This is a genomic window from Sphingobacterium sp. MYb382 (assembly GCF_037572665.1).
Classification (GTDB): Bacteria; Bacteroidota; Bacteroidia; order Sphingobacteriales; family Sphingobacteriaceae; genus Sphingobacterium.
Map to the genome: position 1 here is coordinate 288,358 of NZ_JBBGZT010000012.1, position 57,671 is coordinate 346,028.

Genomic DNA, 57,671 nt, shown 5'->3' on the forward strand with positions numbered 1-57,671 from the left:
ATAGATAATGAATTTTATCAGCTAACGAAATACCGAGAAAAAGGTTTATAACGATATTGAAAAACATAATACCGACAATTATCCCGATAATGATATAGGTAAACTGTTCTTCTTTTTTAAAGGCAGACTCACTTATCAATTCAGGACTTATGCTAAAGCGTTCACCTTTTCTTTCTGCTCTGATTAAGAAACTCGAGCGCTCCCCTTTGCTTAGGCGAATTGGCAATACGAAATCGTGGTATATATAGCCGCGAGAGTCAAAAGGTCGCTCAGCGCCTGTTTGCAAAATATTTTCAAAGCCTATAGGGGTTTCTTTATAAATATCTATCGACTTGACAAAGGGATAATTAAATTTATAGAATAGGCTTCTTTCTTCTTCCGCATCGTTCACTACCGTAAAGGTCAACCAAAAGTCAGTAGTCGTAAATCCAGGATTTATACTACCAGTAGAAGAAAGCAATTGGCCTCGTCCTTCTTTTAATAGCTGATAAGCACGATCTGGAGATAGCTGCTCTTCACTTTGCATCCATCGTAGATGGTTAGCTAAGGAATAAACATCTTTACTCGTTATGACGATTGTGTCTATTGCTTCGGCAGCATAAAGCAGTGTACTTATACCACTAAGGGAAAAGCACAAAAATAACTGAACGATATATTTCTGAAATAACAACTTCATCTCCTGTAAAGTTGGTAAAAATATTTGATGCGTTGATTACCCAAAAATAGGTAGTCACAAGTGGCCCATCCTCCTATTCGGCTACCTGCTTTTGGGTATTGCATTTCCTTTTTGATGAAAATACTTTTGTTTACGGTATAACGACTAGATTTTTTAACAGAATATACGCGTATAGCAGATGATTAAAACATATTTACAGCTACTTGTAGGCTGTGCTACCCTATTTTGTTTGCCTGCCAAAGCACAATCTCCTGATAGCAGCACAGCTCTTTACGTTGCTGTACATGCAGGCTCACCCTTATTCTGGGGAGATTTTAGCTCTACGGCTGAAAAGCTACGCTTGGGCTACGGAGGTGGACTTTCTTTAGGCTATCAGCTCAACAAATGGATGGCTACGGAGCTTGACGTCAACTTTATGAAAGGTAGGCTTGACGCCAACAAGTGGCAAACGACTGACCTGCTCGACGATAACGGGGTGATACGCTACACAAAAGGCAATTTCAAAGCTAGTTCCGTTTATAGTAAAACCACGGTATTGCAGGTTGGTTTACGATTACCTATTTCCGTATTTCGACTTTTTGATGCCGATAAAAAATTCAACATCGCTATTGCCCCACACATCTATCTCAACAAATTTAATCCTGGAATCTATGCTATAGAAACCAACAAAAAAGTAACAGATGGAGCAAAAGTAACTACTTGGAGCTATTCCGCTGGCGGTGATATTGGTTTTTCATACAAACTAGCACATGGAAAAGCGATTTTTCTACAATCGGCATTAAGCTGGTTAAGCGATGATAAATTTGAAGGAATAACAACGGAACCAGCATGGCGCGATAACTTAATGCTATACACCCGTATCGGCATACGCTTCAACTTAGGCAAAAAGAAAAATGGTGTTGCTCCGACACCTATCCAGTCAACAGTAGCAGTTGCCAGCCCTAAAAAGGAAGAAGTAGTCGAGGTTACAAATCCATCTCAGCCTTTAGTAAACCAACCGAATAGCATTGAAAAAACGCAAGAGAAGCAAAAGGATACTAATCCGAATGAGCTCCTAAGCCCTATTTATTTCAAATTAAATAAAGCTACTATAGATGAAACGAAACATGCGGAAATACTTAATAGGATGCTACAACTAGCGAATTTATACCCACAGCTACCAATCGTGATTGAAGGATGGTCGGATACCAGCGGACCTGTAGCCTTTAATAACAGCTTAGCGCAGCAACGCGCGGAGGCACTTGCCAGCTATCTCATCCAACAAGGTGTAGACCAGAAAAGAATTCAAGTGGTCGGCAAGGGTTCCGATAAGCAGTTGGGTCGATCTGCTAAAGCTCGACGAGCGGAATTAATATTTATTATCAACCCTTAGTTGTCTGTATTATGAGAATCAAACATACTTTATTTTTTGCACTAGGGCTTTTCCTTGCTGTAGCATGTAAGCGTACTGATTTTGATGAACTGCTGCGCCGACAAAAGAGCCAGCAAGAGCAACTTGATGATCAGGCAAAACGCATAGCAGCCATTGAAAATGCTGTAAAAGGTATAAACAGCGATATCATAGCGCTCAAGGCGATTACTGATGCGCTACAAAAAAAATTAAGTATCAAGTCTTTCAATCCCACTAGCAACGGCTATCTACTCATCATGAGTGACGGTAGCACAATCAATCTGACGAATGGTAAAGATGGTAAGGACGGACAAAATGGATCGAATGGAGGTAACGGCAAAGATGGTGTGAATGCTCCTGTCATCGGTGTCAAACAAGACAGCGATGGACAGTATTATTGGACACTCGGTGACAATTTTATCCTTCAGAACGGGAATAAACTCCGTGTAACAGGCAATGACGGACAAAATGGATCAAACGGTAGCAACGGCAAGGATGCGGTTACACCGCTGTTGCAAGTTAATACAAACAGCAATGAGTGGCTAATCAGTTATGATAATGGCCTTACCTGGCAGGTGGTGCGCGACCAAGCAGGCAACCCTGTACCTGCTACAGGTGCCCCGGGAGCTACAGGGCCAGAAGGGCCAACGGGACCTGCTGGTCAGTCTGGTTTTAGCATTAGCGACGAAGGGGATTTCATCATCATTACTTACCTCGGGAAAAGCTATAGCTTGGCTAAAGCGCAGTGGTACATAATCGCCGGCCGGGATCATACTTTTTTCCTGAGTCCAAAAGGCAATTTATACGGTATCGGAAGCAATACCTACGGTCAATTAGGCTTGGGAGACTACAATACGAGAAATTCAATCGTATTCATTACGGACAACGTGCAAAGCGCGGCAACAAATAGCATACATACTTTGCTGTTGAAAAAAGATGGAACTGTTTGGAGTACGGGATACAATTATAACGGTCAATTGGGCATTGATATTAATAGTAATTCACAAAACACTTTGACACGAATTACAGATAAAGTAAAAGCTATACATACAGGTAGCGGTAATTCTTTTGTCATTAAAACCGATGGAACTTTATGGGCTACAGGACAGAACCACTTTGGTCAACTGGGGCTTGGTGACGCATTGGAACGAAATACATTGAACTATGTTACCGATAAGGTTTCGGCTGTTTCGGCAACATACGGCCATACTTTAGTTTTAAAAACAGATGGATCGCTTTATGCTATGGGTTCGAATAGCTTGTATCAAATGGGTTTGAGCAGTGTGCAGAATTATCTTGTGCCCACCCTTGTGCTTAACGATGTGAAAGCTATCGCTACTGGGTATCAAGCCTATTCTTTGGTACAGAAAACGGATAATTCCATCTGGACAACAGGTAACAATACCTATGGCCAACTAGGCACTGGAGACAACCTGCCACGCCAATTATTTACCCAAGTACTGAATCAAGCAAAATCTATAGGTGTAGGCTCCTTTCATTCCTTCGTGCTAAAATCGGATAATACCCTTTGGGGCACGGGCGGAAATACAAATGGACAACTGGGCCTGGGCAATCTAACACCGCTTAATCAGTTTACACAAATAATGGACAACATTTCGCAGCTATACCTAGGCCTAACTACGACTTTTATCATGAAAGGTGATGGTACATTATGGGCCACAGGAGATAATCGCTTTGGACAGCTTGGTACAGGAGTCTCTGAACAAAATGTGATCAACTTTAAGCAGGTAATTTTACCGAATGAATAGAAAGGCTATCCTTTTATTAATCTATAGATAAACCCTTGGGGAGTTTACGTTGTAGGCTGGTTGTTATAGAACATAACAATCAGTACTACAAATAAAACAAGTAGGAAAAATGCGCTAGGGATTGGAGCATCTTAGCTCTTTTGCCTACGCGCTAGCGGGAGGCAAAAAGCGTTGCGGAAAGCCCTACGTTAAGGGCGTAATTAAAAACGCCCCTAACGGAGCGCCCAAATCGATATAATGAATTAAAAAGAGGACTTAGCGAACTCTTTTCATCACATAGACGATACCGCTAGTCCCTCCTGTTCCATCATAGTTACTGGTTAAATCAAGCGTATTGACAAGCTCATAACCAAGCTCGGCCATGTAATTTAGAATGGCTCCATAAGACCTTTTATTCGTGAGAAGATAGGAAAGTCTATTCCCTGCTTCAATTTGATCATCCGTGTCGCCCACATCAACATTTACCTTAAGTTTCTTAGATAGGAATTTTCCTTCCACGCGAATATAGGCGTAGGTATAAACGGTTATGGAATCTTTTTGTGCAGGTTTCACGCTCTGCTGTTGCGCATAGGTCGCCGTACAGAAAAAGAAAATAAAAAACAGAAATAGATATTGCTTCATAATGGCCAGTTTTAGAGCTGACAAGATAGTAAATTTGCAGGTTCGCGCATAGTATTTTTAAAAGACTAAGTTGCTTAAAACTAAATTTGAATATACGACCAATTTATACCTAACTATGCGCTACTTTGATCAACTTTTTATATACTTGATGGAATTGATGCTTTTCTCTTAGAGGAGTATCTTCAGATTGCTTATTTTACATGATATAGAAACGAAAACATGAACATATATTACGCTATGGGTAAACAGCTTAAAAGCATCTTTGTGGGAGCTCTGCTTCTTTTTGGAACAGGGGTGTATGCGCAAAAAGCAGATTCCGCGAAAGACTTTTCAAAGGCTACACTGACTTCCATTATGGAGAAAAATCGAGGTTACTATCTAGAAGTAAAAGTAGCCGACTATATCCCAGAATTGGGAAAGATGGATGCACAAGCTTTAGCCTTTGCCGTAGTAGATGAAAAAGGTAAGTTGACAAGTGTGGGCGATGTGGGTAAAAAGTTTACGATGCAGAGTATTTCTAAAATCATCAGCTTGATGCTCGCGGTAATGGAGCAGGGCGAAAAAGCAGTTTTCGAAAAGATGGGCTATTATGGTACTGACAAGCCTTTTAACCACTTTGCAAACCTAGAAACGATGGGCAAGCCCTTGAACCCGATGATGAATGCGGGGGCTATTTTGACGACTTCTCTTATTTCGGGCAGCGGACAGGAGCCTTTTGATAAAATTTTGGCCATGGTGCGCTTCATCTGCAACGATGTGACGATAGACTACAGCAAGCCTGTTTATACTTCGGAAAAAGAGACGGGACACCGCAACCGTGGGATGTTCTACATTATGAAAAATGCAGGTTTAATATCGGGCACGGAAGATCAGCTGGACAACTACTTTCGTCAATGTTCTATAGAACTTTCAGTGGAGGATTTGGCTAAGATAGGTTACTTTTTTGGTCATCAGTGTGTTCGTTTTGATGGTGATAGCCGTTATAAAAATGCAGAAATAGCGAAACTTGTGCAGTCGCAAATGTTGATTGCAGGCATGTATGAGTTTAGTGGTGAATATGCCCGTACGGTAGGCCTTCCAAGCAAATCGGGCGTTGGTGGTGGTATTGTGGTAAGTGTTCCAAATAAGATAGGAATTGGTACGTTCAGTGCTCCACTAGATAGTCATGGCAACTCTTTGGTGGGCTACCATATGATTCTAGATTTGGTGAATCAATATAAGCTAGGGTTATTCTAGGATGGCGGTAAAAATAATGATGAAGGGGCTTTTCGCCCCTTTAATATTTTATAACGTGTGGTATAAATCTACTTTTATCCGTTGTAATTGGCATATCAGACTCTCGAAAGGATATACCGCAGGACTCTTGTCCGATGACCCAGCTACCGATGATAGAAAAACCAGTTTCTTCCCGATGTAGCGTAGCTAATTCTTGGTAAACATAGCCTTCATGGCCATACTCCCCTTCTGTTGCATAAATCATCTCTTTATCGTAATACATCTCTACATTGGCTCCTTCGCGCGAAAGCAACGGCTTTTTCACAAAATGCTGTAGATATTCAGGCTCCTCAAAATAGGCCGCCAAAAGGTGCGGATGGTTAGGAAATAACTCCCAAAGGATAGGTAGAATAGCTTTGTTTGACAATAGCATCTTCCAGGATGGTTCTATCCATTGTGCTTGATGGATATCGAGACAGATATTCTTACCAAACTCCTCACGCACCATCCATTCCCAAGGGTACAATTTGAATATAGACTGTATCGGTTCTCCTTCCAGATCTACAAACTGGCTATCTGCCCAGCCTATCTCGTCAATATAAATTAACTTGGTCTGGATACCTGCTTGTATCGCTGTATCGCGAAGATATTCAAGATTTGTTAAGTCTTCAAGGCTTTCTTTTACACAAGAAAAATGTAAGGTTTCTCCTTTCAGATAGGGTTTTAAGGTAGTCCAGCTTTGTATTAATTGTTCATGAATACTGTTGAACTGGTCGACCAACTCTGGAAAATAATGCTTTTTCCAATGCCACTGCACGATCCCTGTTTCAAACAAAGATGTTGGTGTATCGGCATTAAACTCAAGCATCTTGAGTTCTTGATGTTCTTCATCGTAAGCAAAGTCGAAACGACCATAAATAGAAGGCTCATCATTTTCCCAGGAGCGCTCAATATGCCCTATCATATAGGGTGGAATGCGGAAATGGGCATATTGCTTATGCTTAATGACATATTCAACGGCCTCCAAACACATTTCCCAAAGCTCGTTTGTAGCTTTATATATTAAATCGGCTTCTTTATTGGTGATTTCATAGTAGTAATCGTCTACCCAAAAAGGTACATTATCGATACTATGGTAGCCGAAGCCAATAGACTCCAGGCGTTCTTGCCAATTGGCTTCTTTACGTAAGTTTTGTATCTTCATTAACCGCCTACCGAGGAGTTACTCACCGAACTACGTCCAAATCCACCTCTTTGTGCTTTGAAGGCATTGGCTTTATTGACGTTACTTCCCGAAACGGAACTTGGGTGAATATTATTATTGGCATAGCCTAATGCTCCTCCCATGTGGCGAAAGGCCATAAACCAGAGTAAGGAAGTACCTATACCACCGCCACCACGACGTCCTTCTTGGTTGTAATTGTCGGTTACTTCCGTGTAGGGTGCTGACGAGTCGGCACGCATAAAAACACGCTGCTTATTAGGGTCGTTATTTTGCTTCGCTACGGGCTGCGCACAGGATGCCAACACCGAAGTGATTAGTACTAACTGTATACTTTTAGATGCTTTTTTTCTCATAACTTCTTACTGTACGGTTACAAAGATTGGGACATGGCGTAAAGAGCTTGTATCGGTAGCATTCCATGATTTTGGTTTCGCTTCCGTGATAATAGTATCACTTTTTTCGGCAATACGGTCGCCATTATACCATATATTTTGTGTGGTAATATGTAAGACGGAGTCTCCTCGTTCTACGGTCGACAGCGTTACTTCACGCGCCGATTTCTTGTCTAAAGATTCCAGATTTTGAGTTTTCTGCTCCTCACAACTAAAGAAGAGCGCACATGCAAAAAGGGCTATAAGGTATTTCATCACTTGTAATAATACGATTTTTCCACCGATTTTAGGCTATAAAAATGTAAATATGACGGTTAAAAGGGGAAATGCTACTGTATTTTGGTCCTTTTATCAATCCGTGTAAAAATGCTGTAGCGAGGAAGGAAATTTGTAAATCAGGGGTAAACGCTCACATACAAAAAAGTGTAATACCTTTAAAAATCAACTATTCTTTAAAAGGTACTACACTGCATGATATTAAACATTCCTTATTGGCAGCAAAAATGACGTCGATAATTCAAAAATTAAGCCTGGTACTCGCCAATTAAGAGAACTCGAATATTGCTGCGGGAATAAAGTTGTTGAATACAAAAAATTAGGTCGTAAAAAAGTATGGCTATTGCGCAGAATACGTCAATAGCCATACATTATTTTATCGTCAAAAATTTATTCTGTAAAAAAGGTCTTTACTTTATGTTTGCTTTTATCGTAGCCATCAGGGAACGATTATCTTTAACATCATAGTCACCAGCCCATAAATAAGCTCCTTTAAACCCTTGTTCTTTTACATAATCAGCTTTTTCTTTAATAAGAACAACACCATTGTAATACACTCCTTTACCAATGTTTGGCAGGTAATCTTTTTTATAAGCATCGGCATCACTACTCGCTTGCAAGATACTCGTATAGCTAACATTTGTATAAGAACCCCAACTCAAGTTGTTGCCATCACTATCAAGCTCATCATAACGAATGCCATAGGCAGGCATACCAAGTACAAGTTTGTTTTTAGCAAAACCTTTATTAGTCCATACTGCTGCCGAACTTATCATGTAGTCTAATGTTGATGACTGCCCTAATGGTGCCCCAGGGCTAACATGTGCTCCATCATCATAGGCACGTACATGAATCCAATCAGCTTGTGATAAATCCGTATAGTTCCAATGTAGATAATTGGTTGTTACGGTTGCCGTAACCAATTTACCGGGTTGTAAAGCTGCTTTCAAAGCATTAATAAATGGACCTACAGCTGCCGCATTACGGCCAGCTATCGCAGCATCATCATTGCTGAGGTCAGTCATCAAAACATCAATGCCATCGATTTTCTTACGTTCTACGTAGTCCACCAAGGTTGTCACTAATTGCGCCATCAATGTGGGATTAGAGATTACATCACCAAAATCGCTATTATTATATAGCGCCCAGCCATCTACGCCAGAAAGTCTTCCAGACACACTGAGCAGGAAAGGAATACCATTCAAGTGAGCACGTGCAACCAGCTCGTCTGTAACTTGATTTAGATCGCCTTTTGAAAAATCTATCCCACCTTCAGGTAGAACACGTGCACCATTGAAGGCAACGTGCGTAACTTGCTTCCAATCGATGAAAGAGGCATTACCATTTTCTGTCAAATAAGAAAGGGCAATTTGATCGAAAGGTTTTGGTGCGTAGGTACTTGGGCTAACCAATACTTTAGACTTCCGTGTAGAAACATTTCCCTTGAAGGAAGCTTCTAAAGTAACCTCAAACTCGCCTCCCCCATTTGGAGGTGTAAAGACAAAGGCCGTATCACTGGATACATGCTGACCATTAACCTTCCAGCTAATTTCCATCCCTTTGCTTGGTGAAGGAGAAAAGCTCAGGCGATTAAAATTGACTGACGCTCCCTCTTCAACAATTCTATTAGGCGAAGTAAAAGTGTTACCATTATCAAATATCCGTGGATAGAAATCGCTATCAAACGTATATTCTTTATCGTTGGAACAGCCTAGCTGAAATAAAATCAAGGCTACGGCTATAATTGCTACAATTTTTTTCATGTTTTTTGTTTTAAAATCCACTATCCAGACTTATTCATTTTCACCGTACAAATTGTCCTGAATAACCTGAAGTAAAGCATGCGGAGCATCCGCATCACCAAGCAGGTGCCAGATCATTACGCCCCCAGCACCTTGCTCACGCGCATAGGTAGCCTTCTTAGCGATCGTAGCCGCACCATTATAATAAAAGGTGCCCTGCTGCGGAATACTAAGCTCATCTTTGTTTACCGCTTCTGGATATTGAGCGACAAGCGCCTTATAGGTGATATCATCCGCGATATTGGGACCGAAACCATAACCATAGAATGGTAGGCCAATAACAAGCTTCGCAGGAGCCACTTTACGTACATCACGCCAATGGGTAAAATCCTGTACCATATGATCGAAAGTAGCATGCGGTCCGCTGTTTGCTTTATTCCATGGCCCCGTATGATCGTATGACATTATATGCAATAAGTCATAACGTGCTAAAGCCTTATCACTGATCCGATTTGAAGTCCATGTTGCTACTGCGGCAGTCATTTCTTTCTTCTTAGCCTGCAACATATCGGAAAGACCCAACACGAATGATTCATAGTTCTGATCAATAAAATCTCCTTCTAAATCTACGTCTATACCATCAAGCTTATAAGTGTCTACCAACCTACCGAAACTTGCTATTAATTCAGGCTGCTTCGTTGGCTTTAAAAGGTCTTTAAGGTATTCGGGAGGAGCACCACCGGCAAAGGAAGCAAATACTTTAACCCCATGTTTATGCGCTAATTCAACGGTCTCTGCCAGTCCAGCAAGACTCGGAAAGTTGCCACTTACATCTGGGTTAATAAATGCGATATTGAGATGTGTGATCTTTGAAAAATCAATTTTCTTAGCACCATCCAATAAGGTTCTGTTAGCAAACAGATAGCCTACGACATAAGATTTATTAGCTTGCTTTTCTTCTTCCTGATTTGTCTTACCACAGGCCATGAACAATTGAAAACAACTTAAAAAAAGTACAATATATCTTTTCATTTTTTCTGTCTTTAAAATTATTGTTTATCCCACCATACACGATTTACCCACGTATCCCCGCCAGCCCCCAAAGCCACTATGGCAGGAGCAACATTAGCACGATTCTGTTCCGTTTCATTAATAGGATACTCCAAACGACGTGGAATTTTATTGGTGGTAGATTCTCCAGTGATTGATGGTGTTAGGATAGGAAATCCCGACCTGCGCCAATTGGCAAAAGCTTCTGTACCATTCATAAGCAAGGTGATCCACATTTGTTTATTTATCAATTCTATTTCACGCCCTGGGATTAAAGAGTTCCCCTGTATAAAGGTATTGATCTGTTGATCTTCGATAGTAGGCCCCGACGGATACAAGCTCAGGTGTTTCATAGAAGCACGCACGCCATTAGCAAAGTGCGTAGCCGCATTACCTCCCAAATTCACATTCCACCGTACAGCAGCTTCAGCTAAAAGAAAAGATACCTCCGCATAAGTCATGTGTAAGAATGGAGCATTATTACGAATCATGAAATTAGCCAATTGCACCTTTTGGTCATTGTTGACTGCCTCCATTGTCGTTCCATTGGATAGCTGAATTTGTATCGGGTTAAGCCATTCATCCCACACATAATCTGTGGGTTTAACACCGTTGTATCCAATTTGTGCTCTCACCGGATCGGTGATATCTATACGATCAAAAGGACGGTTAATAATATCTATATAATATCGAAAAAGATGTTGCATACGAGGATCATTGGTGCTTCGCAATTGCTCGATAAACGTGTTGTTAACGCGCGGAAGCACTTCCGATTGGGTAAATGCTGCAGAAAGACCATTCCCACGCATATCGGCATAGGTATTCTGAATATCCTCATGATTCAATAAGCAGATATCAGCATTACTTGTAAATACCCCAGCCTCATAGGCTGCTGTAGCCTCCTGACGTGCTTTTTCTGGATTGACTTTTACCAAACGCATCGCATAACGTAGACGTAAAGAGTTAGCAAATTTTTTCCATGCGTTGACGTTCCCATTGTAGAATAAATCGCCTCGTACCTGGTCTTTAGCAGGATCGAGTTGCTCGGCTGCCGCTTTCAGTTCTACAAAAAAGTTAGCGTAGATATCCTCTTGACGGTCAAACTTCGGATGGGTAATACCTCCGATATATGCTTTACCTCCTTCGGTATAGGGAATATCGCCATATAAATCGGTCAAGCGAGCGAACTCATACACCTTCATAATACGGCATATCGCATTCAGATTACTCTGCTGCGGATTGTCTTTTGTTCTTTCTACGGCCGAGACCATATCAGCAACGCCATTCCGGAAGGAATAATCCCATAAAGAAGAAAGATATAGTCTATTATAAATATACATTTGCCCCCAGCGGTTAGCCCATATACCACCAACTTGTTGAACAAGGGGCATCGTTAGACAAAGGTGTATTTTCTCATTTGTCTCCAGATCACCGGAGTAGCGCAGTTGCACATTCGTCAGCTGGAGTGCCGGATCTAAGTCACTCGACCGCGTAGGATCGGTATTAATATCGCCAAACTTGTTGCAGGACACTGTACCTAAACAACAGGCTATAAAAACAGCTATAATTGATTTTGTTTTCATTATCATAAAATTTAGGCATCGGAAGTTTCATCAAACGAAGGATGAGTAACCGATGCAGTCCAAAAACCTAAAACCTAAAGTTTAAATTCACGCCCCAACTTTTACGCGTTGGCAGTGAGCCATACTCCAATCCTTGCCCATTACCATTATTATAATTGGAATCTGGATCGATGTTAGGCACATTCTTAAACAAGATAAAAGGGTTTCTACTCACCACGCTTACTTGCATCCCTTGGATTCCCCATCGTTTAGTAAGGTTGCTTGGTATCGTATAACCGAATGTAATTTCACGCATCTTTATGTAAGAAGCATCATAGATATACGGGCGAGCCACGCCTCCATCTTGAACGATTTGCCCCCAATAGACCGATGGATCTACCGCACGTGTGTTTTCCGTAAAAACCTCATTACCATTCGCATCCACTGTGCGTATCACACCTTTAGGGACTAAACCGCGAACACGACCGGCACTAACCCAATCTTCACTCGTCATGTTTGCTGCAAGACGTTCTTCCTCCGACTGAATCCATGCATCACGTCCTTCCAACGTCGTTTCTAAGCTACCTCTACTAGCTGCAAATAGGTTGGTCATCGAGAACATATCCGCACCATACTTCACATCCATAATAAAGGAAAGACTAAAGTCCTTATAGCGCATGGAACTATTGACCCCTCCTGTCCAATCAAATATCCCTTTTCCAACCAAATTACGCTCGCTAGATTGCAATGGTAAAAGAGATACAGGATCCAAAATCAGATTTCCTTGCGGATCACGCTGCTCGTCAAAAGCCAAAATAGAACCATAAGGCGCATCTGGTTTGGCAACCACAGCAACACTCATCCAACGGGCATCCGATAGTGTCAAGAAAGGCACACCATCAGCAAGCGATTCTACCTTATTTTTATTACGAGCAAAGTTGACGCTTAAATCCCACTGAAAGTCTTCTTTCTGAATCGGCGTACTGCTCAACATAATCTCCACCCCTTGGTTGGAAACAACCCCTGCATTAATCAAACGTGTTTCAAATCCTGACGAATAAGGTATCGGCACGCGATTAATTTGATCTCTCGATTTTTGTGTATAGTAAGTAACATCCAAGCCTAAACGATTATTGAAGAATTTCAACTCTGTACCCACCTCGAAAGAGCGCGTACGTGTAGGCTTCAACTCTTTAGCGGGCAACACAGATGTTGTTGCGCCGCCATAGGCTAAACCTTTAAAAGAAAGCGGATTAATGGCATAATAAAGATCTAGAAGATAGGCTTCGGTATCTCCACCTACCTCAGCAGCAGAGGCCCTTAGCTTTCCGAAATTAAGAATACTCTTATCGATTTTGAAGGCATCAGTAAACACAAAACTTGATGATATCGAAGGATATACATAACTATTATTCGCTACAGGCAGCGTTGAAGAGGCATCACGACGCACACTAGCATCCACATAAAGGAATGATTTATAACCTACTGATAAGAGTCCGTACATCGAGTTTAAGTGCCTTGCGTAACTGGTAGGCATAATATTTTTATCGGTAAAGCTCGTTGGTGTGATAGCATCTTTAACCGTCATATTGGTAAACAACATCTGTCTACCTTTATTATTAACACGCGATATACTACCTCCCAAGCGGGCCGCCAAATGCAAATCGGGCGTTAGCTGCTTTTGTGCCGTTACAAGTACATCGGCCTCCGTTGTGATAAATTTACGATCCATCTGATCTAATGCTCCCGTAATATAGCCGGGAGTTGTCCGTGGGCTAAATTTCTCGAATTCTAGAAAAGTAATATCCGTCGAGGCTCGTCCTTGGATATTTAGCCACGAGGTAGCATTATAACTCAACTGTGCTGACCCCATAAATCGATCTTTATCGCTCTTATTGTACATCTCATTGAGTACCCAATATGGATTCAAGCGATATTGTCCGCCTCCCCATTCAATATAAGAGCCGTCTGGATTTTTATAGGTATTAGCAAACATAGATTGATCCACATTACTTGCCAAGCCAATAAAGGAGTTTCCAATATTACTTGGACTATCAGCCAAGGCAGGTCTATTTTTAACATGCTCATTTAGGTACATAGCACGAGCCTCCATACTCAACTTAGAGCCAAACTTAGACGTTCCATTAAGTGTAAAAGTATTCCGACGAAGTCCACTGGACGGGATAATATCATTTACCCGCAAATCGGCCGCTGAAAAACGGATGGATGAATTTTCATTTCCATTCGTAAACGCGAGGTTATTACTGAAAGTAGATCCTGTACGGAAAAAGCCACCAATATTGTCATTTATATAAGCATATGGGCGCTTAACACCGTCGTATGAATCGACCATAAGGTCTGGATCCAATCGTGCTCCAAAATTTTGGAACAAGGTGGTGCGTGCCTGCAACACAGAATTTGGAATATTTTGCTTCGTCCCTTGCCCATATGTACGTTGGTAACCATCATAGGTCGTCAACTGTGTTTCAAACGAAGAGGTACTATTGAAATCGATGCCTAAAGCTTGGCTTCGTGTTCCTTTTTTCGTAGTGATTAGAATAACACCATTTGCCGCACGTGTACCATACAATGCGGAAGCGGAAGGGCCTTTCAATACTGATATTTTATCGATATCATCTGGATTAATGGCAGATATCGCATCTCCCATATCGTATCCTTCTGCATATTGTCCTGACCCTGTACTTCCATAATTAGAGTTATCCATGGGTACACCATCGACCACATAAAGCGGTTGATTATTGCCTGTTACGGTAGTATTCCCTCGAATAATAACGCGAGAAGAACCTCCAGGGCCTCCTGCCGTGCTATTGATAATTAATCCAGGAACCTTACCTGCCAATGAGTTAATCACGTTTGTTTCACGCGCTTTTTTCAATCCATCACCACTGACTTCAGAAACGGCATATCCTAGCGCACGCTCTTCCCTACGAATACCGAGTGCCGTCACGACTGTTTCTTCAATTTCTGTTGCAATGATGCTCAGCGTAACCTGCGGTTGATTTTGCCCTGCTGCTACGTTTACTATTTTGGGAGCATAACCAATGAGTGAAAAACGAATTTGATCACCTACGGAAGCCTCAATTTGATAATTCCCCTGCCCATCAGTTGTGGCCGTTTTCTTGGTTTTTAAATTCGTAATGGTTACGCTTTCTAATGGTTTACGGTCGTCATCGATAACCGTACCCCGAATATTTTGTTGCAGTACCGCTGTTGCTGGTGCTACTGTATTATTATTCTTTACTGGTGGTACTTCTTTCTTTTTTAGGAGTACCGCTTTTTCTTCAATCTTGAAGGATATAGGCTGTCCTTTTAAGCAAATGGTCAACGCTTCTTCTATCGATGCGTTATCCACCTTTACTGAAATTGGTTTAACATCACGCATAAGCGTGTTGCTATATAGAAAATCATAACCACTCTGCTGACGTATCTCATTGATAATCTCTATCAAGGATGTATTCGTCCTATTTAAAGTAATTTTTTGCGCATACGAATTCGCCTGCGCTTGTACAATGGCTAAGGCAAGTAAGACGAAAGTCAATTTCATCTTAGGAAGGCTTATTCGGGAGAATAAGCTTTGCTTCCCTTGCTTAAACCACTGAGAAAGTAAGTTTTTATTCATAACTGTGTTTATAAGGCTGTACACTATTTTTGGTTCTTAGCACTCGTGCTTGGCAAGCATATCCGATTATTAGGCGTAAAGGCATTGGTTGCACCTATACAAATTGGCAATCGGTTCTTACTTTTTTCATTATTTCTCTGAAACGATAATCCTCCTTCCTTCTATTTTAAATTGTAAGTTGGAATCATATTCTAGCATCTTTAAGATGCTTCCTATATCACGATCTCTAGATATTTTACCGGAAAACGTGCTTGCAGCATCCGGTTTTGTGGTATAAACGATATCTACATTATACCAACGGCCCACTTTTGCTAAGATGCTTTCAATATTTTCATAGAACTTAAAATAACCATCTTTCCAAGCGATGGCCGCTTCGACATCTACCACAGACTTACTCATTCCGGCTTCGCCAACAAGAGCCTGTTCCCCAGGGATGAGTAACAAAGGCTTCTTACCCGTTCTAATTTCGACAGATCCTTCAATAAGTGTTGTTTTCACATTCTTCTCTTCGGGATAGGCCTCTACATTAAATTGGGTACCGAGAACGCGTACCTCCTGTCCTTTACTTTGGACGATAAAAGGTGCTTTTTCATTGCGTGTAACATCGAATAATACCTCTCCTTGAATCTTTACACGACGTTCTCCTCCACTAAACGTTGTCGGATAACTAATACGCGACGACGCATTAAGCCATGCTTTAGACTTATCTGGCAGAATCACTAACCACTTTCCTCCAACAGGAGCCTCTACCGTATGATACGCATTACGACTCCCCCCTCCTGTGCCATCAGCTTCATAAATAAGCTGTCCATCAGCCGTTTTTAGGAGCTTTGCGCCAGCAACATGAGCAATGGTCCCATCGGCACGCTCCGAAAGGTTCACCTTTGTGCCATCCGCTAAAGTTAATATAGCATAGTTCCCTCCAGGCTGTATAGCTGCCATAGCATCAGCTTCTTGTTTTGCAGGAGACTGCTGAATGATATAGGTGAAAAGTAGACCGGCTAGCAACATCGCCGCCACAGCGGCCACAGGTTTCCAACGTCGTTGTATGCGCGCATAAGGACGTTCCTCTTCTGCAATCTGTTTATTTATTTTTTTTAGAATTCGGTTTTTAAGTACAGCACGGTTCTTTGCAAAAGCAGTATCAACCAGCAGTTCCTTTTGGGTTTGCCGTTTATACCAATCATCAAAATATGCCATCTCCGCAGGCGTGATGGTATTATTTTTAATCTTGACGGCAAGTTCTGCTATGTAAGCTTTTTCCTGGTTTTCGTCTATCATAAAGGTTAAGTCTATACACTATAGTCTTTATAATGACAGGGTATACCTAGTCTACTGATACTTTTTTTTGAAATAGATGGGTAAGTAAGAAAAAAGCAACTAAAGCATGGGAATTACAGCCGTGATACTTTCTTTTATTTCCCGAAGGGCACGAACAAGGTGGTTGTTTACTGTTTTCTCTGAAATCTGAAGATCCGTAGCAATCTCTTTATGACTTTTGCCTTTATCACGGCTCATTTGATAAACGACACGGCATTTTTCAGGCAAAAGAGCTATGGTACGCTCTAATTTCATTATAAGTTCCTTCTCCAGGAGGTAGCTTTCAGCACATGGTGCGTCAGTAACCATAAACTGTATTGCTTCAGAAAGCATCTGCTTATCCTTATGCTTCTTATTCAATTGATCGATAACCTTATATTTTACGGCAACACTAAGGTAGGTGTGAATACTATGCTTTAAAACGAGGGTTTCTCGACGGGACCATAAGCTAAAAAATATATCTTGAACACATTCCTCTGCCTCTTCAACGCTATTCAAGGTTTGTGCTGCGCTGTGAAATAGTCGTTCCCAATAACGTTCATACAATGCGGTAAAAGCCCGCTTATCATGCATCCGCAGATGCTCGACAAGTAGCCCATCAGGCAATTCGTTATATTTAACTAAGCTTCTCACGGGAATAATGGTCTTAGGTTAATTAGTTTTCATAAATCTAGTAAATTCTTTCCAAAGTAAACAACTATAGCACATCTAATTCAACACTATAGCTTTGCGAAGCTACTCCTACTTATAAAGCCATAACATTATACATCATGCTTACTAAATAGTATAAAAATCTTATAGCTTTATCTTCTTACAATCGCTTTTTTCTTTAATTTAGGCGACGAAAAAGACTTTTTTGACTTGCCTGTAAAAATCGCTTTTATTCGTATTTCAAGACATTTATTTGTCTAAAAAATTATATAATGAAAAGAACATTACTTATCCTAAGCCTCTTTATTTCGGGCAACATCTTTGCTCAAAAAGTGAAAGTACTAAATTTCGCCACCTTTCATATGGCTTATACGCCAGATGCACATAAAGTGGAGTTTGACGAAAAGGACGAAAAAAATAAAGCAGAAACGTACGCCATAGCAAAGATGCTCGCAGATTTCAAACCTACCGTAATCTGTGTGGAGGTTACACCGAATAAATCGCAACAGTTGAATGATGATTATACGAACTTCTTAAACGACAAAAATTACAAACCTAAATTCGGTGGAGAGGTTGCTTTAATTGCCTATGAAATCGGTAAAATTGCGGGAGTAAAACATATCTACGCCATCGACGAACAAGAGACGGCTGCCTACAACTACAATATCGGCAATGAACTAGAAAACCCTGTGGATAGCGTCATCGCAAAAAAATATACAGCTGGCGTTTTAAAAGATTTCACGCAACTTCAACAGCTTTCTACGGTAGACAAATTGAAATTTTACAATCTAAGTGAAACGTTCACAAAGCTTATCAATGTTAACGCGGATATATTAACTTACAACAGCACGAAAGGTAACTTTGAGGGTGCTGATGAGGCTAGCAAGTTTTATAGAAGAAACTTACGTATATATTCTAACTTAAATCAAATTCCTGTAAAGGCTGACGATCGTATTTTCATCATTATGGGGGGTACACACACTGCTTTTCTAAATGAATTTCTGAAAAGAAGTCCTAAATATGAATTGGTAAATACAGCGGATTACCTAAAATAGGAACGACCAGCCTTTCGCATATGGCTGCATTAAACATGCTAGTAACAAACTTTATGAAGCAACAACTAAAAAACTATAGCATTCAATTTATCAAGGAGATTATCCCTGTGGTTGCAGGTATCTTAATTGCGTTATTTATAGATAACTGGAATGCTCAACGAAAAGACGCTGCTTATATCGAGCAGGTTTTTTCATCCATCAATAGCGAGTTGGGCGAAACAAAAAATGCAATCAAAGAGAATGTTCCTGAGCAGCAAGCATTAATTGATGCGCTAGCTAACAAGAATGCCACTATCGCGGATATTATCCGTAAATCTGGGGGGATAAATATTCCCTCGATAAAGTTAAGCACATGGAAGGCTGTCTCAAATGCTAAGATTGATTTGGTTAGCTACAAGAAGATGACTTCTTTATCTACGATTGAAGAGCATAAAGAACTGCTAAAAAGTAAAACGGAATACCTAATGGGCTTCTTATATTCTAATCTCTATGAAACGGATAGTAATAAGAAAGAATTATTAAAATTACTTCTCCAATATATTATTCAAACGGAAAAAACGACTCTTCGATATATCGAAGAATTTGAGAAGGAATAACCGATGCATATTAACGGAATGATTTGCGGAGAATAACTGATATATTCTCCGCAAATCATTCTTCTTAGCACTTAGTTTTGCTCTGCCTTTTTAAAATCTGGCGTCCCCACAACGCCTCCCAAGTTGTTTACCTGTATCTTATACGGAAATCCAAAACGACTTCTGCACCAGTCTTTATCGAGCTCTTTTAGTTTATCATCTACAAACCGCAACTTGTAGATGCTGGTATTATCTGTAGCTGTATATCCTAAGACGACGACTCCCTCACGGACGGAGATTATTTGATAGCTATCGCCCATAATTGAGATTACCTTTTTCATCTTCATCCCTATGCGCACTTTTTTCACACTTGTGTCTATATCTTTTATCTCCTTAGCAAAAGATGCTACTGTACTCATGCAAATCATTAATAACAAAATGAACTTTTTCATGTCTTTAATTTTTTAGTAATACCTAAACGTTTATGTTAAGACATCTTAACCGATACTATCCCTTGTTTTACTAGGGATATATTTGAATGTCTTTCTAATACTGGGATAAATATCGCTAGGTAATGGCTTGTATAGAATTCCTTTTGACGGTTGGTCGTTTGACTTTGATAGGTGGATGGTTTAGGAGATTTTCTTGTTGTAAACGGGTATCATTCTCCCTTGTGTCTTGCTGTCCTTCGACAGGCTCAGGATGACAAGTCGAAGCATCGTGCTAGAAAATCTTATTTGCACTATCTATCGTCCTCGTTTGTAACGAGGATGCCTGAGGATAGCGTTTGCAACGCTAATTTTGGACTTTTTGTTAATTACAGCGCGTGTCCTTAGCCAGGACGAGGCTTCACTCTTTTCCTTGATGAAAAGGGTGGCAAAAATCAAGGCTGGCATACGCTGCTATCTTCGCTTGCAAATTCCGGAACAAAACTAACTCGCTCCGCTCAAACAGAGTTTTCTTCTTGCGGAATTTACTGCGCTTCGATTTACGCAGCAGATGCCTAGGCCTTTTTTCTAGCAACTGCAAGTCATTTATGTTTTGCAACACATCTTTCTTTTGTACTTCCTCTATCCTATTTGTCATGCTGAGCTTGTCGAAGCATCGTGTTAGGAAATCTTATTTGCACTATCTATCGTCCTCGTTTGTAACGAGGATGCTGGAGGATAGCGTTTGCAACGCTCATAAGGTCTTTTTCTTAATTATAGTGCGTGTCCTTAGCCAGGACGGGGCTTCACCCTTTTCCTTGATGAAAAGGGTGGCAAAAATCAAGGCTGGCATACGCTGCTATCTTCGCTTGTAAATTCCGGAACAAAACTAACTCGCTCCGCTCAAACAGAGTTTTCTTCTTGCGGAATTTACTGCGCTTCGATTTACGCAGCAGATGCCTAGGCCTTCCTTCTAGCAACTGCAAGTCTTTTTGTTTTGCAACACATCTTTCTTTTGTACTTCCTCTATCCTATTTGTCATGCTGAGCTTGTCGAAGCATTGCGTTAGAGAATCTTATTTGCACTGTCTATCGTCCTCGCTTGTAACGAGGATGCCGGAGGATAGCGTTTGCAACGCTTATTGAAGTCTTTTTCTTAATTATATTCCGTGTCCTTAACCAGGACGGGGCTTCACTCTTTTCCTTGATGAAAAGGGTGGCAAAAATCAAGGCTGGTATACGCTGCTATCTTCGCTTGCAAATTCCGGAACAAAACTAACTCGCTGCGCTCAAACAGAGTTTTCTTCTTCCGGAATTTCCTACGCTTCGATTTACGCAGCAGATGCCTAGGCCTTCTTCTTAGCAAAGCAAGTCATTTATGTTTTGCAGTACATTTTCAATTTGCAGTCCTCTTTCTTATTTGTCATACTGTCCTTCGACAGGCTCAGGATGACAAGCCGAAGCATCATTCTCCATTTGTCATGCTGAGTTTGTCGAAGCATCACGTTAGAGAATCTTATTTGCACTATCTATCGTCCTCGTTTGAAACGAGGATGCTGGAGAATAGCGTTTGCAACGCTTATTGAAGGCTTTTGCTCAATTTTAGCGCGTGTCCTTAGCCAGGACGAGGCTTCACACTTTTCCTTGATGAAAAGGGTGGCAAAAATCAAGGCTGGCATACGCTGCTATCTTCGCTTGCAAATTCCGGAACAAAACTAACTCGCTCCGCTCAAACAGAGTTTTCTTCTTGCGGAATTTCCTGCGCTTCGATTTACGCAGCAGATGCCTAGGCCTTCTTCTTAGCAAAGCAAATCTTTTTGTTTTGCAGTACATATTCAATTTGTCATGCTGTCCTTCGACAGGCTCTGGATAACAAGTCGAAGCATCATTTTCCTTTTATCTTGTGGCATACTACTTCAGTAACCACATTAACTGATTTATATCATCTACACCATTAAACTGTCTTAAAACAGCGGCGTCTACATTTTATGTGTTATAATTAAATTAATTAGCGGAATAACGCCACCGCACCGGAACTTTTGTTGGTGCTTCAGAATTTAAACTTGACGCTTCATTTATCTTCCATTTTGGATATCCTGTCCGCCTATAATCGTAATAGGTATTAAATGATGAATGCAAAAAACTTGCTAGGTACTTTTGTGTAACAACCTCCTCTAGCTGTTTTTCGACTCCAGCAGGCAAAGTCATAGCGCTTACATAATTATCTACATAGGCTTTGTCCAATGGCATCCCATGGTGATACTGTATATCATTGGGTGTATTTGCATAAATAAATTCCATAGAAGCGCGCGTTCCTTTCTGACACCAATCTAAAGCAGACTCATTTACCCAACCACGCACTGCGGCTTCGGCTATTATAAAGCAAAATTGGGCGTAAGCTAATTTTTGCGTAGGCTCCCCTGTTGCTATTTCCGTATATCTGTTATTAAGCCTAGAGTAATCATTGGTATTTTTAATATCTAAGATATTATCATAGATTAAGGAAGGATCAATGCCTACATAAGCTTCAAAATCTGACTGTGTGCTACCATTTTTCAACCGTACAGGTGAAGGATGTGCATAGTAGAAAACACGTCGGTCTCTCCTATCTTTTAAACGATCAACAACTTCTGAGGATAATATTGGATAAATCGTAAAGCTATTGCCCACTTTATAGAAGGGATATTGTTGCCCATTTTTATCTGCATGTGTAAGTTGGTAACTATCCGAATTGGATGTAAAGACTGGTTTATTCGTTACTATTTTTTGAAAACGATCTTTAATATTCAGGTCTATATCGCTTTCTTTCTTACTAACCTGAAGTAACACATGCAAGGTATAGCTATTAACCAATTGACGCCACTTCTGAATATTACCGCCATAAATAGGATCTCCTTCAAATTGATCGCCCTCAGAAAAAGCATTATCAGCAAGTTCCAGTTCCCTTAGTATCCCAAGTAACACTTCTTTCTGCGTATCATACTTAGGGAAATACAGTTTTTCCTCCTCTCCTTTAAGGGCATCATGATATGGAATATCGCCTAAATCCATCGTTGCTTCAAAAAATTTAACTGCACGGGCAAAATACATTAACCCTTCATATGATTTAGCTAATTTTTCTGACGTTGCAAACTTCGGCATAAAATGGGCGTCATTAATAGACGTGAAGCTTAACGAAACTGATCCAAAACCATTATACTGATAACTTTCAACGAACTCTGTCCATACAATATTTTTGTTTAACATGTAAGGTTGAAGGAATCCTTTTTGAGTAGGCTGCTTCGTTAAATTCAAAATGATTCTTGTTGCAATCATTGGAGACGTAACCTTGTTAGTAGCCTCCTGGTCTGTATTTATATTATCAAAATTAGAACAGGCGGTGCCTATTCCAACGAGTATAAATAGAACGTATATATATATTCTTTTCATGGTAATCGAGATTAGTAAAATTGATTAAAAGCTTAAACTCAAATTGAATCCCACATAGCGCATTGATGGAGAATTTAAATCATCTGAGCCTACATCAGGGTCTGAAAACCGATATTCCTTAGTCCATAAAAACAAGTTTTGCCCTGTAACACCAATTGCGGCTCTTTTCACCCTTAAACGACCAAGGATATGGTCAGGCAAATTGTAGCTTAAGGATACTTCTCTAAGTTTTATAAAGGTTTCATCCCAAATATTCCGAGTGCCAGAATATGCTCTTTTCCAGTAACTCTCATACGACACAATGGTCTCATTGGGTGCAAAAACACGATCATCATTCAATATTTGTCCATATTTATCATAACTAACGTTACCTGAGATAATTTTAACACCAGAACCAATGAACGTACGATTACCGTTAACAACTTCTTCATAACGCTCCTTACTGTCCGCATCAGGATGTGCACCAGTTTGCCATAAACGGGCATTCATATTGGAATAAGAAAGCCCTTTAATGCGTCCATCAAAACTTAAAGACAAGCTAAAATCTTTGTACCGAAATTGGTTCGTAAAACCCCAAAACCATTTAGGTGCTGTATAACCGAACAACCTCGATGCATGGATTGCACTAACAGGCATACCGGCAGCATTATGAATAATCTGACCATCTGGAGTACGCTCCCAGTCGCGCGTAACATAGGCATCAGTTCTTTTCCCAACTTTAACGTGTAAAGCATCCGCTGAATACGCTGGATCCAGCTTATGATAGTAGGACAAGTTTTGAGATAAATTTACCATCACATCCCACTGAAAATCCTTTTTTTTCAAAGCCGCACCTCCTAAAGTAATTTCATGACCTTTCGTCATCGTTTGCTCTCCCGTATTAATTAATCGAGATTCAAACCCCGTTGCCGATGAAATAGCAGCGTAAGTAGTCACATTATGTAATAATCTATAATAGCGTGTATAATTACCATATACCCGATTATTAAATAAGGAAACATCGACCCCAAATTCTGTCAGGTTTCGCTGGGTGGGCGATATAGAAAAATCTTTAATTGCATCAGGGTAGGAAGCAGTAGACATACCATCCCAGACATTGGAACTAACATTAAAATTCTGAACAATCTCGTAAGGACTGGGAACAGACTTCGTAACGGCCCAGGAGCCTCTAGCCTTCAACATGGACAACCAAGTAGGTTTGTACTTCTCAAATAAATCATAAAAAACGACGCTACTCGAAACAGAAGGGTAAAAGTAGGATTGGTTTTCTTTTGGCAATGTAGACGACCAGTCATTACGCCCTGTTGCTTCTATGAAAATAGCATTCCTCCATCCAATCGATACCCGTGCATAGGCACTGTTTACCATTTCCTTGTTTTTGCTTTCATACCCAGCAATAGGGTCTACAGAATTTCGTAGTGAATAAAATCCTGGAATAGATAAGCCATTTACCGTAGAAGCCGCAATCACGTTATCCCTTCTATAGAAAATGGCTCCACCAGCTAAACCGTCAACCTTAAAATCTCCCCATTCTTTATTCGCCGTAAAAATTAAATCGTTGGTTGTCCCAAATCCATCCTTTTTATCTGTCCAGTATTTACCTCTATTATGAAAGCCGCTATAACCACCCCGCGTGCCATAAATGCCCATTGGGTTAGTCTGCTGACGCGTATTACCGTAGTAATCATAACCACTTCTAAGCATGATTTTCCCCCAGTCTGCGACCTGATAATTTAAGGTAACCGCTGCATTTACCTTATTTACGAGCTCAGAACTCAACTTCTCGTAAGCCGTCAAATACGGGTTGTCATACCAAGCTTTGTAATGCCAATTTTGGCTTACATCTTTTTCAAGCCAATAATCCTTATACTGCGTAAGATCATACTCTGGTCCTGTCCACACTAAAATATTATAGATATAGCCTTGATCATTATAGCCTGCACCAAAGTCATTGGGGGCATAACGTCTATTATACCCAAAGCGACTCTCCAAACTTATTTTATCCGATATTTTAGTCTCTCCAGATACAGCGATATTCGTCATATTAAGTCTCGTATTTGGATACTGTCCCTTATTATAAATATGACTAATAGAAGTCCGAATACTACCGTTCTCCCCTTGATTGGTAAAACTAACAGCGTTGTTAGAAATAAAGCCTGGCTCCAAAAAGTTCTTAAAATTGTTCTTACCCTTTGAGGTAAGTTCACTTTCTTCCATTTGTTTGGTCAATGGATTCCATTGCGAATAGATTCTACCTATATCCAATTTATCTCCCCACACTTCGTCATCCGTATTGTACCTTCCGCCGTAGCCTGCAGAATAGGAAGATTGTACTTTTGGCAAAGCCAAATAACCGGAGAAAAACATATTGTTTGAATTCACGGATATATCAACTCCCTTCTGCTCCAAACCTTTCTTAGTGCTTATCATGATTGCGCCACCGGCTCCCATACTCCCGTAAAGGGCTGTAGCCGTCGCTCCTTTCAAAACAGTTACGTTCTCAATATTATCAACCGGAACATCCCGCAGATTCATATTTTCGTAAGCAACCCCATCGATAACCAAAATAGGTGTCATCCCTCTTAATTGTATGGAAGGAGACCGATTAAACTCCGTACTATTCATCACACGAAGTCCCGAAATACGCCCAGTTAAGGTTGTTCCCACATCGACACCTTTAACTTTTGCCAACTGATCGCCCTTGATATCTTGTACAGCATAGCCTAAAGCCTTTTGCTCCCGCTTAATCCCTAAGGCGGTTACCACGACTTCATCTAAGACGCTTACAAGTGGATTTAAGACGATATTAAACAGTTGCTGCTGATTAACATTTTGCTCTACAACCTGATAACCTACGATGGTGAATGTCAAAATAGACGCCGTATGGCTAACGGTAATGTTAAATTTCCCATCCCCATCGGTTACAGTACCGTTCTGTGTACCTTTTTCGTGCACAGAAACACCCTGCAATGGTAATCCTGCCGGGTCGGATACCACACCATTCAAAACCGTTTGTCCTACACTATAGCTGCTAAAGAAACTAAGCAAGCCTATTAGTAAAATAAATCTTTTCCTCATGTCTGATCAATTAAAGGATGAACATTATTTCTATCTAATAGATTGGGGGTTGTATGCATGTGATTCCGCCCGAATGTATGAATACACCTGCCGGTCGGAGAACTGCACCACGGAAATAGCTGCTGCACAGCCACAGCTCGCTCTTGCGCGAATACCGCCGAGAGAGGTAAACCAAATTTGGCAACAACATGTAGTATCGTGGCCGATACCTCTTGTAAAATTGCTTTTGTAGCTAAAAGGCAAACAGAATAGTTTGTCTTAGGGTTAATGTTTCGCCATAGCGGTGCTAAGGCATACAAATCTGTCATAATTTTGAAGTTTAATGGTTTGTAGTAAAAAATACGCTTATCGCTAAAGCTCCCCTTTACAAGTTGGTTATACGTGTAAAGATCAACCTTAAAACAAATGCTGCACGACCGAATTCACGCAATAGATCCTGATTCCATGAAAATGATAACGCAGAATATAAATCGTCTTAAAAAGAGAACCGACCACGATTATTGCGAAGCGATAGGGGCAATAAAGCTTCATACTTGGAGGAGCAAGAAAAGTTTGCTATTTTTAAGCTGCTTAAGAATAAAAAAACAAACTAAATCGATGACCTTTCTGTGTTTCAGCTATTGCATAAAAGCTTGCACAATAAGGTGGTCGGTAGGGATACGAGGTCAATGCGGCTTTTATAATTACGAGATTATTCAAACCTTACAAATCGGAAAAATGTTTACCGTATTTTCCTCTCCCCTTTTTTCAGTTAGATGATATCTTGATGTTAGGTAGCTATTTTTAGTTTAATGTTTAGATGAAAACGTTGATGTGGAGCATTCCTTTTTATGCTTGGATTGTCCTGCACCTATGCTTTAACCGCAGTTTTCATATAGCCAATTACGCTAATCCTAGATTAGTGCATTATGAAATGTATTGCTCCGTGTATAGTTTATCTTCATTTTTTTAAAACGGAATGAATACGTATAAAACAGCCTAAACGGTATATTTCTGTTATGCAAAGGGCTGTAAAATGAGGAGGAGTCTTTTATCGAAAGGAAATCGTCTTTAAAGATAGCTAATTATCTTTTTTATAATGGATTAATCAAATGTAATAAAATGGTTCCACAAAAACAAATAAAACAAAAGGAACCCACAACTATAAATCATGCTTGATAACGAATATACTAAAATAGATTTAGATAATTTTTCTGCTTACGTGGTTTCTAGGAAAGTATTACTTGGTTTATCTAACGAAAAATTGGCTAAAAAAGTTAATATCTCCAAAGGTGAAATAAGTAAGATAATTACTAAGAAACGCAAAGGTGTTTCTCTTCACTCTTTTTATCTTATTGCTGTTAATACTGGTGATACTATAGAGAATGCTAGAGATTCTGTTTACGCTCATCGTAACTTTAATCTAACACAAATCAAAGCCGATAAAAAGGATATGAGCTCGATAAACAAATTTGGTTCATATATGAAGGAAAACTTTGAGACAGATAGCGTAGAATATATACCCGGAAAAAATTCACTTGAAATAATCAGTATGAAGACTGGGATTACTGAAAAAAGATTAAAAGATATGTATTTCAAAACCGGAGCACCAGAACCTTATGAGTTCCTGCTTATCGAAAAAGCTGTAGGGAAAAAGCCTGGCGAAATGATGAAAGACTACATAAAAAAGCACCCAAATAATGAATAATACTTGAGTAACTCGTCAAATCATGTAGAAAATGGGAATTATAGATGATATACGATAGAAAGAAACAGCCGCCGAAAATTTATCACTTAGCTTTGATCGAAGGCAAAATTTACAATGATAGTTTGTCGTTAAAGTATAAATAAGGAATACTTAATAAGCAAACAACCTTTCCCTCCTATCGCATTTTAAAATTAAATGTGATAACTCCGGTTTGCGAATCTGGTGCATTCTGAAGTGCATTTACTTTAGCTGCCAATACTGCACGTTCGCATTTTTCCAGTAAAGTTCTACTCGAAATGGTAGTCCCTTTTACGCCAGCTCGTGCATAAGTAACCTGTCCTTGACGACCAACCTTAAACACCAAATAACCAAGATGTTAAACAACAAAAAACTACAACAAAGGTATATATATAATCTACAGGAAATACAAATTAAATATAATTAATTATTTTAATTACCAAACACATATTATCACGATAAATTACTAATTCACTAGCACTTCCATCAAATTTTGATAAACTGCGAACTATGAGACAACATGATTACAAAATTCAAAAAAAATAATCAAAAAACTAATAAAATATATTTTAGTTACTGTCAAACACGATTTATAGTAACTAAAATGACTAAATTCAATAATTTAATAACTTCTATCCTCAGATAGAGGATAATTTAATTTATACAATCTACTGTATTAATTTCAACATATAATATTCTAATGGATGAAATCATCCATTTATTTTATATCTTCGTTCAAAGTATCAATGGAGACATTTGTCCATTGATATGTAATTTATTATTTCATAAAAAAATGAGCTTAAGATTTTCAGGACATGACACCTTTCATTGTAAACAACAGTGGCTATTGAAAGGAATTAGATTAATCGAAGAAGAAGGAAACACAGCTTTTAATAACACATCAGAAGCAATTAAAATCTTAGGAGTTGGTAAAAATATGGTTTCTTCTGTTAAATATTGGCTTGAATCATTTCATATCACTAACAATCATAAAATATCGGAAATAGGAAAATTTCTTTTAGGTCAAAATGGTTTTGATCCATATCTAGAAGATGAAGGTACACTTTGGCTTTTACAATTTCATTTATGTCATTCTCAATATGCAAGCATTTTCAATCTTATATTCTGTAAATACTTCAATGACAAAGTGACTCACGAATTCACTGAAGAAAAGGTTATAAATTTCTTAACTAAACATATTGAAGACAACAACCTTAAAACAATAAGTTCCAATACGTTATCTACAGATTTCAAAGTATTTACTAGATCTTATGTTTCTTCTATTAGAGAAAGTAAAACATTAGAAGACGATTTCAACTCGCCACTTTTAGAGCTTAATCTAATTGAAAAATCGGACAACAATCCATTTAAAATAAACAAAACGAACAGGAATATACCTCCATATATTTTTGCTTATTCAGTATTATTAATAAGTGAAAGTAAAAACTCTAGAAGTTTAAGTTTTAGACTATTACAGGAAACCATTGGGAATTATTTTTGCTTAAGCAATGATAGTCTAGAAGAACACATTCATAAATTGAATACCATATCATCACTATTTGTTTATAACGAAGACGCTGGAACTGCAAATATTCAGATTAAAGATTATGATGAAAACAACAAAGTAAACTTATTAAGAAGACATTATGAAAACTAGAAATATATCTACAAATATTTTAAGAGACGAAAATAAAGAACTCAACTATATCGTTACAAAGAATTCTGTAGAGATTTTCAATAGTATTTTTCATTCTAAAAATAAATCTTCAAAATCATTCACAATCATTGGAAATTATGGAACGGGTAAATCTACTTTTCTTTGGGCAACCGAAAAAAATCTTCGTGCTGAAAAGCCCTATTTTTCTTCAGATATCGAGAATAAAAATGGTTATGATTTCATAAAATTAATAGGTGAAAACACTCCTATTAGCAAAAGTTTTTCAAAGCTACTTGATACCGAAAACACTCATCAGTCAATTATTGATGCTTTGGAAGAAATATACGCTCAATCTCAAAAGAAGAACAAAAATTTAATTTTAATTATTGATGAATTTGGTAAATTTCTGGAATACATAAACAAAACAGGTAATTCGGAAGACTTATATCTGATTCAATTAATTGCTGAATGGGCTAATGATGAAGCAAAAAAAATAAATTTCATTATCACTTTACACCAAGACTTTTCTGAGTATAGTAACAACTTAAGTAACATTGAAAAAAGAGAATGGGAGAAAGTAAAAGGAAGGTTCAAAGAACTTTTATTTAATGAACCTATTGAACAACTTATTTATTTTGCTAGTAAAACATTAGGTGGATTAAAATTTGAAAAACTTAGCACGGAAAATCACACACAATTAAGTTCTTTGTTAAAAACAACAAAATTATTTACTGTTAATAACGATATTTTTGATGATTTAGTCGATTCTATATATCCTTTAGACTGGCTATCCATCAACGTATTAGTTAATAGTTTACAACGTTATGGACAAAATGAAAGATCCCTATTTTCCTTCTTATCTGATTTAGAAGGCAATGGGCTAATATCAGAAAAAAATTATTCTGTAGATCAGGTTTTCGATTATATCGTAAAAAATCTCTCAGGCGAAATCAACAACTACAAAAACCCTCATCGTGTACAATGGCAAATTACTTTTAGGGCTTTTGATCGTGCTGAATTAATTTTTGATGATAAAGAAAAGTATACCATAGCTTCTCAAGTTATCAAATGTATCTGTTTACTTACTATTTTTGGAAAACCAGATTCAGTTCTAGATGAAAAAGTATTAAGTCAATATCTAAGTCTAACTTATCATTACTCAATTAAAGATATTAGTAATGTTATCGAACAGTTAACGAATGCCCGTATAATTCGCTTTTATAGACACAGCCAAAAAATAAATTTTCTAGAAGGAACCGATTTAGATATTGATCAGGAATTAGCAAATGTTTCTAAAGAAATCAATCTAGATTTCAGCCTTGAGGAAGAAGTTAATTCATTGATAAAATTCCCTATTCTCTCTGCAAAAAGGTATTCTTACGAAAAAGGAACCCCACGATATTTTGAGTTCAGAATTTTAAATAACATTAATGATATTAGCACAGCAACAGGCTCAATTGATGGATATATTAATTTGATTTTTGATGAAAAAATAAATATCAAAAAAATCAATCCGGTCTCGAAAAATATTGGAGCCAACTTATTTGTACTTTATAAAAACACGCAAAATATTCATCAGACTATATTCAATATCCATAAGTTAAAATACATATTTGATACAAGAAAAGATGATGAAGTTGCTAAAAAAATTATCGACAATGAGATCAAGCATTATGAAAAGCAGTTAGAACATTATATTCTACACGATTTATTTATTGAGAATAATGAAAACCAATGGGTATTCAACGGAGAGGAAATAACAATTTATAATAAAAAGCAGCTAAATATACAGTTATCTACTATATGTGAGATTGTATACAAAAACGAACCTACTTATAAAAATGAGTTGGTAAATAGAGAGTTTATTAGTTCTCAGGTTTCCACAGCACGTAAAAGATTATTTACACAACTTTTAAACCATAGTTCGGAAGCCAATATAGGATTTGAAAACGACAAATTTCCACCAGAAAAAGCTATTTATATTTCTCTATTTGAGGATAAAGGAATACATCGATTCAATGATAAATTGGGATATTATGAATTTGGCACACCTGCAGAAACGACATGGTTACCACTATGGAATGAATGCGAAGGATTTCTAAATAGTACTGTATCTTCTAGAAGAAAGCTTTCGGAATTATATACAATCTTAGGTGAAGCCCCATATAAGCTTAAAAAAGGCTTTTTAGATCTCTGGGTATTAGCATATTTAATCTTGAAAAAAGAAAATTATGCCTTATTCCATGAAGCAAATGGCTTCATTCCTTATATTGACGAAGATATTTTGGATTTAATCTATAAAAGCCCATCTCACTACTCAATTAAAAGCTATAGAATTGAAGGGTTAAAGCTTAATCTTTTAGAAAGTTATAAAGAGCTTTTACAAGTAAATAATGAATCATTAGGAATAAAATCTTCGTTCTTAACAGTCTATGGAAACTTTTTACGTTTTTACAATTCATTAAATGAATACAGCAAAAAAACGAAATCAATTAGTGGAAAAGCTATCAACTTTAGAGAGGCCATTCATAATGCTAAGGATCCTGAAGATGCCTTATTCAATTTATTCCCTAATGCATTAGGATTCAACAATGTTGATTTTGAACAAAATGAAGAGGATTTCAATACCTATATCTTCCATATCCAGGATGCAATTAGAGAGATTCGAACAGCTTATGATCAACTATTAAATCGTATTGAAGAACAAATACTAAATAGTCTTGAGTGTGAGAACACAGAGTTTAAACATTATAAATTAGAAATTGTTGAAAGATTACATTCGATAAAACCAGAACTATTAGGTAAAGAAAATGCTATCTTCTATAGAAGATTAATATCTCCAATTGATGATAGAGAGTCTTGGTTAAAATCTGTTGCTGATGTTGCTTTAGGAAGACCTATTGATAAAATGTTAGATAGTGAAGAAATTATTCTGATGAATAATGTCTCAACATATTCGAGGAAACTATTTGAAGTTTCTGAACTGCATGAATTCAAGTCTGACTTGAATCGAAAAATGGTTTCATTAACTTTTCTCGATGTAAATGGTGAAGAAAAAGAAAACAAGCTTATTTTAGATGATACATTTGAAAGTGAAATTGCTAAACCCAAAAATGAAGTATTAGACATCATTGCTAAATTAGGCGAAAAACAACGTAAACAATTGTTATTTCAATTGTTAAATGAGGAATTAATCAATAATTAGAGATGTCAGAAGTAAAACACGTTTTAGGAATTTCCGGAGGAAAAGACAGCGCTGCTTTGGCGATATATATGAGTCAAAAACATGCTGAAATTGATATTGACTATTATACTTGTGATACAGGAAAAGAACTTACAGAAACATATGATTTAATCAGTAAGTTAAATTCTGTTTTAGGAAAGGACATTAGTCTTTATAAGTCGATTGATGAAGTAAATTCACCAATGAAAAATCCTTTTGACCATTTCTTAGCAATGTACGGTGGATACCTTCCATCGGCAACAGCAAGATGGTGCACTAATAAAATGAAGTTAGAGCCATTTGAACAACATATTGGTGATGAACCTACTATTTCCTATGTTGGGATTAGAGGTGATGAAAATCGTGACGGTTACATCTCTAAACGCGAGAATATCCAAACTATTTTTCCATTTAGAAGAAATATTTGGAGTGAGGATGTTATCAAAAAATTTTTAAATAACGCTAACATTGATTTTATCAAAAATGAATATTCAAAATTGAATCCGGACAATATAGATTTAATTTTGAAGTATGTTCAACAACCAATCTCGATGAGGTATACACAAAAACAGAAACACAATGCTTTACTAGATACTAATGTAAAGCTATTTAATAGAGTTGTTTTTGAATGGTTAAAAGGAACAGATTATCCCGTTGGAAAATTAGAGTCTTTTTCTCTAATAGATAATGATGATAATCTTGTTATTGATGATATCTTTCAATTATTAGAGGATTCTGGTGTTGGAATTCCTGCTTATTATAAACCTATTGAATATAGTGTAGAAATTGATGGAGAAATTAAGAAAGGAACCTATTCCCGTAGTCGCTCAGGATGTTTTTTCTGCTTCTACCAACAAAAAATTGAATGGGTTTGGTTGTTAGAGCAACATCCTCAACTCTTTGAAGAGGCAATAGCTTATGAAAAGGAAGGCTACACATGGATGGAAGAAAATCTAGAGGATCTACGAAGAGTAGAACGTGTAAGCGCTATTAAAAAAGATCATTATATCAAAACGCACCGCCAAAAAGAAAAAGCCGGATTATCTTGGCAAGACCAAATTATGCAAGCGGAAGGTGATGGTTGCGCAAGTTGTTTTATATAAAAGAGCAATATTTATGGAAAATACAGTACAGTATATTAAAGAGTTTATTTGGGACATTCTAGGATATCTAATTCCAGGGGCTTTATTATTAATTTTAATGGAAATAATTTTTGAAATTAAGGCACCTTATTCAGATAATAATATAGTATTTTTTATTACCTCATATATCATTGGATATATAATATATGGTATAAATGTTGTGTTTTATGATGGTGATAAACCTGTATTAGCATTTAAGAAAAGAATAGAAGAAAAAATTAAAAATAGAGATGAGTTTAGTATTACTTTAAAGAAATTAAATACTAAATTTAATAGGAATTATAACAATAAAACAGCAATAAGAACTATACGAAGTCTAGCTATGTCGTATATTCCTGATGCAGATGCAAAAATATACACACATACCTTTAGATCAGAGTTATCTAACAGTTGTGCAACATTAAATTTTATAATTGGGATTGTATCATTAATACTCCTCTGCTTTCAAAAGCTGGATTGCATTAATGTAACATTAATTAAAAATTTTAGTCCTCCATATGTGGTATTTTATATCTTACTTATTTCTAGTTCATATTTTTTAAATCAAGCAAGAAATAAATTCTACAGCATGTCGATGTCACTTCCATTATCCATTTTTGCTACGAAAGATATTTAAAAAATGATTTGTTTTATAGACTTTGAAACAACAGGAATAGATGTGTTTAAAGACCGTCCCATTGAAATAGGAGCTATTCTTATCGATGAGAATTTAGAAATTACAAAATCATTTCATTCCTTCATTAACCCGAATTTTAAAAGACCTTTCAAAGCAAGCGCTAAGAAGACTCATGGTATTAAAGATTTCACTTATTTAAGTAACGAACCTTTGGAAGATGAAGTCTTAGATTTATTTTTCAATAAAATGGGTACTAACTATAGCTTTTGTAGTTGGAACATTTCTTTTGACGTCACTTTTTTTAGAAGGATGTGCCATAGAAATAATCGAATGAGAGATTTCAATAAAATAAATTATCGTCACTTGGATCTACAATCTATAATGAAATATTACAATGATATAAATAATGTCATTACTAAAAAAAATTCCTTAGATAATAATTTAAATCTATTGAATATAAAAAGGCCAAATATTCATTCTGCTTTGGAAGATGCTAAATTAATATTTGATCTATACAGATACATCTATAAAAGATAAGTCCCTTCTGAGGGAACTTATCTTTTATTTATTCAAACGATTAATTAAAGTTTTTTTTACATTTTCTAAAGTGAAAATTTTCGAGAGTTCTGTCCCTATCTGAACACTTTTAATATTTGTTTTCAAATTATTTAACCTCCTAAAATCTAACACTTTATTTGAACAATTTAAATTAACATGTCCTTGATTCAATAAAGCTTTTAATGGCATACCTAGTATATTACTTATACTTTGGAATCTATCTTTATTCTCTTTCCAAACGAGTTGAAATTCTGTATTTAACTCTTCAATATCGAAAGTAACTTTATCATATCGTTCGAAAAGATTATATAAAGCACATAATAGAACAATCTGATGGGGCGCAATTACACCTCTTGCTTTATCTCTTTTTAAATTGTCAATAAATATATTTAGAGTCATATTATCTTTTAATAATCTCAATTAAATAATCGTCAGGACTATCAAACTTTCTCTCCAATCCTGGTGTTTGTCTAATTTCAAGAATATGTTTTGCACCACCTTCTGCATACTCACTAATAATAGTCAACAACTTACGAGAATTAAGAATATCTTTAACCTCTTTAGCTTCAACCTTACCAATAGCCATTAATAATAACGTATCCGCAACTGAGCTAGATCCATTCGTAATCATCTGATATTGAAATGAAGATTGATGAGGTAAATCTGCACCATCTTCTCTTTTATCATTGATAAAACCTATAATTGCAGACCAAGCATACACTTGCCAATATTTTGAAAAGAATTTATCGTCTTGCTTTTTCAAAGATTCTTGCTTGCGGGCAAACATGTCTCTAATTTGCTCTACGTAATTTCCATAATGCACATTACGCTTATTTATTTCGGTAAATAGCTTTTCCATTATTTTACAGTATTTATGTAGGTTTTTTTATTGGTTCTAGAATCAACTCCGGATTTATCAATCAGATCATTATTCAATTCGTAATATTTAATAATATTAGCTTTTTTAATAAATAGCTCTCTTTCTGCTCCTTTTAATTTGTTGTAATCTTTCGACATAATAAGAATCTGATCAAAAGAATTTGATAAATTTTCAGTTAATGACAAAGTATTTTCATCATCAAATTGAGAAGTTGGAGCATCAGCTAATAAAGGAAAAGAACGGTTCATTTTTTTAGCACTTAAAGACAAAAAAGCATTTGCTACAGCTAACTTTTGAGCAGTTAATTCGGCTGTATTTAAATTTGATAATGTTTTTTTTGTTTCTTTATCGATAATACGAACTCCTCTATCAATTTCAATTTCACCTTGCGTTTTACCTCCTAAATATTTTTTATAAAGACTATTACTTTCGATAGTAATTTCATTTATGAGGTTATCCAAGGCCTCTGATTTCAAATCACTTAAAGCTCTATGAATAATGTTAATGTATTTTTGTGCTTCAACTTCTGAAATATTCTCTCCATCTTGCACAGAGATAAATATCGATTTTTTAGTTTCTAAATCAGTAAGCTCCCTTTCCTCATGGGTAAAATCAGTATCGTAACCTTGAATTCGTCGTTCAAGACTTTCCTTACTATTTTGTAGGCTTCGAATTTTATTTAATATCTTTTCAGCATTTTCAGAACCCAGGGTTATTTCTGTAGCATTTGTAATCCCAGACTCTGTATATAAGTTATCTCTTGAAACAAGTGCCTTCTTTCTTTGAGCGATTAATTTACTCATGTCAGCATCATATTTAGTAACCTCATTCGCTAAATCAGGCAACTCATTCAATAAATTACGCTTTGCTTTGTTAAGCTCAGTTACATTGTCTGAAAGTATTCTTTGAAGTTGGTTATTTCTAAAATCTTCCATACGACTTTGCAACGCAAGAAAAGCGGGTGAATTTTCCTCGACATCTCTTTCACAAATATAGCAGATATGATCGTCTAACATTTTCTGAACATATTCAGGCCCTGGCAATGTTATAGGTACTGGATTCTCTGTTTTTTGCTGCTTCTTAACCTCCGAAGCTAACAAATCCAAGTTAGTTTTAGAAGCCTTAACGAGAGAATCACATTTGTTTAACATCCATTTAGAAATAAAAGCTTCTTTTCCAAAATGATTTAAACTTTCTATTTTATCGTTGATACTACGTATTTCATACTCATATTTAGTAAGTTTTGTTTTCAATTCAGAATATTTTCCTTGCCCCTTAATTTTTTCTTCTTCTTTATAGATGGATTCTTTAATGTTTTCCAACTCATTAAGGGCATCACTTTTTTTATCTTTATAAGACGCAAGCTTATTCTTTGAATATTCTATTGACCTAAGTATTTTTTCCTGATCCTCAGACAATTTTTTAGTCTTTTTTACTTCTTTATCAATTTTATCACTAATACTACCCACTGATTTCTTAGTAACATTTACCAGATTCTCATAAGTTGGAAAATATGATATTTCATTTATGGCATATTTTAGCGTAGCGGGATTACTAAAATCATATAGCTCATCAACTGTCTCCCCTTGAAACCACATAAACTTGCGAATACTAACAGGGAAAATCCTATCTATAAACCATTTATGTTCTCCTTTATCTAAGAAAAATGTCTCACCATCCTTAACGTACCAAATTGATAACTCGGGAGTTGATATTAGAATTATCTCATTATCTACTTTTTTGTAAAAAACCTCTTTATCAAAATGATACTCAACTAAATTATTTTTAGCCTCCTCATTCTCATGAAATTCGGCTGTTAAGGTAATTTTAATACTAGATCTTATGGAATCCTCATTTTCTGATTTTTGCACAACATAATCAGGTAAAACATTTGTTTTAGATGCATTTTTCCATTCTTTTTTAGTTGTATCAAACTCTTTATCAACATAAATATTATTGAAAAAAGTCCAGTGAAATGCATTAAATAGATGTGATTTACCACCTGAGTTTTTAGCGGATATAATATTTAAGCCTTTATCAAACTCAAAAACATTCTCACCTATATAACAAAAGAAATTATTTATTTCTACCCTATTAATTATCATTCTTCTGAGATTTAAAATAGTTAATCAAATAGTTTTCAAACTCTGTTTTTGACTTATCAACCATATCAACATCTGATTTATATTTCAACAACGTATCAAATGCTTTTTTTAATAAAGTTACATCTAAATTCTTATCTTCAATCACCTCTCTATATTCATCCCTTTGAAGAATTTCACTGAATTCATCTCTTAAAGAATCATTTAATGATTTCATATTTTTTTATAATTATTTAGTTCATTATTGGCTAATTCATATATATCTATATCCAAATCATAACAAAGACTTTCCAGCCCTTTTAAGGATTCATCTTTATTTTCACTCAATACGGCAAAATTCACTAAGCGTTTTAATTCTGAGAGAAATATATTCTTCTCCATTTTTGATAATGATTCGTCAATATTGGTATGGTCTATGGTTGGTTTCACTATTAAATCGTATATAACTGCAAATTGCTTTTCTTCATGCATTCTTAAAACCCGCCCCCTACGTTGAATATATTGACGAGGATTTCCTGTCGAAGAACAAAAAATGGCATACTGAGTTTGCGGAACATCAACCCCTTCGTCCAAGCATTTCATGGCTAAAAGAGCATCAAGTTTACCATCCTTAAACAGAGTTAAAATTTGGTCTCTATTTTTTGTTTCACCTGTAAACTTGGCCATTTTCAATTGAAAATGATCGTACAATTCATTGATATAATTATCTATTAATTTACTAGTTTCATTTTCTACTTCAATAGAAATCTGATCATGTTCTGAAGCATCTATTTCAACCCCTTCCGGAACATAAATAAATGCTTTAGTAAAGCTATCTCTGCCTATTTTGTTTACAATACACAGTAAAGAGCTTAACTTGTTAGAAGCTTTATGTATAATATTCTTTCGTTTTATCAAAAGATTGTTTACATAATCAGATTCTCTGTACTTACCTGTTTGTGGATCAATATATTTAATTAATTCTTTTGAAATTTTCAGATACCGTTCTTGTTCAGCAAGTTCTAGATTTACAATCATTGGATAGTAATAATACCGACAAAGAATACCATTTTCTATTGCAGTTTTCATATTATACTCAAATGTATATGCATCATCAGAACACGAAAAATAGTCATTTAATGTTTTATTTCCAATTTCATCAAACTGTCTCTCTGGTGTTGCTGAAAGCCCTATCCTTTTGGAGATAAACTTTGGAATAACTTTTAAAAAACCTACAGAACCAAAATTATGAGCTTCATCAGCAACTAAGGTAATATTATCAAAATCCCTATAAAAATACTCTTTTAACAAGTTTTGAAACTTATTCCCTTTAAAAGTAGCATACGTTGTGATAATACCATAATTAGCAGACCGACCAAAAACTAGACTTTTGCCTACTTGAAACAAATCATCTTCCCATCTAGAGTTTTCACTTGAACATAAAACTATATTTTGATAATTAAATTTCACACTAGCTTCTTCAACCCATTGCTTAGCTAATGCTGTAGTAGGAACAAGTATTATAAATTTATAAAAATTATTTATTCTATATTCTTGAAGTACACAATTTAAAGAAGTTAAGGTCTTTCCTGTTCCTGTTGCCATTGCAAAGAGCCCTTTGTAGTCATTTGCAACCCAATTTTCATAGGCACGCATTTGATAATCTCTTGGTCCTTCTTTAAATGGAAATCTTGGTGATAACTCTAATTCTGCAATTTGTTCGTCTAATTTTTCATCAAATTCTTTATAAATAGGTAAACTAGATACTTTTTCAACTTTAGTTAATAGTTTTTTTTCATTAACTAAAAGTTCATCCAATTCTTTATCACCAAAATTTGAAGTTATTTCCGTTTTTATTTCTTCAATACTCAAATAATTCAAGACATCTTTTCGTCTCCCCTCAATCGTAGCTGAGATTCTTTTTGTTTTCTCTAGTACCCTATCATTATTCCCTTCGATCCAACTTGGAAAACATTCTAACGTTTCTAAGTTTTCAGTCAACCCATATGCTGTAAAATTTTGTGAGCCTGAAAATGCAATTTTATCAATCCCATCTGAATAAACTCCTTCTTTATAATGAGAAATTCCATTACCTTCTTTTGGTGTTATTATTACAAATTCAATTTTATTATTAGAAATTAACCAAGCTAGGCATTCAAAAAAATGAGTGTTATATTCAGATAATTTAGTTTTAAGTTCTTTAAGATTCGTTATGTCAATCAAATCAGTCGGAAAATTCTTCTCAAGCCCCTTCTCAAAAACATCTCTATCATTCTTAGATAAAACATTATTTATCGCTAATCTAATTCTTCCACTCCTATGAATAAAAGATGCGAAACCAATAGATAATAATCTTATTGCACCTGAACTAAAATAGCCTAATAGAAGATCTAAGGAATTAGATTTCATTAGACACTCTAGATGAAATCGGAAAGGGTCAAATTCATTTTTAGATGTGTAAGTATAAGATTTAGGTAGATTTATGTCTCTAAGCATTTAAAATTTTTTTAAAAAAATCATCTATTTCAACTATAGAGTTTGATGTATCAAACGAAATCCTTAAGCATTCATTACATTCCTTATCTGATAACCCCATTGCTTTTAGAACATGAGAGCCTTCTATAATTCTTGAAGTACAAGCGGAACCATTACTTACAGCAAAATCATCTGATGCTTCTACAAAAATGGATGCGTCTAGCCCTTCAATTTTGATATTCAGAATATTATAAACTCTATTCTCAGTAGCTCCTATTAACCTAGTATTATCGATTTTATTAACAGATTCTATTACTTTATCGAATAGTGTTTTATAAAAAATTTGATTTTCTAAAAGACTGTTACTTGCTATTTCGCAAGCTTTACCTAAACCAACTATAAGTGGTGTATTATATGTCCCAGCTCTATTATTATTTTCTTGGGAACCACCATGAAGTAATGGAGTGAGCTTTATTCCATTTTTAACATATAAAAAGCCAATTCCTTTTGGTCCACCAATCTTATGTGCACTCATGCAAAGCATGTCAATACCTAAACTGTTAACATCTATGTGTACTTTACCAATAGCTTGAGTAGCATCACAGAAAAACTTTACATTATATTTTTGAGCAATCTCACCAATTCCTTTAATATCCTGAACCACACCAGTTTCATTATTTGCAAACATAATTACAATCAATGCTGTTTCTGGTTTAATAGCGCTTTCTAAATCGAACAAATCAATTAATCCATCGGACTTAACATCTAAATATGATATTTCAATTCCTTTTGTTTCTAGATATTCACAAGTCTCTAAAACCGCTTTGTGTTCAGTTTTGCAAGTAATAATATGATTACCAACTGCGAAATTTTCTTCTAAATATCCCTTCAAAACATAGTTAATACTTTCCGTCGAACCTGAAGTAAAAATTATGTTTTCTGATGTAGCATTGATTAAATTAGCACATAAACATCTAGCATTTTCTATAACACTCTTTACCAACCCACCACCTTTGTGATTGCTAGATGCATTAAAATAATATTCATTAAAATAAGGTATCATTTCATTAAATACCTCTACATTAATTCTAGTTGTAGAAGCATTATCTAAATATTTCCATTGCTTTGTATTGTCACTCACTAATTTTATATAAAAAAAATTAAAAAAATATTTACAGCTTAAATATACTTAGAAAATTCTTAACTAAATACGGGAAACCTTAATATGGTAAACTTAAGTTAATTAAAACATAATAGCTAGTGGGAAATAAAAACAAAGTTTTACAAATTTATAAGATATTTATACTTTTGGGGCAGAGCAAATTCAGCTCAAAACACTAATATCTAAATTATTAAAATGATCTACACCTCAATAATCAATTCCTTATCATAACCATTATAAGGTTCATCGATATACCCATGAGGATTACAGATAATTTCTGTTTTACCGATATGATAACGACTTGGCGTATGGATATGTCCATGAATCCAAAAATTTGGTTGATGCTTAAATATATAATCCTCCATATTAGAAGCATAAGCAGCTGTTACAGGATCGTTTTTATATTGCTCCGGAACAGATTGCAAACTTGGTGCATGATGAGTAACTACAATATTTTTAGTTTTTTCAGACATTTCCAAGCTATTATCTAACCACTTCCGAGAGACTTGATGAATGATGTAGGTATCAATAGTCCGCATTTTAGAATATGAAGGATCTCGCTTTATCATCTTATAATCGTTCATAACAGATTGGCAAATAATGCCATATTCCATCGGATTACCAAAAATCGAAAAGTCTGTCCATAGCGTACAGCCATGAAAACGAATGTCGTCAATATCAATAAAAGAATCTTCTAATACATGAACATTAGTATTTAGAGCTAATGACTTTAGTTTATTTAACACCTTGGGATAAGCACTTTTATAATATTCGTGATTACCAAGAACATAAATCACTGGTTTATCTTTAATTCTTGATTGAATCCAATGCAATCCCTTTATACCTAAGTTAACGTCACCAGCAAACACAACAACATCAGCATTATCAAAGGACAATTCCGATACACCAAATTCCTGATGCAAATCACTGATTAATTGAATTTTCATAAAAAAAATAACTAAACCTCTTGTTCTAGTAATATACTTGTTCTTAATCTAGTTTACAATATTTACAATACAAAACTGTAATAATCCTTCGAATAGGACTTTAAACACGTCAGTTTAATTATTAACCTATTTGCGTCTATCATTTCAAATTTCAAAAAATCACAACAATACCATCAGTAAAGCCAACTATACACATTATTTTACACCAACGAAAAAAGCCTTGAAGAAAACATCCTCAAGGCTTATATAAAATATCTTAACTAAAAATACCTACTTGCCGATACAAAACTTAGAGAAGATATTCTCTAGGAGGTCGTCTGTAGTTACGACGCCGGTAATCTCACCGAGGTGGTGCAGCGACTGGCGGATATCCATAGCTAGGAAGTCCGAGGTCACTGGATTTTCGATTCCGTAGAGCACACGCTCTAATGCTTCCTGTGTTTTGCGGAGGGCCTCCACATGGCGGATATTGGTAACTAAGACATCATCGCCGCTGATGTTGGCCAGGTTTACCTGCTCCAGCAACTCATCTTTAAGCTCCTCAATACCGATTTGCTGCTTCGCAGAGATATACAACGGTTGTAAGCTATCAAGCTCCGCACGCTGCGCATCAGCAATCAAATCCGATTTATTAATGATGGTGACAAAAGGAATCTGCTGCTCTTTAAGCTCGGAGATTTGGCTTTGCACCTCTTCCAGGTTATCCTGTGTCGGGTCAAACAAATAGATAATCAAGCGTGCCTGCTTCATCTTCTCTTTGGTACGCTCCACCCCTTTCGCCTCAATAACGTCTAGCGTCTCACGGATACCAGCGGTATCGATAAAGCGGAAGGCGATGCCACGAATATTTATTTCATCCTCGATGGTATCACGGGTGGTACCAGCAATTTCAGAAACGATGGCACGTTCCTCGTTTAGTAAAGCATTCAGCAAAGTAGACTTACCCACATTCGGCTTACCTGCAATCACGACAGGAACCCCATTTTTAAGGACGTTACCCTGCTCGAATGAAGCAATAAGCTTACGAATAACAGCATAAATCTGCGTGATCAACGATTTCAGCTGATCGCGGTTAGCAAACTCCACATCCTCCTCCCCGAAGTCAAGCTCCAGCTCGATAAGCGACGCAAAATGCACAAGATCTTCACGCAGCTTTTTCAGCTGATTGGAAAAGCCACCACGCATCTGCTGCATGGCCACCTGATGAGATGCTGCCGAGTTGGAAGCAATCAGATCGGCTACCGCTTCCGCTTGCGACAAATCAAGTCCGCCGTTTATAAAAGCACGCAACGTAAACTCGCCGGGCTTAGCCGCACGCGCACCATGGCGCATAAGCAACTGAATCACCTGCTCGATAATATAATTTGAGTTGTGCGTTGATATCTCAACCACATGTTCTTTCGTGTATGAATTTGGCCCAATAAACAAAGATACCAACACCTCATCGATAATGGTATCGCCATCACGTATCGTCCCAAAATGGATGGTATGCGAAGGCTGTTCCTGTAGGTTTTTACCACGAAAAACAGTATTTGTAATATGTATAGCATCGGCACCCGATAGCCTAATAACAGCTATGGCACCAAGCTGGCCTGGCGATGTTGCTAGCGCAACAATCGTATCGGAAGAAATTAATCCTGTTGACATAGCGCAAAGGTAGGAAATAGAGATGACTTTACATTTTGCGAACATGTTAAGCTAATATTTGTTAATATGATATTCACAATTTGTTTATATTTAGGAAACTTTACAATTTTAATTTTAGGGTTCAAGAATTGTCGAAGAAAAAAATGATCAAGAAATTTATTCCACGAGACATTAGCTGGTTAAGCTTTAATGGACGCGTATTGCAAGAGGCTGCTGATGAGACCGTACCGCTTTCAGAACGTATAAAGTTCTTGGGTATCTTCTCTAATAATCTAGATGAGTTTTTTCGTGTGCGTGTCGCAGGATTGAAGCGTGCCGTTGCGATTAATGAGAAAGATGCCAAAGAAATATTCTTTGAAACGCCGCAAAGCATCCTTGATGAGCTCTATGAGCTCACCATTCTGCAGCAAAAAAAATTCGACAATACTTGGCAAAAAGTGCAATCGGAGATGGCCAAGCAGAAAGTTTTCATCAAAACTTTTGCCGACCTGAGCTTGGAGCAGCAACATTTTGTGAAGCATTACTACGAAGAAGAGGTAGAATCTAATGTTATCCCGCTGATGCTGGATGATATGCGCCCTATCCCCTACTTGCGTGATAAAAGTTTGTACCTCGGTATTGCCATGCGCAAAACAGATTGGGAGTACGAAACAAAATTTGCCCTGATTGAGGTACCGACACAAGAGAATGGACGTTTCATCCTATTGCCGGCCCCTAAAGGAGAGAAGCACGTTATCCTATTAGAAGATATCATCAAGTTTAATCTACCCTATATCTTTTCGTTCTTTGGGTTCGACACCTTCGAGGCCCACGCCTTCAAAATCACGAAGGACGCAGAGTTTGATATCGACAATGACATCAACACCACGCTGGTAGAAAAGATTACCAAAGGGATAAAAAACAGACGTAAAGGAAAGCCAACTCGCTTTGTGTTTGACAAAGAAATGGACTCTTCACTGGTCGAATTTCTGATCAAGAAGCTGAACCTATCGAAGAAAGATAGCATCATCCCGGGACAGAAGATTCACAATTTCAAACATTTCATGGGCTTCCCTAAGGTGTTTAAAACAGAAGAGAAACTAGAGGAACGTATACCTTTCAACCATCCTGACTTTGATGGTAAGCAGCGCATCAGCGATGTTTTAGTCAAGAAAGATGTGCTACTATCGTTCCCATACCATAGCTTCTCGCCGATGATTGACCTATTACGGGAGTCGGCGATGGATCCCGATGTGAAGTCTATTCATATTACCATTTACCGAATGGCGCAGAACTCCAAAATAGCCAATGCTTTGGTGAATGCTGCCCGCAATGGTAAGGAGGTAACGGTGATGTTGGAACTTCGCGCACGCTTTGACGAAGAGCATAATATGGATTGGAAGGAGCGTTTTGAGATGGAGGGTATTCAGGTGCTCTTGGGTATTCCCAACAAGAAGGTACATGCGAAGCTATGTATCATCAAGAAACGTAGCAATAATAAAACCTTGCAGTACGGCTTTGTGAGTACGGGTAATATCAATGAGCGGACGGCTAAGGTTTATGGCGACTACTGCTTGATGACGAGCAACAGAACCATCATGGCCGATATCAACAAGATTTTCAATGCATTGAAAAAGCCTAAGATAGCGATTGATTTTAGCCTGCTGCCGTGTAAAAACCTGCTGGTATGCCCAATGAATATGCGTAATACCATCATTGCTAATATCGACAAGGAAATTGCGGAAGCTAAATTGGGTCACAAAGCGCATATCATCGTTAAAATCAACTCACTTAGCGATAAAACATTGATTCGCAAGCTTTATGAAGCGGCTACAGTGGGCGTCAAGATAGAACTGATTATTCGTGGTATTTACTGTGCCGTGCAGGATAAGAAATTTAAAGAGCCGATCAAGGCCATCAGTATTATCGATGAGTATTTAGAGCATGCCCGGGTAATGTATTTTTATGCAGCAGGGAAAGAACTTGTCTACATCTCTTCGGCAGACTGGATGACGCGCAACTTAGACCATCGTGTAGAAGCAGCGGTGCGCATTGACAACAAAAAGATAAAGACGGAGTTGATTGATATGTTACAAATACAGCTCAAAGACAATGTCAAAGCACGCGTGTTAAACAATGATTTAGACAATCGCTACGTAGAGAATACAAAGAAACCTGTACGTTCACAGATTGAGCTTCATCATTATCTAAAACGTAAATCAGAATAAAATAGTCCTTTAAAAAAGGTTTTCCGCAGCCTTTTTGCTGTTGAAAGCCCGATATATAGCGAATACAAAAAAGAAGCATCTACATTAAAACGTGTAGATGCTTCTTTTTTGCTACCGCAAAACCTCGGTTGCCTGAAGCCTTTCTACATCCCCCGCAGGGGAAAACAATAAAAAACAACCATGAAAATCGAGAAGCATTAATTTTTTTATTGTATCTTGTTATTCGCAATAACAGCTATAGCGCATATGAAACCTATCCAAATAAGCCAGCGCATTCATGTACGTGTTGAATCGGTATGGAATGCTTACACCTCAGAAGAAGACATTAAACAATGGAACCATGCCAGTGATGATTGGCAGTGCACGTCGGCCAGTAATGATTTACGCATTGGCGGCAAGCTAAAATACCACATGGCGGCAAAAGACGGCAGCTATGCTTTTGATTTTGAAGGCACCTACACGCGTTTAGATCCATTCAAGCAGATTAATTATACGATGCCAAACGGCAGAAAAGTGGAGATTCATTTCAAATCGTTGCCTGATGCTACCGATGTAAGTCTTGTTATAGACCCGGAAGAGGAAAACCCTATAGACACACAAACAGCGGGTTGGGATGCTATTTTAACCAACTTCCGCCTCTACGTCGAAAAAATATACAGCTTGTAGAACATTATTTACACATAGTTTTGGCTACTTTAAAAACGATATACAATGATCATGCTGTTGCCGATTTCATCGCACAGCTTGATGATGCGCAAAAGCGAAGTGACAGTACACATTTGATTACCCTAATGCAGAAAATTACGGGCGTTGAAGCACGTATGTTTGGCAAGGATATCATCGGTTTTGGTGAGTACCACTACGTGTATGCCTCGGGCCATGAAGGGTCGGCACCACTATTAGCATTCTCGCCAAGAAAGGCGGCGCTATCGCTTTATATTTATGCGGGTGCCGAACAGGGGGAACAACTATTGGAAGGCCTAGGCAAGTTCAAGATGGGTAAAGCATGTATTTATGCGAAGAAAATAAGCGACTTAAATGAAGAGGTGCTCCTTAGCCTTATGGCTCACACGGTTGCTTATGTAAGTCAAAAATACCAACGTATTCACTAGCTATGCCTTCGACGTCTCTCAATATCGATGAATACATTGCGCAATGCGCAGAAAGCAGTCAACAAAAATTGCAGGCTTTACGCCAGTTTATTCAGCAGCTAGCCCCCGAAGCGACCGAAACCATCAACTATCAGATGCCTACTTTCCGCCTTAACGGAAACCTTATACATTTTGCGTGCTACGCCAAGCATATTAGTCTTTACCCGGGTGCGGAGGCCATCGCTCATTTTGAAGAGGAACTTAAGGATTACAAAACATCCAAAGGAACCATACATATTTCTTTAGATAGCGAGTTGCCTAAGTCGCTAATTGAAAAAATTATCCTATTTAATGTGGAGCGCTTAAAGGATAAAATTGCCCCAGACTGGAAGAAGCACAATAATCAATGGGATGAGGCCAATGAGCTGATGACGCAGATTATGGAAGAGCTACCGCTGAAAAGGGAGTTTAAATGGGGCGGTGAGGTATACACCTATAAAGGCAAGAATATCGTTTCTTTTTCTGGATTTAAACACCATTTCGCTTTGTGGTTTTTCAATGGAATCTTTTTGGAAGATAAAGAAAAGCTGCTTGTGACGGCCACAGATAAGACCAAAGCGCAGCGCCAATGGAGGTTTTTTAGTAGTTCAGAGATTAACCCTCCTTTGGTTAAGGCCTACGTTCAAGAGGCTATACAAACCGTTATTGATGGCAAATTTTTACAGCCTACTCCACTACCTACGCCTAAAATCGAAGGTTTATTATTAGACGAACTTTCAAAAGACAGGCTGCTGCAGCAATCTTTTGAAGGATTAACGCTCAGCAAGCAGCGCGAATACATTAGCTATATTGCCGAAGCAAAGCAGCAGAAAACAAAAGAAAGTAGGCTGGAAAAATGCATCCCTTTGATTCGTGGCGGCCAAGGTTTATACGATAAGTACAAGAAATAAAAAGTCGAGGAACTAAAGTGTGGCAATCTTATTATCTTTGTGGCAAAGAATAAGGGAACGACACATATGTCTACAAAAGAACAAAAAATAGCAAATTTTGATCCTTCGCAGCCAGGCTTAGCCGATGCGAGCATCTATGGTTTACCGTTTACAGCCGAGGAGAGTGAAATCATTATCATTCCAGTGCCTTGGGAAGTAACCGTTAGTTATGGAGCTGGAGCGGCAGATGGTCCAGAAGCAATTTTGGAAGCTTCTTTTCAAGTGGATCTTTTACACCAAGAATTTCCAGAGCTATGGAAATTAGGTATCTATATGGATGAAGCACCAGCACAATGGCGCGCAAATAGCGACAAGTACAAAGCTTTAGCGCAGCCCATCATTGAGGCTTTAGAAAATGGTGACGACGTTGCGGAAGATGCTACTTTAAGTGCTGACTTGGCGGCTATCAATGCGGCATCAACACAATTGAATGCTGAATTGAAAGAACGTGTATTATACTGGGCAGCGCAAGGTAAAAAAGTGATTTTACTTGGTGGTGACCACTCTACACCGCTAGGCTACTACCAAGCATTAGCAACACAGCATGACAACTTTGGTATTCTTCATTTTGATGCGCACATGGATTTACGCATTGCTTATGAAGGCTTTACCTATTCGCATGCTTCAATTATGTACAATACTATTCAACTTCCAGAAGTAAGCAAATTGGTGCAAGTGGGTATTCGTGATTTCTGCGAGCAAGAAGTGGCTGTTGTAAAATCAAGCGATAAGGTAAAAGTATATACGGATGCTGATTTAAAGAAAAACCAATTTGAAGGGAAAACATGGCAAGAGCAAGTCAATGAAGTTATTGCGCAGCTTCCAGAAAAGGTGGCTATAAGCTTTGACATTGACGCCCTATACCGTTGGTACTGCCCGAACACGGGTACACCAGTACCTGGAGGTCTTTCTTACGAGCAAGTGACCTACCTATTAAACGTGTTGGCAACGAGTGGTAAAACAATCATCGGGGTAGACTTGGTGGAAGTAGCGCCAGGTGAGCATGACGAATGGGATGGTAATGTTGGTGCACGCCTATTGTTCCACTTATGTGGTATTTTTGCTAAAAACAATAAACTTCCTGTAGGCGAACCTATCGTTTTCTAGGAATAAAAATAAGACTTAGGAGGCCTTTACATTAATGTAGAGGCCTTTTTTATGCCATGCTTTATTCCATATAAAGACGCTAACCTAATAACACACCGCAGCATAATTTAGTCTTATTACCTGACTATTTAACCTTATAAAGGTCTTCTCTTGCTCCGCTCCTGCTTAATTTTGACTTAATATGTAATTCAAGGATTAAGTATTTTAATTTCAGCACTAATAATACACGTACACCTGCGTTTTTTGAATGGCGCGCAAATAGGTTATCCCTAATTATATTGTTGAAATCAGACTACTACTCCCCTTAATATAGCGTGATACATGCGTTTTGCAATATTTCCGCATGTATTGGTTAACAGACTGTGGCTTATATATTCAGCCACAGCTTGTTGACCCTTATCCGTTAGCGCATACGACCTTATAAAAGGTATAGTAAAACAATATCAAGTCACCATAAACAAACAAGAAGACCTTAGCATGAGGACGAATACAATGAAAAAACACCTTACATTAAGTACGCTACTCCAAATTATTGCCCTATTTTTTAGCTTTTTTTTCATCTACACCGAACTTCAAAAAGTTATCTGCCCACCTATTTTCCTTAAATCCTTGGCTGCTACAGGCTTATTTAAAGCACAAAACATTTCATGGATAGCCTTGACAAGCATAGGCATAGAGATTATTGTGGCACTGCTACTATTAAGCTTCCGTCGTTATGGATTTCTTGTCGGATCGATTTTACTATTTATTTATACAGGCTATGTTTGGCTTAGCCATACGTTCTACTTTTACGCGGGTTATGCATATGGAAGTCCCTACATCCATTTGTCCTATGAAAAACACATGGCTATTAATATCTTTTTACTGACGGTGCTCGTTGTTGCTACATTGCTAGATTTTCAACAAGTAAAAAGAAAAAGGCCGATAGCCTACTCGTAAAAGCAATAAAAAAGGCTTGCACTTGTGCAAGCCTTTTACTTTTTCCTAGAAGATCTTACTTCAAAGATTCACGGTATACGTTAACCTTCTTAACTTCCGTTTGGATATCCTTACGTGAAGAATCGTACGATAAAACTTTCTCAAAATCTGTTGATGCATTCTTGTATGCTGCTGTTGCCGCTACTTTATCATAGTTTTTTGTTCCAGCTGTACCTACCAAAATACCTAAGTCACGGTAAGCTACACCTCTATTTTGATATAGTTTAGCATCGTTAGGTGTTATACCCAGTGCTTTTGTATAGTCATCGATAACAGTTTTCAATAACTGCTCTTTTGCAACAGTTGATAAACCGCTTGTGTTACTTACAGCTAAGTTATTATTAGCTTTCGCTTTGTAGTATAATGCAGATACATTTTTAGGGTCTAAAGTAATAACCTTTTTAAAACTCTCTACCGCCTTTGGGAAGTCACCATTTTGAAATTGTGAATAGCCTAATAAGTATTGTACATCAGGATCATTTGCTTCCGTCGGTAATGCTTTTTGCAAGTGAGTCACCGCTGATTTAAAATCACCATCCAAAACCGCTTTTTGACCTAAACGTACATTTGGATTATTATGTTGCTCTTGTGCTGATGCCGTCAATGCTAGCACAGCCAGCGCAGCAGAAGCTAGTCCTAGCCTAACTGCTTTCCATGGGTTGTGGACAAAATTACGTTTCATATTACTCTTTTATCTATACTTTTTAATTGTTGTTCTCTTTCCTTCCGGCGCTTCCTAAGAGAGCGCTTCTGCCATCACACAGGGTACATCTAACGTAATCGGCATATAAAAATACGAAGATTTCCGCATTTCAAGCATACATAATGTCATATCCTTATCTTTTTCTCCTGCCTATTTAACCGATAAGGGCTTTAAGATGGCTAAAACCGCTCATTTTCTAAAACTTGGCATCGCTCTTGCAATTATAGGATAAATAATCCATTAAGATAAAAATTATCTAAAAATCTGACATCTTGTCGGGTTAACACATATTTATATGAACAAAAACGACACATTTGATATCAACCAAGTACTTTCTGTCATAAACGAAGACACGGAGTTTTTTCCGTTGTTAAGTTCGCAAGATGAAGAAGAAATGAGCAAGGCTGATATCCCCGAAATATTGCCCATTTTACCTTTACGTAATACTGTTCTTTTCCCTGGTGTCGTGATTCCTATTACTGTAGGTCGTGATAAATCTATCAAACTCGTTAAAGAAGCCTACAAAGGCGATAAAACGATTGGTGTTGTTGCCCAAAAGGACATGAACATCGAAGAGCCTACATTAGAGCAGCTCAATAAAATCGGTACCGTAGCACATATCATCAAGGTTTTACAAATGCCTGATGGCAATACTACGGTTATCATCCAAGGTAAACAACGTTTCAAAATCATTGAAATGGAGTCTACGACCCCTTATTTAAAGGCAAAAGTAGAGCGTGTTCCTGAGGATAAGCCTAAAGTTTCCAGCAAAGAATTTAAAGCGTTAATATCTTCTATTCGTGAGTTGGCACTTCAAATTATTCAGCTTTCGCCAAACTTACCGAGCGAGGCTGGCTTGGCCATCAAAAATATTGAGAGCCCTACCTTCTTGGTAAACTTTATTTCTTCGAATTTATCGCTAGAGACAGAGCAGAAGCAGCTTCTTTTGGAGACTAAGGACTTTGTTAAACGTGCTAAAAACTTATTAGAACACCTGACGACAGAGATCCAAATGTTGGAGCTTAAAAATCAGATTCAGAATAAAGTACGCATCGACTTAGACAAGCAACAGCGTGATTATTTCTTAAACCAGCAGCTTAAAACCATTCAAGAAGAATTGGGAGGCAACACGCCGGACTTGGAAATTCAAGATCTAGAGAAACGCGCCAAAGCAAAAAAATGGTCTAAAGATATCCAGAAGCATTTTGATAAGGAGTTGGAAAAATTGTCGCGTATTAATCCTGCGGCAGCAGATTACTCCGTACAAATCAACTACCTAGAGGTTCTATTAGACTTGCCATGGTCTGAGTATTCGAAAGATAACTTCGACTTAAACCGTGCGGTTAAAGTATTAGATAAAGACCACTACGGTTTAGAAAAGGTAAAACAGCGTATTGTAGAATACTTAGCGGTATTGAAGCTTAAGAACGATATGAAGGCGCCAATCTTATGTTTGGTAGGCCCTCCAGGGGTTGGTAAAACATCCTTAGGAAAATCTATCGCTCGTGCTTTAGGCCGTAAATATACACGTATGGCCTTAGGTGGCGTACGTGACGAGGCGGAAATCCGTGGACACCGTAAAACATATATTGGAGCGATGCCAGGACGTATCATCCAGTCGTTGAAAAAAGCGGGTACTTCAAATCCAGTTTTTGTATTGGATGAGATTGATAAATTAGGTTCTGACTTCAAAGGCGATCCTTCTTCAGCTTTGTTGGAGGTATTAGACCCAGAGCAAAACACCAATTTCCATGACCACTATGTGGAAATGGAATACGACTTGTCGAAAGTTCTGTTTATCGCTACAGCGAACTCTTTAAGTACCATTCAACCGGCTTTATTAGACCGTATGGAAATTATCGAGGTTAACGGCTACACGATTGAGGAGAAAATTGAAATCGCGAAGAAACACTTACTTCCGAAACAACTGGAAGTTCATGGTTTGAATAAGAAAGACGTACAGTTAAGCCCTAAAATCTTCGAAAAAATAATCGAGGAGTATACACGTGAGTCTGGTGTTCGTGGCTTAGAGAAAAAAGTAGGTTCTATCGTACGTGGTGTAGCAACCCGTATTGTTATGGAGAAACCATACAATCCTAAGGTAGACGCACAATTGGCGGAAGAAATTTTAGGAGCTCCTATCTTTGATAAAGACCTATATGAAGACAACGAGATTGCAGGTGTTGTAACTGGATTAGCATGGACTTCGGTTGGTGGTGACATCTTATTCATCGAGTCGAGCATCAGCCCAGGTAAAGGAAAACTAAGCCTAACGGGTAATCTAGGTGATGTGATGAAAGAGTCGGCAGCTATTGCAATGGCTTATCTACGCTCACATGCTGAAGAGTTTGGCATCGACTATAAGGTATTTGACCAATGGGATGTGAATATTCACGTACCTGCGGGTGCAACACCGAAAGATGGTCCTTCTGCAGGTATTACCATGTTGACGGCGCTAACCTCTTTGTTTACCCAACGCAAAGTTAAAGAGAAATTGGCGATGACGGGAGAAATTACCTTACGTGGTCGCGTACTTCCTGTGGGTGGTATCAAAGAGAAAATATTAGCGGCCAAACGTGCTAATATCAAAGAGATTATTTTGAGTAAGGCTAATGAAAAAGATATCCTTGAAATCAAGGAAGATTACATCAAAGATTTACGCTTCCACTACGTGACAAGAATGTCGGAAGTAATTAATCTAGCTTTGTTAGATACGAAAGTTAAAAAAGCAAAAAACTTAACGCCAACAAGCCCTACGGCTTAAGCTCAGCATTAAAGATTTGTAAATGATAAAAGGACTGCCCACAAGGCGGTCCTTTTTATGTAGCATCCTAGGCCTACAATGAAAAGGTTCCTGAAACTTGCGCTCCAGGAACCTACCTCAATGTTAAGTTTATAAACTTATCTTTAATAGCGGACTTGCAAAGCAATCGGACTTAATTCAGCATCACTAATTGTCTTCGCGAAGTAACAGGTTCCACCTTTCGATAACACCTCATAAGCGATAACGCTCGTGATATCATCAATAACGCCGACGCCTTTTCCACTTTCTTCTAATTTCAAATTACGTTCTCCTTCAAAAGAGGCTGGTTGTACAAAATCCTCTTGGATGACTAAGCGAGCTGCTCGACCATCCAAAGCGGCTTGATAAATTTCTTGCAGATCAGTAATCACCTTCCCCTGCCCTACAGACTCGCGCAGTTCGGCAACCACTTGCTCATCTTGATTTTCCTGATGTGCATTTACAAAGGTCCATGCCTGATCAGCCAAATGATGCTCTGCCGAATTGTTGTAGTCTAAAGCCGTATCTCCCCAATAAATCGCAGGGTTATCGGCTACCTCCAGGAGTAACCGGTAATTATCGGCTACAGAAATAACTACCGTTGGTATTTTATCGCGGCTATTATACACGGCATTTAACCCTTTATCTACCCGATTTAAATATTCCCGAAGGAGGTCATCGACATGGCCTGCATCACTAGCACGCGGCTGATTATTGACATAAAAAGGATTTTCACCAAAAGGGAAACCATGTTCTTTAATTTCTTCTATGATGGTTCCATTTTCAGCATCATACAGGTTTACGCCACTTTGCGAAAGTACCATGATACGGTAATGAACCTTGCGGCTGAGCTGTTTTACGAGCGGACGAACGGCAAATGAATTTGAAACATGCACACCTTCCTGATTGGTATCCCAATCGGAACGAAATATTTCATGGGTATCATCGGACAAAAAAATATGTAGACTTTCTTTATTCTCTCGCACATTAATCTGTTCAGGGAGTTTATCTAGCTGTTCTAAAATGGAGGCCGCCTCCCGCTTATCTTTTTTCGCTAAAACACGTTGTTTCGCTTCACTCACATAATTTTTCAAGGCTATTGCATCTTGTTGACTATCGGGGTGTGTACGATGTGTGTTGAATGAAATGGTTACACATAAATCACGACTATCCTTTGCCAGTCTTTCTAAAAGAGGAGATGTTTTCATATACTTCTACTTTGGTTTATTACTTTAAGGAAAAAGTTATCCTGCATAGCTAATCAATAGTGTGCAGTAAACTTTCTATTCGGACTACCAATTATAGAACAATGGCGGGCCGAAAATGTTTTATAAAAAACGTATTCCAATTTATGTTGGCTGCGAGAAATTGTCGTTCCACTGGCGGCTATCTTAATTTTTCGTACCTTTGCACGATTAATAAAATGGTTATGTCAAATCAGGTTCCAGAAGATGGCACGCTACTTCCTTTAATGGAAGAGTTCTACACAATACAGGGAGAAGGATATCACACCGGAAAAGCGGCTTATTTCATCCGTTTAGGCGGTTGCGATGTAGGTTGTCATTGGTGTGACGTGAAAGAAAGCTGGGATGCGGATCTCCATCCGTTAACACCTGCCGACGAAATCATTGAAAACGCAAAAAAACACCCTTCGAAGACCGTTGTTATCACCGGCGGAGAGCCTTTGCTTTACAATTTAGATTATTTGACAAAAGGATTACAAGCAGCCGGCATCAAGACGTTTATGGAAACTTCAGGAGCCTATCCGCTATCGGGCCACTGGGATTGGATCTGTTTGTCGCCTAAAAAGTTTAAAGCTCCATTGCCTGATGTATTGGCTGCTGCGGGCGAACTGAAAGTCATTGTTTTCAACAAAAGTGATTTTGCTTGGGCTGAAGATCATGCACGATTAGTAGGTAAAGACTGTAAGCTATACTTGCAACCAGAATGGTCTAAAGCGGCAGAGATGCTTCCTTTAATCATTCCTTACGTGATGGAAAACCCACGTTGGGAGATTTCATTGCAGACACATAAGTACTTAAACATCCCTTAATTTTTTAGGCCTAAAAGACCAAAAAAAAATCGTATTTTTAAACTCAAAACCAATGGTTTATGGGTCATCTACGCATACTTTTATGGAGCTTGCTATGCAGCATTACGATGCTTTATGCGCAAAAGCCTTCGGCCAATAAAAAGGCACAAGCTGCTTTTCTAGAGGCCGGCAAAGCGCTTCGTCTGAATAACTATGCACAAGCACAAGTGCAGCTGCTCATTGCGGTATCGCAAGACCCTACCTTTGCGACAGCCTACCAACAATTGGGCGATAGCTACCGCAAAACGGAAAACTATGAACAGGCAGTATCTGCCTACCAATCGGTCGTGAGGCTCGACCCACAACTTACTTCCCTCACCTATTTCGGACTGGGCCAATCTTTACTTTTCACAGGACAATACGAAGAGGCGAAGCAGCAATTAGAACACTACAAAAAAATAGCGAAGCTTTCCGACAAGAGCTTGGCTTTGACCGATAAGTACATCAAAGATTGTATTTTCAGCATAGCCAATAGTAGCAGCCCTTCCTTGCTCAGCCTCGTTCCACTGGGTTCCGAAATCAATACCGAGCATGACGAATATTTCCCAAAATTAACGGCTGATAACAAGACTATTATTTTCACGCGTAAAACAGCGAATCAAGAGAATTTTTATGAGAGTCATTTAGAAAACGGAAACTGGTCGGTTGCACAGAAGTTGGAAGGAACGATCAACTCCGAAAATTACAACGAAGGGGCGCACTGTATCTCTCCTGATGGTAAATATTTATTTTTCACGGCCTGCAACTGGCCCGATGGTCTCGGCAGTTGCGATATTTATGTCGCCAAGCGTGAAAATGGTATCTGGGGTAAACCCCACAACTTGGGCGCCCCCATCAACACCAAAGGTTGGGAATCCCAACCCGCTATTTCGGCCGATGGAAAGACCTTATACTTTGTAAGTAACCGTACCGGTAGTATTGGTGGGTACGACATTTATAAAAGTACACTTAAGGCAGACGGTACTTGGAACACGCCACAAAATTTAGGTGCTACTATTAACAGTCCATATGATGAAAGTGCTCCTTATATCCACCCGGACAATAAAACGCTTTATTTTGCCTCTGATGGCTGGCCTGGATTTGGCCGTAAGGACATCTTCCAAAGCACGCTTGGGGAGGATGGAAATTGGAGTATTCCGGTCAACCTAGGGCCTAGCATCAACAACTTCAGGGATCAAGTAGCCCTGCATGTAAGCATGAATGGTAAAATTGGCCACCTCGCGGCACAAGATAGCGCTGGCCAGCAGGATATTTACCGCTTTGAGGTTCCTCAATATCAGCGCCCCGGAGCCATTGCCTATATTAAAGGCGAAGTACGTGATGCGCTTACGAATACACCGTTACGCGCCCTGATTAGCGTGACGAATACAGAAACCAATGAACGTGTATTCGAGGATGATAGCGATATACTTGATGGGCAGTTTCTAGCGACCTTACCATTGGGGCATAACTATGCCGTGCATGTACAAAGTGAAGGCTATCTGTTTGACTCGCGCCAATATGCATTAGATAATCCAGCTTTTGCGAATGAATCTT

Annotated in this window: 45 protein-coding genes (2 of these 45 only partly in view); 20 read left to right on the forward strand and 25 right to left on the reverse strand. The window is 37.8% G+C overall.

Features of this window, described 5'->3' with window-relative positions:
- Positions 1-676: the beginning of a sensor histidine kinase gene (locus tag WH223_RS06365; RefSeq protein ID WP_340046706.1), read on the reverse strand. Its footprint begins 1,217 nt before the window's first position; only the first 676 of its 1,893 coding nucleotides appear in the window; its start codon is at positions 674-676; its stop codon lies off the left edge, out of view.
- Positions 677-854: 178 nt separating this feature from the next.
- Here WH223_RS06365 and WH223_RS06370 point away from each other — a divergent pair, with 178 nt between their 5' ends.
- Complete coding sequence (locus WH223_RS06370) at positions 855-2,048, forward strand: OmpA family protein (RefSeq protein ID WP_340046707.1); 1,194 nt, start codon at positions 855-857, stop codon at positions 2,046-2,048.
- An 11-nt stretch (positions 2,049-2,059) separates the two neighbouring features.
- Positions 2,060-3,835: a PL29 family lyase N-terminal domain-containing protein gene (locus WH223_RS06375; protein ID WP_340046708.1), complete on the forward strand. Its 1,776-nt coding sequence runs from the start codon at positions 2,060-2,062 to the stop codon at positions 3,833-3,835.
- Positions 3,836-4,090: 255 nt separating this feature from the next.
- Here the strand turns inward: WH223_RS06375 and WH223_RS06380 are convergent, their stop codons facing one another.
- Entirely contained in the window at positions 4,091-4,456 is a 366-nt protein-coding gene (locus tag WH223_RS06380) for a hypothetical protein (protein WP_340046709.1), read from the reverse strand.
- 219 nt (positions 4,457-4,675) lie between these two features.
- Here WH223_RS06380 and glsA point away from each other — a divergent pair, with 219 nt between their 5' ends.
- Positions 4,676-5,692 carry a glutaminase A gene (gene glsA / locus WH223_RS06385; RefSeq protein WP_340046710.1) on the forward strand — a complete coding sequence of 339 codons (1,017 nt, stop codon included), beginning with the start codon at positions 4,676-4,678 and terminating at the stop codon, positions 5,690-5,692.
- Between the two features lie 40 nt (positions 5,693-5,732).
- Here the strand turns inward: glsA and WH223_RS06390 are convergent, their stop codons facing one another.
- The 9 genes from WH223_RS06390 to WH223_RS06430 all read right to left on the reverse strand — a co-directional run bounded on the left by WH223_RS06390 (position 5,733) and on the right by WH223_RS06430 (position 17,511).
- Entirely contained in the window at positions 5,733-6,875 is a 1,143-nt protein-coding gene (locus WH223_RS06390; RefSeq protein WP_340046711.1) for a glutathionylspermidine synthase family protein, read from the reverse strand.
- Entirely contained in the window at positions 6,875-7,249 is a 375-nt protein-coding gene (locus WH223_RS06395; protein ID WP_340046712.1) for a hypothetical protein, read from the reverse strand. Before WH223_RS06395 ends, WH223_RS06390 begins: the two co-directional genes overlap by 1 nt.
- 6 nt (positions 7,250-7,255) lie before the next feature.
- Positions 7,256-7,543 carry a hypothetical protein gene (locus WH223_RS06400; RefSeq protein WP_340046713.1) on the reverse strand — a complete coding sequence of 96 codons (288 nt, stop codon included), beginning with the start codon at positions 7,541-7,543 and terminating at the stop codon, positions 7,256-7,258.
- Between the two features lie 431 nt (positions 7,544-7,974).
- Positions 7,975-9,327 carry a glycoside hydrolase family 18 protein gene (locus tag WH223_RS06405; RefSeq protein ID WP_340046714.1) on the reverse strand — a complete coding sequence of 451 codons (1,353 nt, stop codon included), beginning with the start codon at positions 9,325-9,327 and terminating at the stop codon, positions 7,975-7,977.
- Between the two features lie 30 nt (positions 9,328-9,357).
- Entirely contained in the window at positions 9,358-10,338 is a 981-nt protein-coding gene (locus WH223_RS06410) for a glycosyl hydrolase family 18 protein (RefSeq protein WP_340046715.1), read from the reverse strand.
- Between the two features lie 17 nt (positions 10,339-10,355).
- Complete coding sequence (locus tag WH223_RS06415; RefSeq protein ID WP_340046716.1) at positions 10,356-11,939, reverse strand: SusD/RagB family nutrient-binding outer membrane lipoprotein; 1,584 nt, start codon at positions 11,937-11,939, stop codon at positions 10,356-10,358.
- Positions 11,940-12,006: 67 nt separating this feature from the next.
- Positions 12,007-15,558 (reverse strand): SusC/RagA family TonB-linked outer membrane protein, encoded by a 3,552-nt coding sequence (locus WH223_RS06420; RefSeq protein ID WP_340046717.1) that lies wholly within the window; start codon positions 15,556-15,558, stop codon positions 12,007-12,009.
- A 129-nt stretch (positions 15,559-15,687) separates the two neighbouring features.
- Positions 15,688-16,839 carry a FecR family protein gene (locus tag WH223_RS06425; protein ID WP_340046718.1) on the reverse strand — a complete coding sequence of 384 codons (1,152 nt, stop codon included), beginning with the start codon at positions 16,837-16,839 and terminating at the stop codon, positions 15,688-15,690.
- Between the two features lie 99 nt (positions 16,840-16,938).
- A complete protein-coding gene (locus WH223_RS06430; RefSeq protein WP_340046719.1) occupies positions 16,939-17,511 on the reverse strand; it encodes an RNA polymerase sigma-70 factor in 573 nt (190 codons plus the stop codon).
- Between the two features lie 290 nt (positions 17,512-17,801).
- On the opposite strand from WH223_RS06430, the gene WH223_RS06435 reads away from it, so the two are divergent.
- Together WH223_RS06435 and WH223_RS06440 are read left to right on the forward strand one after the other, a co-directional pair.
- Positions 17,802-18,584 carry a DUF5694 domain-containing protein gene (locus WH223_RS06435; protein ID WP_340046720.1) on the forward strand — a complete coding sequence of 261 codons (783 nt, stop codon included), beginning with the start codon at positions 17,802-17,804 and terminating at the stop codon, positions 18,582-18,584.
- A gap of 53 nt (positions 18,585-18,637) precedes the next feature.
- Positions 18,638-19,180 (forward strand): hypothetical protein, encoded by a 543-nt coding sequence (locus WH223_RS06440; protein WP_340046721.1) that lies wholly within the window; start codon positions 18,638-18,640, stop codon positions 19,178-19,180.
- A gap of 71 nt (positions 19,181-19,251) precedes the next feature.
- On the opposite strand, the gene WH223_RS06445 is transcribed toward WH223_RS06440, so the two are convergent.
- The 3 genes from WH223_RS06445 to WH223_RS06455 all read right to left on the reverse strand — a co-directional run bounded on the left by WH223_RS06445 (position 19,252) and on the right by WH223_RS06455 (position 26,093).
- Positions 19,252-19,611 (reverse strand): hypothetical protein, encoded by a 360-nt coding sequence (locus WH223_RS06445; RefSeq protein ID WP_340046722.1) that lies wholly within the window; start codon positions 19,609-19,611, stop codon positions 19,252-19,254.
- Between the two features lie 1,979 nt (positions 19,612-21,590).
- The gene (locus WH223_RS06450) at positions 21,591-23,015 is read right to left on the reverse strand and encodes a SusD/RagB family nutrient-binding outer membrane lipoprotein (RefSeq protein WP_340046723.1); all 1,425 of its coding nucleotides are present in this window, start codon (positions 23,013-23,015) and stop codon (positions 21,591-21,593) included.
- A 24-nt stretch (positions 23,016-23,039) separates the two neighbouring features.
- Entirely contained in the window at positions 23,040-26,093 is a 3,054-nt protein-coding gene (locus WH223_RS06455) for a SusC/RagA family TonB-linked outer membrane protein (protein WP_340046724.1), read from the reverse strand.
- A gap of 1,150 nt (positions 26,094-27,243) precedes the next feature.
- On the opposite strand from WH223_RS06455, the gene WH223_RS06460 reads away from it, so the two are divergent.
- Positions 27,244-27,780, forward strand: coding sequence for a hypothetical protein (locus WH223_RS06460; protein ID WP_340046725.1), 537 nt, complete (start codon positions 27,244-27,246; stop codon positions 27,778-27,780).
- 175 nt (positions 27,781-27,955) lie between these two features.
- Here the strand turns inward: WH223_RS06460 and WH223_RS06465 are convergent, their stop codons facing one another.
- Positions 27,956-28,144 (reverse strand): hypothetical protein, encoded by a 189-nt coding sequence (locus WH223_RS06465; protein ID WP_340046726.1) that lies wholly within the window; start codon positions 28,142-28,144, stop codon positions 27,956-27,958.
- Positions 28,145-28,591: 447 nt separating this feature from the next.
- On the opposite strand from WH223_RS06465, the gene WH223_RS06470 reads away from it, so the two are divergent.
- Genes WH223_RS06470 through WH223_RS06490 form a run of 5 tightly spaced genes read left to right on the forward strand, consistent with a single transcriptional unit; the run spans position 28,592 to position 34,973 of the window.
- On the forward strand, positions 28,592-29,455 hold the full coding sequence (locus tag WH223_RS06470; protein WP_340046727.1) for a DUF4007 family protein: 864 nt from the start codon (positions 28,592-28,594) through the stop codon (positions 29,453-29,455).
- The gene (locus WH223_RS06475) at positions 29,445-32,660 is read left to right on the forward strand and encodes a hypothetical protein (protein WP_340046728.1); all 3,216 of its coding nucleotides are present in this window, start codon (positions 29,445-29,447) and stop codon (positions 32,658-32,660) included. The genes WH223_RS06470 and WH223_RS06475 overlap by 11 nt, the downstream gene beginning before the upstream one ends.
- Positions 32,661-32,662: 2 nt before the next feature.
- On the forward strand, positions 32,663-33,781 hold the full coding sequence (locus tag WH223_RS06480; protein ID WP_340046729.1) for a phosphoadenosine phosphosulfate reductase family protein: 1,119 nt from the start codon (positions 32,663-32,665) through the stop codon (positions 33,779-33,781).
- Between the two features lie 13 nt (positions 33,782-33,794).
- On the forward strand, positions 33,795-34,436 hold the full coding sequence (locus WH223_RS06485; protein WP_340046730.1) for a hypothetical protein: 642 nt from the start codon (positions 33,795-33,797) through the stop codon (positions 34,434-34,436).
- A 3-nt stretch (positions 34,437-34,439) separates the two neighbouring features.
- A complete protein-coding gene (locus WH223_RS06490; RefSeq protein ID WP_340046731.1) occupies positions 34,440-34,973 on the forward strand; it encodes a 3'-5' exonuclease in 534 nt (177 codons plus the stop codon).
- A 24-nt stretch (positions 34,974-34,997) separates the two neighbouring features.
- On the opposite strand, the gene WH223_RS06495 is transcribed toward WH223_RS06490, so the two are convergent.
- From WH223_RS06495 to mnmE, 8 genes are all read right to left on the reverse strand, one after another.
- On the reverse strand, positions 34,998-35,393 hold the full coding sequence (locus tag WH223_RS06495) for a hypothetical protein (protein WP_340046732.1): 396 nt from the start codon (positions 35,391-35,393) through the stop codon (positions 34,998-35,000).
- Position 35,394: 1 nt separating this feature from the next.
- Positions 35,395-35,853, reverse strand: coding sequence for a hypothetical protein (locus tag WH223_RS06500; RefSeq protein WP_340046733.1), 459 nt, complete (start codon positions 35,851-35,853; stop codon positions 35,395-35,397).
- A complete protein-coding gene (locus tag WH223_RS06505; RefSeq protein ID WP_340046734.1) occupies positions 35,853-37,979 on the reverse strand; it encodes a hypothetical protein in 2,127 nt (708 codons plus the stop codon). Before WH223_RS06505 ends, WH223_RS06500 begins: the two co-directional genes overlap by 1 nt.
- On the reverse strand, positions 37,969-38,193 hold the full coding sequence (locus WH223_RS06510) for a hypothetical protein (protein ID WP_340046735.1): 225 nt from the start codon (positions 38,191-38,193) through the stop codon (positions 37,969-37,971). The genes WH223_RS06505 and WH223_RS06510 overlap by 11 nt, the downstream gene beginning before the upstream one ends.
- Positions 38,190-40,451 carry a DEAD/DEAH box helicase family protein gene (locus WH223_RS06515; protein ID WP_340046736.1) on the reverse strand — a complete coding sequence of 754 codons (2,262 nt, stop codon included), beginning with the start codon at positions 40,449-40,451 and terminating at the stop codon, positions 38,190-38,192. Before WH223_RS06515 ends, WH223_RS06510 begins: the two co-directional genes overlap by 4 nt.
- Positions 40,444-41,571 (reverse strand): cysteine desulfurase family protein, encoded by a 1,128-nt coding sequence (locus tag WH223_RS06520; RefSeq protein WP_340046737.1) that lies wholly within the window; start codon positions 41,569-41,571, stop codon positions 40,444-40,446. The genes WH223_RS06515 and WH223_RS06520 overlap by 8 nt, the downstream gene beginning before the upstream one ends.
- A 221-nt stretch (positions 41,572-41,792) precedes the next feature.
- Positions 41,793-42,539 (reverse strand): metallophosphoesterase, encoded by a 747-nt coding sequence (locus WH223_RS06525; protein ID WP_340046738.1) that lies wholly within the window; start codon positions 42,537-42,539, stop codon positions 41,793-41,795.
- Positions 42,540-42,809: 270 nt separating this feature from the next.
- Positions 42,810-44,186 carry a tRNA uridine-5-carboxymethylaminomethyl(34) synthesis GTPase MnmE gene (gene mnmE / locus WH223_RS06530; RefSeq protein ID WP_340046739.1) on the reverse strand — a complete coding sequence of 459 codons (1,377 nt, stop codon included), beginning with the start codon at positions 44,184-44,186 and terminating at the stop codon, positions 42,810-42,812.
- A 143-nt stretch (positions 44,187-44,329) separates the two neighbouring features.
- Here mnmE and ppk1 point away from each other — a divergent pair, with 143 nt between their 5' ends.
- The 6 genes from ppk1 to WH223_RS06560 all read left to right on the forward strand — a co-directional run bounded on the left by ppk1 (position 44,330) and on the right by WH223_RS06560 (position 50,519).
- The gene (ppk1, locus tag WH223_RS06535; RefSeq protein ID WP_340046740.1) at positions 44,330-46,393 is read left to right on the forward strand and encodes a polyphosphate kinase 1; all 2,064 of its coding nucleotides are present in this window, start codon (positions 44,330-44,332) and stop codon (positions 46,391-46,393) included.
- Positions 46,394-46,639: 246 nt separating this feature from the next.
- Positions 46,640-47,059, forward strand: coding sequence for an SRPBCC domain-containing protein (locus WH223_RS06540; RefSeq protein WP_340046741.1), 420 nt, complete (start codon positions 46,640-46,642; stop codon positions 47,057-47,059).
- Between the two features lie 20 nt (positions 47,060-47,079).
- Positions 47,080-47,505, forward strand: a complete 426-nt coding sequence (locus tag WH223_RS06545) for a DUF1801 domain-containing protein (protein WP_340046742.1) — start codon at positions 47,080-47,082, stop codon at positions 47,503-47,505.
- A 2-nt stretch (positions 47,506-47,507) separates the two neighbouring features.
- Positions 47,508-48,434 (forward strand): DUF1801 domain-containing protein, encoded by a 927-nt coding sequence (locus WH223_RS06550; RefSeq protein ID WP_340046743.1) that lies wholly within the window; start codon positions 47,508-47,510, stop codon positions 48,432-48,434.
- 39 nt (positions 48,435-48,473) lie between these two features.
- On the forward strand, positions 48,474-49,580 hold the full coding sequence (locus WH223_RS06555) for an agmatinase family protein (protein ID WP_340046744.1): 1,107 nt from the start codon (positions 48,474-48,476) through the stop codon (positions 49,578-49,580).
- A gap of 492 nt (positions 49,581-50,072) precedes the next feature.
- Positions 50,073-50,519: a MauE/DoxX family redox-associated membrane protein gene (locus WH223_RS06560; protein WP_340046745.1), complete on the forward strand. Its 447-nt coding sequence runs from the start codon at positions 50,073-50,075 to the stop codon at positions 50,517-50,519.
- Positions 50,520-50,574: 55 nt separating this feature from the next.
- On the opposite strand, the gene WH223_RS06565 is transcribed toward WH223_RS06560, so the two are convergent.
- Positions 50,575-51,240 carry a tetratricopeptide repeat protein gene (locus WH223_RS06565; RefSeq protein WP_340046746.1) on the reverse strand — a complete coding sequence of 222 codons (666 nt, stop codon included), beginning with the start codon at positions 51,238-51,240 and terminating at the stop codon, positions 50,575-50,577.
- Between the two features lie 316 nt (positions 51,241-51,556).
- Here WH223_RS06565 and lon point away from each other — a divergent pair, with 316 nt between their 5' ends.
- Positions 51,557-54,025 (forward strand): endopeptidase La, encoded by a 2,469-nt coding sequence (gene lon / locus WH223_RS06570; protein WP_340046747.1) that lies wholly within the window; start codon positions 51,557-51,559, stop codon positions 54,023-54,025.
- Positions 54,026-54,168: 143 nt separating this feature from the next.
- On the opposite strand, the gene WH223_RS06575 is transcribed toward lon, so the two are convergent.
- Positions 54,169-55,251: a baeRF3 domain-containing protein gene (locus tag WH223_RS06575; RefSeq protein ID WP_340046748.1), complete on the reverse strand. Its 1,083-nt coding sequence runs from the start codon at positions 55,249-55,251 to the stop codon at positions 54,169-54,171.
- A gap of 221 nt (positions 55,252-55,472) precedes the next feature.
- On the opposite strand from WH223_RS06575, the gene WH223_RS06580 reads away from it, so the two are divergent.
- Entirely contained in the window at positions 55,473-56,096 is a 624-nt protein-coding gene (locus tag WH223_RS06580; protein WP_340046749.1) for a 7-carboxy-7-deazaguanine synthase QueE, read from the forward strand.
- A 59-nt stretch (positions 56,097-56,155) separates the two neighbouring features.
- Positions 56,156-57,671 carry the 5' portion of an OmpA family protein gene (locus WH223_RS06585; RefSeq protein WP_340046750.1) on the forward strand. 392 nt of this gene lie beyond the right edge of the window, so 1,516 of the gene's 1,908 nt are visible here — the first part of the coding sequence; it begins with the start codon at positions 56,156-56,158; the stop codon falls past the right edge of the window.

Coding starts and splice junctions, on each gene's coding strand:
- WH223_RS06370 (WP_340046707.1), top strand. CDS start 855: ATGATTAAAACATATTTACAGCTACTTGTAGGCTGTGCTACCCTATTT.
- WH223_RS06375 (WP_340046708.1), top strand. CDS start 2,060: ATGAGAATCAAACATACTTTATTTTTTGCACTAGGGCTTTTCCTTGCT.
- WH223_RS06380 (WP_340046709.1), bottom strand. CDS start 4,456: ATGAAGCAATATCTATTTCTGTTTTTTATTTTCTTTTTCTGTACGGCG.
- glsA (WP_340046710.1), top strand. CDS start 4,676: ATGAACATATATTACGCTATGGGTAAACAGCTTAAAAGCATCTTTGTG.
- WH223_RS06390 (WP_340046711.1), bottom strand. CDS start 6,875: ATGAAGATACAAAACTTACGTAAAGAAGCCAATTGGCAAGAACGCCTG.
- WH223_RS06395 (WP_340046712.1), bottom strand. CDS start 7,249: ATGAGAAAAAAAGCATCTAAAAGTATACAGTTAGTACTAATCACTTCG.
- WH223_RS06400 (WP_340046713.1), bottom strand. CDS start 7,543: ATGAAATACCTTATAGCCCTTTTTGCATGTGCGCTCTTCTTTAGTTGT.
- WH223_RS06405 (WP_340046714.1), bottom strand. CDS start 9,327: ATGAAAAAAATTGTAGCAATTATAGCCGTAGCCTTGATTTTATTTCAG.
- WH223_RS06410 (WP_340046715.1), bottom strand. CDS start 10,338: ATGAAAAGATATATTGTACTTTTTTTAAGTTGTTTTCAATTGTTCATG.
- WH223_RS06415 (WP_340046716.1), bottom strand. CDS start 11,939: ATGAAAACAAAATCAATTATAGCTGTTTTTATAGCCTGTTGTTTAGGT.
- WH223_RS06420 (WP_340046717.1), bottom strand. CDS start 15,558: ATGAATAAAAACTTACTTTCTCAGTGGTTTAAGCAAGGGAAGCAAAGC.
- WH223_RS06425 (WP_340046718.1), bottom strand. CDS start 16,839: ATGATAGACGAAAACCAGGAAAAAGCTTACATAGCAGAACTTGCCGTC.
- WH223_RS06435 (WP_340046720.1), top strand. CDS start 17,802: ATGAAAAGAACATTACTTATCCTAAGCCTCTTTATTTCGGGCAACATC.
- WH223_RS06440 (WP_340046721.1), top strand. CDS start 18,638: ATGAAGCAACAACTAAAAAACTATAGCATTCAATTTATCAAGGAGATT.
- WH223_RS06445 (WP_340046722.1), bottom strand. CDS start 19,611: ATGAAAAAGTTCATTTTGTTATTAATGATTTGCATGAGTACAGTAGCA.
- WH223_RS06450 (WP_340046723.1), bottom strand. CDS start 23,015: ATGAAAAGAATATATATATACGTTCTATTTATACTCGTTGGAATAGGC.
- WH223_RS06455 (WP_340046724.1), bottom strand. CDS start 26,093: ATGAGGAAAAGATTTATTTTACTAATAGGCTTGCTTAGTTTCTTTAGC.
- WH223_RS06460 (WP_340046725.1), top strand. CDS start 27,244: ATGCTTGATAACGAATATACTAAAATAGATTTAGATAATTTTTCTGCT.
- WH223_RS06470 (WP_340046727.1), top strand. CDS start 28,592: ATGAGCTTAAGATTTTCAGGACATGACACCTTTCATTGTAAACAACAG.
- WH223_RS06475 (WP_340046728.1), top strand. CDS start 29,445: ATGAAAACTAGAAATATATCTACAAATATTTTAAGAGACGAAAATAAA.
- WH223_RS06480 (WP_340046729.1), top strand. CDS start 32,663: ATGTCAGAAGTAAAACACGTTTTAGGAATTTCCGGAGGAAAAGACAGC.
- WH223_RS06485 (WP_340046730.1), top strand. CDS start 33,795: ATGGAAAATACAGTACAGTATATTAAAGAGTTTATTTGGGACATTCTA.
- WH223_RS06490 (WP_340046731.1), top strand. CDS start 34,440: ATGATTTGTTTTATAGACTTTGAAACAACAGGAATAGATGTGTTTAAA.
- WH223_RS06495 (WP_340046732.1), bottom strand. CDS start 35,393: ATGACTCTAAATATATTTATTGACAATTTAAAAAGAGATAAAGCAAGA.
- WH223_RS06500 (WP_340046733.1), bottom strand. CDS start 35,853: ATGGAAAAGCTATTTACCGAAATAAATAAGCGTAATGTGCATTATGGA.
- WH223_RS06505 (WP_340046734.1), bottom strand. CDS start 37,979: ATGATAATTAATAGGGTAGAAATAAATAATTTCTTTTGTTATATAGGT.
- WH223_RS06510 (WP_340046735.1), bottom strand. CDS start 38,193: ATGAAATCATTAAATGATTCTTTAAGAGATGAATTCAGTGAAATTCTT.
- WH223_RS06515 (WP_340046736.1), bottom strand. CDS start 40,451: ATGCTTAGAGACATAAATCTACCTAAATCTTATACTTACACATCTAAA.
- WH223_RS06525 (WP_340046738.1), bottom strand. CDS start 42,539: ATGAAAATTCAATTAATCAGTGATTTGCATCAGGAATTTGGTGTATCG.
- mnmE (WP_340046739.1), bottom strand. CDS start 44,186: ATGTCAACAGGATTAATTTCTTCCGATACGATTGTTGCGCTAGCAACA.
- ppk1 (WP_340046740.1), top strand. CDS start 44,330: ATGATCAAGAAATTTATTCCACGAGACATTAGCTGGTTAAGCTTTAAT.
- WH223_RS06540 (WP_340046741.1), top strand. CDS start 46,640: ATGAAACCTATCCAAATAAGCCAGCGCATTCATGTACGTGTTGAATCG.
- WH223_RS06550 (WP_340046743.1), top strand. CDS start 47,508: ATGCCTTCGACGTCTCTCAATATCGATGAATACATTGCGCAATGCGCA.
- WH223_RS06560 (WP_340046745.1), top strand. CDS start 50,073: ATGAAAAAACACCTTACATTAAGTACGCTACTCCAAATTATTGCCCTA.
- WH223_RS06565 (WP_340046746.1), bottom strand. CDS start 51,240: ATGAAACGTAATTTTGTCCACAACCCATGGAAAGCAGTTAGGCTAGGA.
- lon (WP_340046747.1), top strand. CDS start 51,557: ATGAACAAAAACGACACATTTGATATCAACCAAGTACTTTCTGTCATA.
- WH223_RS06575 (WP_340046748.1), bottom strand. CDS start 55,251: ATGAAAACATCTCCTCTTTTAGAAAGACTGGCAAAGGATAGTCGTGAT.
- WH223_RS06580 (WP_340046749.1), top strand. CDS start 55,473: ATGTCAAATCAGGTTCCAGAAGATGGCACGCTACTTCCTTTAATGGAA.